Annotated in this window: 51 protein-coding genes and 1 riboswitch (2 of these 52 only partly in view); of the genes, 27 read left to right on the forward strand and 24 right to left on the reverse strand. The window is 54.1% G+C overall.

The window, feature by feature from the left end:
- Positions 1–718, forward strand: the 3' portion of a protein-coding gene (locus tag ABIB59_RS02940; protein ID WP_041851977.1) for a TerC family protein. Its footprint begins 866 nt before the window's first position; the window shows 718 of its 1,584 coding nt (coding positions 867–1,584); its start codon lies off the left edge, out of view; its stop codon occupies positions 716–718.
- A 21-nt stretch (positions 719–739) separates the two neighbouring features.
- Here ABIB59_RS02940 and asmA read toward each other — a convergent pair whose 3' ends face one another.
- The 3 genes from asmA to udk all read right to left on the reverse strand — a co-directional run bounded on the left by asmA (position 740) and on the right by udk (position 3,921).
- A complete protein-coding gene (asmA, locus tag ABIB59_RS02945) occupies positions 740–2,590 on the reverse strand; it encodes an outer membrane assembly protein AsmA (protein ID WP_165158291.1) in 1,851 nt (616 codons plus the stop codon).
- A 25-nt stretch (positions 2,591–2,615) separates the two neighbouring features.
- Complete coding sequence (gene dcd, locus ABIB59_RS02950) at positions 2,616–3,197, reverse strand: dCTP deaminase (RefSeq protein WP_041851979.1); 582 nt, start codon at positions 3,195–3,197, stop codon at positions 2,616–2,618.
- 82 nt (positions 3,198–3,279) lie between these two features.
- Entirely contained in the window at positions 3,280–3,921 is a 642-nt protein-coding gene (gene udk / locus ABIB59_RS02955) for a uridine kinase (RefSeq protein ID WP_041852052.1), read from the reverse strand.
- Positions 3,922–4,275: 354 nt separating this feature from the next.
- On the opposite strand from udk, the gene ABIB59_RS02960 reads away from it, so the two are divergent.
- Positions 4,276–7,608 (forward strand): diguanylate cyclase, encoded by a 3,333-nt coding sequence (locus tag ABIB59_RS02960; protein WP_041851980.1) that lies wholly within the window; start codon positions 4,276–4,278, stop codon positions 7,606–7,608.
- Here the strand turns inward: ABIB59_RS02960 and alkA are convergent.
- The gene (gene alkA / locus ABIB59_RS02965; protein ID WP_041851981.1) at positions 7,601–8,449 is read right to left on the reverse strand and encodes a DNA-3-methyladenine glycosylase 2; all 849 of its coding nucleotides are present in this window, start codon (positions 8,447–8,449) and stop codon (positions 7,601–7,603) included. The two genes, ABIB59_RS02960 and alkA, sit on opposite strands and share 8 nt — an antisense overlap.
- A 134-nt stretch (positions 8,450–8,583) precedes the next feature.
- Between alkA and yegD the strand changes: the two genes are divergently transcribed.
- The 11 genes from yegD (at position 8,584) to yegS (ending at position 27,033) form a co-directional block, all read left to right on the forward strand.
- A complete protein-coding gene (yegD, locus tag ABIB59_RS02970; protein WP_107223922.1) occupies positions 8,584–9,936 on the forward strand; it encodes a molecular chaperone in 1,353 nt (450 codons plus the stop codon).
- A 613-nt stretch (positions 9,937–10,549) separates the two neighbouring features.
- Complete coding sequence (locus ABIB59_RS02975; protein WP_354033963.1) at positions 10,550–11,638, forward strand: fimbrial protein; 1,089 nt, start codon at positions 10,550–10,552, stop codon at positions 11,636–11,638.
- A gap of 194 nt (positions 11,639–11,832) precedes the next feature.
- Positions 11,833–13,074 (forward strand): MdtA/MuxA family multidrug efflux RND transporter periplasmic adaptor subunit, encoded by a 1,242-nt coding sequence (locus ABIB59_RS02980; RefSeq protein ID WP_041851984.1) that lies wholly within the window; start codon positions 11,833–11,835, stop codon positions 13,072–13,074.
- Positions 13,074–16,196 (forward strand): MdtB/MuxB family multidrug efflux RND transporter permease subunit, encoded by a 3,123-nt coding sequence (locus tag ABIB59_RS02985; protein WP_041851985.1) that lies wholly within the window; start codon positions 13,074–13,076, stop codon positions 16,194–16,196. Before ABIB59_RS02980 ends, ABIB59_RS02985 begins: the two co-directional genes overlap by 1 nt.
- The gene (gene mdtC, locus ABIB59_RS02990) at positions 16,197–19,274 is read left to right on the forward strand and encodes a multidrug efflux RND transporter permease subunit MdtC (RefSeq protein WP_354033966.1); all 3,078 of its coding nucleotides are present in this window, start codon (positions 16,197–16,199) and stop codon (positions 19,272–19,274) included.
- The gene (locus ABIB59_RS02995) at positions 19,271–20,686 is read left to right on the forward strand and encodes an MFS transporter (protein ID WP_041851987.1); all 1,416 of its coding nucleotides are present in this window, start codon (positions 19,271–19,273) and stop codon (positions 20,684–20,686) included. Before mdtC ends, ABIB59_RS02995 begins: the two co-directional genes overlap by 4 nt.
- Positions 20,683–22,164 carry an envelope stress sensor histidine kinase BaeS gene (gene baeS / locus ABIB59_RS03000; protein ID WP_354033968.1) on the forward strand — a complete coding sequence of 494 codons (1,482 nt, stop codon included), beginning with the start codon at positions 20,683–20,685 and terminating at the stop codon, positions 22,162–22,164. Before ABIB59_RS02995 ends, baeS begins: the two co-directional genes overlap by 4 nt.
- Entirely contained in the window at positions 22,161–22,883 is a 723-nt protein-coding gene (baeR, locus tag ABIB59_RS03005) for an envelope stress response regulator BaeR (RefSeq protein ID WP_071195733.1), read from the forward strand. The genes baeS and baeR overlap by 4 nt, the downstream gene beginning before the upstream one ends.
- Entirely contained in the window at positions 22,880–24,385 is a 1,506-nt protein-coding gene (locus ABIB59_RS03010; protein WP_354033970.1) for a HEAT repeat domain-containing protein, read from the forward strand. The genes baeR and ABIB59_RS03010 overlap by 4 nt, the downstream gene beginning before the upstream one ends.
- 133 nt (positions 24,386–24,518) lie before the next feature.
- Positions 24,519–25,880, forward strand: a complete 1,362-nt coding sequence (trhP, locus tag ABIB59_RS03015; protein WP_354033972.1) for a prephenate-dependent tRNA uridine(34) hydroxylase TrhP — start codon at positions 24,519–24,521, stop codon at positions 25,878–25,880.
- A gap of 253 nt (positions 25,881–26,133) precedes the next feature.
- Positions 26,134–27,033: a lipid kinase YegS gene (gene yegS, locus ABIB59_RS03020; RefSeq protein ID WP_041851991.1), complete on the forward strand. Its 900-nt coding sequence runs from the start codon at positions 26,134–26,136 to the stop codon at positions 27,031–27,033.
- A 135-nt stretch (positions 27,034–27,168) separates the two neighbouring features.
- Here the strand turns inward: yegS and fbaB are convergent, their stop codons facing one another.
- The 3 genes from fbaB to thiM all read right to left on the reverse strand — a co-directional run bounded on the left by fbaB (position 27,169) and on the right by thiM (position 30,057).
- Positions 27,169–28,221, reverse strand: a complete 1,053-nt coding sequence (fbaB, locus tag ABIB59_RS03025; RefSeq protein WP_041851992.1) for a class I fructose-bisphosphate aldolase — start codon at positions 28,219–28,221, stop codon at positions 27,169–27,171.
- Between the two features lie 250 nt (positions 28,222–28,471).
- Positions 28,472–29,272: a bifunctional hydroxymethylpyrimidine kinase/phosphomethylpyrimidine kinase gene (thiD, locus tag ABIB59_RS03030; protein WP_132439117.1), complete on the reverse strand. Its 801-nt coding sequence runs from the start codon at positions 29,270–29,272 to the stop codon at positions 28,472–28,474.
- Positions 29,269–30,057, reverse strand: a complete 789-nt coding sequence (gene thiM / locus ABIB59_RS03035; RefSeq protein ID WP_317076980.1) for a hydroxyethylthiazole kinase — start codon at positions 30,055–30,057, stop codon at positions 29,269–29,271. Before thiM ends, thiD begins: the two co-directional genes overlap by 4 nt.
- Positions 30,058–30,091: 34 nt before the next feature.
- Positions 30,092–30,189, reverse strand: a riboswitch (TPP riboswitch).
- Positions 30,190–31,197: 1,008 nt separating this feature from the next.
- On the opposite strand from thiM, the gene ABIB59_RS03040 reads away from it, so the two are divergent.
- The 3 genes from ABIB59_RS03040 (at position 31,198) to ABIB59_RS03050 (ending at position 32,113) form a co-directional block, all read left to right on the forward strand.
- Entirely contained in the window at positions 31,198–31,530 is a 333-nt protein-coding gene (locus ABIB59_RS03040; RefSeq protein ID WP_041851995.1) for a hypothetical protein, read from the forward strand.
- 186 nt (positions 31,531–31,716) lie between these two features.
- Positions 31,717–31,950: a hypothetical protein gene (locus ABIB59_RS03045; protein ID WP_354033975.1), complete on the forward strand. Its 234-nt coding sequence runs from the start codon at positions 31,717–31,719 to the stop codon at positions 31,948–31,950.
- Positions 31,943–32,113 carry a hypothetical protein gene (locus ABIB59_RS03050; RefSeq protein WP_354033977.1) on the forward strand — a complete coding sequence of 57 codons (171 nt, stop codon included), beginning with the start codon at positions 31,943–31,945 and terminating at the stop codon, positions 32,111–32,113. Before ABIB59_RS03045 ends, ABIB59_RS03050 begins: the two co-directional genes overlap by 8 nt.
- Positions 32,114–32,296: 183 nt before the next feature.
- On the opposite strand, the gene ABIB59_RS03055 is transcribed toward ABIB59_RS03050, so the two are convergent.
- Positions 32,297–32,542: a hypothetical protein gene (locus tag ABIB59_RS03055; protein ID WP_041851996.1), complete on the reverse strand. Its 246-nt coding sequence runs from the start codon at positions 32,540–32,542 to the stop codon at positions 32,297–32,299.
- A 382-nt stretch (positions 32,543–32,924) separates the two neighbouring features.
- Here ABIB59_RS03055 and ABIB59_RS03060 point away from each other — a divergent pair, with 382 nt between their 5' ends.
- The 3 genes from ABIB59_RS03060 (at position 32,925) to ABIB59_RS03070 (ending at position 34,927) form a co-directional block, all read left to right on the forward strand.
- The gene (locus ABIB59_RS03060) at positions 32,925–33,941 is read left to right on the forward strand and encodes a zinc-binding alcohol dehydrogenase family protein (protein ID WP_071195712.1); all 1,017 of its coding nucleotides are present in this window, start codon (positions 32,925–32,927) and stop codon (positions 33,939–33,941) included.
- 212 nt (positions 33,942–34,153) lie between these two features.
- Positions 34,154–34,486 (forward strand): RcnB family protein, encoded by a 333-nt coding sequence (locus tag ABIB59_RS03065; protein ID WP_271850730.1) that lies wholly within the window; start codon positions 34,154–34,156, stop codon positions 34,484–34,486.
- 15 nt (positions 34,487–34,501) lie between these two features.
- Positions 34,502–34,927, forward strand: a complete 426-nt coding sequence (locus ABIB59_RS03070) for a GNAT family N-acetyltransferase (protein ID WP_041851999.1) — start codon at positions 34,502–34,504, stop codon at positions 34,925–34,927.
- Positions 34,928–34,944: 17 nt separating this feature from the next.
- On the opposite strand, the gene apbC is transcribed toward ABIB59_RS03070, so the two are convergent.
- Complete coding sequence (gene apbC, locus ABIB59_RS03075) at positions 34,945–36,054, reverse strand: iron-sulfur cluster carrier protein ApbC (RefSeq protein ID WP_071195710.1); 1,110 nt, start codon at positions 36,052–36,054, stop codon at positions 34,945–34,947.
- Between the two features lie 176 nt (positions 36,055–36,230).
- Between apbC and metG the strand changes: the two genes are divergently transcribed.
- Positions 36,231–38,261: a methionine--tRNA ligase gene (gene metG / locus ABIB59_RS03080; protein ID WP_071195709.1), complete on the forward strand. Its 2,031-nt coding sequence runs from the start codon at positions 36,231–36,233 to the stop codon at positions 38,259–38,261.
- 86 nt (positions 38,262–38,347) lie between these two features.
- Positions 38,348–38,806 (forward strand): YehR family lipoprotein, encoded by a 459-nt coding sequence (locus ABIB59_RS03085; protein WP_041852002.1) that lies wholly within the window; start codon positions 38,348–38,350, stop codon positions 38,804–38,806.
- A 39-nt stretch (positions 38,807–38,845) separates the two neighbouring features.
- Here ABIB59_RS03085 and ABIB59_RS03090 read toward each other — a convergent pair whose 3' ends face one another.
- The 5 genes from ABIB59_RS03090 to ABIB59_RS03110 form a co-directional block, all read right to left on the reverse strand.
- On the reverse strand, positions 38,846–39,322 hold the full coding sequence (locus ABIB59_RS03090) for a YehS family protein (RefSeq protein ID WP_071195708.1): 477 nt from the start codon (positions 39,320–39,322) through the stop codon (positions 38,846–38,848).
- Positions 39,323–39,404: 82 nt separating this feature from the next.
- A complete protein-coding gene (locus ABIB59_RS03095; protein ID WP_071195707.1) occupies positions 39,405–39,749 on the reverse strand; it encodes a helix-turn-helix domain-containing protein in 345 nt (114 codons plus the stop codon).
- On the reverse strand, positions 39,746–40,087 hold the full coding sequence (locus ABIB59_RS03100; protein ID WP_317076995.1) for a type II toxin-antitoxin system RelE/ParE family toxin: 342 nt from the start codon (positions 40,085–40,087) through the stop codon (positions 39,746–39,748). The genes ABIB59_RS03095 and ABIB59_RS03100 overlap by 4 nt, the downstream gene beginning before the upstream one ends.
- Before the next feature lie 105 nt (positions 40,088–40,192).
- Positions 40,193–40,912 carry a two-component system response regulator BtsR gene (gene btsR, locus ABIB59_RS03105; protein WP_041852006.1) on the reverse strand — a complete coding sequence of 240 codons (720 nt, stop codon included), beginning with the start codon at positions 40,910–40,912 and terminating at the stop codon, positions 40,193–40,195.
- Entirely contained in the window at positions 40,906–42,594 is a 1,689-nt protein-coding gene (locus ABIB59_RS03110) for a sensor histidine kinase (RefSeq protein WP_041852007.1), read from the reverse strand. The genes btsR and ABIB59_RS03110 overlap by 7 nt, the downstream gene beginning before the upstream one ends.
- Before the next feature lie 220 nt (positions 42,595–42,814).
- Between ABIB59_RS03110 and mlrA the strand changes: the two genes are divergently transcribed.
- Both mlrA and ABIB59_RS03120 read left to right on the forward strand, forming a co-directional pair.
- A complete protein-coding gene (mlrA, locus tag ABIB59_RS03115) occupies positions 42,815–43,546 on the forward strand; it encodes an HTH-type transcriptional regulator MlrA (protein WP_041852008.1) in 732 nt (243 codons plus the stop codon).
- Positions 43,547–43,604: 58 nt separating this feature from the next.
- On the forward strand, positions 43,605–43,718 hold the full coding sequence (locus ABIB59_RS03120; RefSeq protein WP_075203650.1) for a protein YohO: 114 nt from the start codon (positions 43,605–43,607) through the stop codon (positions 43,716–43,718).
- On the opposite strand, the gene ABIB59_RS03125 is transcribed toward ABIB59_RS03120, so the two are convergent.
- From ABIB59_RS03125 to bglX, 5 genes are all read right to left on the reverse strand, one after another.
- A complete protein-coding gene (locus ABIB59_RS03125) occupies positions 43,693–44,430 on the reverse strand; it encodes an ABC transporter permease (protein ID WP_041852009.1) in 738 nt (245 codons plus the stop codon). The genes ABIB59_RS03120 and ABIB59_RS03125 overlap by 26 nt on opposite strands.
- Positions 44,414–45,361 (reverse strand): ABC transporter ATP-binding protein, encoded by a 948-nt coding sequence (locus tag ABIB59_RS03130; RefSeq protein WP_108700960.1) that lies wholly within the window; start codon positions 45,359–45,361, stop codon positions 44,414–44,416. Before ABIB59_RS03130 ends, ABIB59_RS03125 begins: the two co-directional genes overlap by 17 nt.
- The gene (locus ABIB59_RS03135) at positions 45,358–46,512 is read right to left on the reverse strand and encodes an ABC transporter permease (protein WP_354033983.1); all 1,155 of its coding nucleotides are present in this window, start codon (positions 46,510–46,512) and stop codon (positions 45,358–45,360) included. The genes ABIB59_RS03130 and ABIB59_RS03135 overlap by 4 nt, the downstream gene beginning before the upstream one ends.
- Before the next feature lie 2 nt (positions 46,513–46,514).
- Positions 46,515–47,426, reverse strand: coding sequence for a glycine betaine ABC transporter substrate-binding protein OsmF (gene osmF / locus ABIB59_RS03140; RefSeq protein ID WP_041852012.1), 912 nt, complete (start codon positions 47,424–47,426; stop codon positions 46,515–46,517).
- 172 nt (positions 47,427–47,598) lie between these two features.
- Complete coding sequence (gene bglX, locus ABIB59_RS03145; protein ID WP_041852013.1) at positions 47,599–49,896, reverse strand: beta-glucosidase BglX; 2,298 nt, start codon at positions 49,894–49,896, stop codon at positions 47,599–47,601.
- A 174-nt stretch (positions 49,897–50,070) separates the two neighbouring features.
- On the opposite strand from bglX, the gene dld reads away from it, so the two are divergent.
- The gene (dld, locus tag ABIB59_RS03150) at positions 50,071–51,777 is read left to right on the forward strand and encodes a D-lactate dehydrogenase (RefSeq protein ID WP_354033986.1); all 1,707 of its coding nucleotides are present in this window, start codon (positions 50,071–50,073) and stop codon (positions 51,775–51,777) included.
- A gap of 137 nt (positions 51,778–51,914) precedes the next feature.
- On the forward strand, positions 51,915–52,469 hold the full coding sequence (locus tag ABIB59_RS03155) for a GNAT family N-acetyltransferase (RefSeq protein WP_041852015.1): 555 nt from the start codon (positions 51,915–51,917) through the stop codon (positions 52,467–52,469).
- Here the strand turns inward: ABIB59_RS03155 and pbpG are convergent, their stop codons facing one another.
- Positions 52,470–53,408: a D-alanyl-D-alanine endopeptidase gene (gene pbpG, locus ABIB59_RS03160; protein ID WP_071195698.1), complete on the reverse strand. Its 939-nt coding sequence runs from the start codon at positions 53,406–53,408 to the stop codon at positions 52,470–52,472.
- 171 nt (positions 53,409–53,579) lie between these two features.
- Positions 53,580–54,167, reverse strand: a complete 588-nt coding sequence (locus ABIB59_RS03165; protein ID WP_354033988.1) for a Yip1 family protein — start codon at positions 54,165–54,167, stop codon at positions 53,580–53,582.
- Between the two features lie 179 nt (positions 54,168–54,346).
- Here ABIB59_RS03165 and ABIB59_RS03170 point away from each other — a divergent pair, with 179 nt between their 5' ends.
- Positions 54,347–54,928 (forward strand): DedA family protein, encoded by a 582-nt coding sequence (locus tag ABIB59_RS03170; protein WP_041852018.1) that lies wholly within the window; start codon positions 54,347–54,349, stop codon positions 54,926–54,928.
- Here the strand turns inward: ABIB59_RS03170 and ABIB59_RS03175 are convergent, their stop codons facing one another.
- The gene (locus ABIB59_RS03175) at positions 54,929–55,696 is read right to left on the reverse strand and encodes an SDR family oxidoreductase (RefSeq protein ID WP_354034162.1); all 768 of its coding nucleotides are present in this window, start codon (positions 55,694–55,696) and stop codon (positions 54,929–54,931) included.
- 115 nt (positions 55,697–55,811) lie between these two features.
- Here ABIB59_RS03175 and ABIB59_RS26335 point away from each other — a divergent pair, with 115 nt between their 5' ends.
- Positions 55,812–55,895, forward strand: coding sequence for a small membrane protein YohP (locus ABIB59_RS26335; RefSeq protein ID WP_090085588.1), 84 nt, complete (start codon positions 55,812–55,814; stop codon positions 55,893–55,895).
- 56 nt (positions 55,896–55,951) lie between these two features.
- On the opposite strand, the gene ABIB59_RS03180 is transcribed toward ABIB59_RS26335, so the two are convergent.
- Together ABIB59_RS03180 and bglF are read right to left on the reverse strand one after the other, a co-directional pair.
- The gene (locus ABIB59_RS03180; protein ID WP_041852020.1) at positions 55,952–57,346 is read right to left on the reverse strand and encodes a glycoside hydrolase family 1 protein; all 1,395 of its coding nucleotides are present in this window, start codon (positions 57,344–57,346) and stop codon (positions 55,952–55,954) included.
- Positions 57,347–57,361: 15 nt separating this feature from the next.
- Positions 57,362–57,671, reverse strand: the final stretch of a protein-coding gene (gene bglF / locus ABIB59_RS03185; protein WP_354033991.1) for a PTS beta-glucoside transporter subunit IIABC. It continues 1,550 nt past the right edge of the window; 310 of the gene's 1,860 nt are visible here — the last part of the coding sequence; its start codon lies beyond the right edge, outside the window; it ends in the stop codon at positions 57,362–57,364.

Here is a 57,671-nt window from a genome sequence, read left to right on the forward strand (position 1 = left end):
GATGATTGGACGGGTGCTTAACCTCAATCAGCGTACCGTTAGCAGTATCATGACCTCCCGTCATGATATTGAACATATCGATTTGAACGCCCCGGAAGCGGAGATTCGCGATCTGCTGGAGAAAAACCAGCATACGCGCATAGTGGTGACCGGTGGCAATGAAGAGAGTGATTTGCTGGGCGTGGTACATATTATTGATTTACTGCAACAGTCCCTGCGCGGTGAGCCGCTGGATCTGCGCGTATTGATCCGCCAGCCGCTGGTATTCCCGGAAACCCTGCCACTGCTGCAGGCGCTGGAGCAGTTTCGTAGTGCCCGCACCCATTTTGCGTTTGTGGTCGATGAGTTCGGTTCGGTTGAAGGTGTGGTCACCCTGAGCGACGTGATGGAGACCATCGCCGGCAATCTGCCGAATGAAGTAGAGGAGATCGATGCCCGCCACGACATTCAGAAAAACAGTGACGGTAGCTGGACCGCGAATGGTCATATGCCGCTGGAAGATTTGGTGCAATATGTCCCGCTGCCGCTGGATGAAAAGCGCGAATATCACACGATCGCCGGGCTACTGATGGAGTATTTGCAGCGGATCCCGACGCCAGGGGAAGAAGTTCAGGTAGGCGACTATGTCGTAAAAACGCTGGAGGTGGAAAGCCACCGCGTGCAGAAGGTCCAGATCATCGCCCTGAATACGGGCGACGAACTGGATTATCAGGTCTGACTGACGCCGGGGCTCCCGGCGTTACAGTTTATTGAGCAGTTTTTTCAGGTCTTTACCGTTCTGGCTGTCTTTGTTGCGATCCGCCCACTCATTCAGTCGGCGTTTCGCTTCATCCTGCAAATGCTTACGTAAAATCTGATCGACCTGCAGGCTGTAATTCAGTGACTGCCATTTACCATACACGTTCAGCGGAATGTCAGTAGATTTCAGGTAATCAATCAGTGTACTGTCGCCTTTCCAGCCGTCGAGTACGCGAATGTTGAAGTGAGTATCACACTGCTCCTTCACCAGATCCATTTCACCCTGGCCGGACAGGCTCAGCAACGGTGAACGCCCCTGCATATCCGCCAGCGTCATGACCCCCGAGTCCAGCGACAAATCAGTGCTGAAGGTATCGAGACGCGTCACGTTATCGTAATTTTCCTGCGCCTGTACATCACTGCTACGGGCAACTGCCTGCTGGACCAGTTGTTGGAAGTTCAGCCCTTCCATCTGGCTGTCTTTTATCTCGACATGGGCATCGCCCTGCCAGTGACGGCGGAAATCATCGGCATCAATCCGGCTACCCGAAAAATCGCCCGCCAGAGAGAGTTTACCCGTGAGGGCTATCGGGTAATTGAACGCTTTAAGAATATTGCCAATCTCGACGTTATCCAGCCGCGGCTGGAAGACGGCACGTGACTTATCACGGCGTACATCCAGCATACCGGGCAGAGAGATATCCCCATCGCCCATTTTGCCCTGCAGCGTAGAGATGCTGAGCAAACCGGCATTATTAGAGAACTGACCGGTGACGTTATCAAAACGCATTCCGCGCCAGCGAATATTATTGGCGGTAAGCGATACCTGCGCGGTGAAATCACGCAGGCTGGTATATTCCTGCTGTACGCTATTGGCAATCACCGGCCGCGGCATACGCCCCTGCGCTTGCTGCCCCTGTTGTTCGGTCGAAGCATCCGTGGAAGCCGTCTCTTTCGGCGCAAGCAGGTTATCGAGATTCAGCGTGTCGAACTGTAAATCCAGCAGCCATTGCGGTTTTGCGGAAAGAATGACGCTGCCCTTGCCGCTAAATGCGCTGTCGTTGGCGCTAAGACGGAGATTGCTAATGGAAATTTGCTGACGATCGCCCTGCCACTGCGCGGAGAGGCTCCCCTCGCCCGCAATACCCTGTGCCGGGACATCGCCACCCTGCAATTGCCATTTCAGATCGCTAATCGCCGCCGTGAGGTGGGTCGGATAATCGCTGGCATCCACTTGCGCTTTCAGGGATAACGAGAGATCGCGCTGATCGCGATTCACGCGCCCTGAAAAGTCCAGCGTCGCCTGGTGCGTAGCATCCTGTTCCATCTGCAGATGAATATCGCGTACGGTAATCTGTTCGTCGTTTTCATGCTGGAAAACCAGCACGCTGTCGGCAACCTGTAGTCGGGCAATATCCCACGACCAGCCACGATCTTCGGCAGCCTGCGGCAGCGTGTTCTCTTTGGGGGCCACCGGTGCATCATGTTCTGGTGCCGCATAGGTCTGCGGCGTCAGTTGAATGACCGCCCCTTTGAGCATGACCTGCTTCACCTGAAGCTGATGAGAGAGCAGCGGCAGCAGCCCAACATCCAGGCGCATATTGTCTGCTTTCACCACCGGGGCTTCCGCTCCCGGGGCGGTCAGGGTAATGCGCCCGGAGAGAATGCTCAGTTGCGGCCAGACATGCCAGCGCAGCGGGCCGTCAAGTTGCAACTGATAGCCGCTACGGGCTTCAACCTGACGCACCATATAGTCACGAAAATCGTTTGGGTTTACCATGACGACCAACGCCGAAAGGCCGGCTACCAGCACGACCAGTAAAATCATTAGCGTGGTTAACACTCTTCTCATGGCAGCCTCAGCGGGTACAAATCACTCAGTCCTTATCAATGCGGCTGGCAACCGCGCCCTGCTGATCGCGATACTTCGCGTCCTGGCGGCGGTTATACGGACGGTCGGCCGGGCCGGAGAGCGGTTCAAAGCTCAGCGCACCAATCAGCATACCGGGGCGCAATGCCAGCGGCAGTTTGCCAGAATTATAGAACTCCAGCACGATACTGCCGGACCAGCCGGGATCGATGCGATGTGCGGTGACGTGGACCATCAGCCCCAGCCGCGCCAGTGAAGAACGGCCATCCAGCCAGCCCACCAGGTCAGCCGGCAATGTCACCGATTCAAAGGTCACCGCCAGCGCCAGTTCCCCAGGATGCAGGAAAAATGCTTCCCCGTCGGGGAGAACGATTTCATCGCTCATTACACGATCGAGCGCCGCGCTCACTTCGTCTTTCGGCCCGCTCAAATCGATGAACGCAGCAGTGTGCCCACGGAAGGTACGAAATTTGTTGCCCAGGCGGACATCGACAGTCGCGCCATTAATGCGCTCAACGGGGGGACGCGGGGTAATCGACAGACGCCCCTGATCCAGCCAGGCTTCAATATCTCGGTCGCAAAGACGCATGGCACTTTCTCCTTTCGTGCATGACGCCCCTGACAGTTCAGGGGCAAAGCAAAGTAAACTAAAGGGTACAGCCTATCATGTATTATTCAAAAAACTGGCTGATTTTGGCTTTCAGAATATCAATGGCGATACGGTTTTTACCCCCGCGCGGCACGATGATATCGGCATACTGCTTGGAAGGCTCAATAAACTGCAGGAACATCGGGCGAACCGTCTTCTGATATTGTGCCATCACCGAGTCCATTGACCGGCCACGCTCGTTCACGTCACGCTTGATACGGCGCATCAGGCAGATATCCAGCGGGGTATCAACGAAGATAGAAAAGTTCATCTCATCACGCAGGCGCGCGTCGGTCAGCAGCAGAATGCCTTCAAGAATGATGACTTTTTTCGGTTCGATGTGAATAGTTTCCGGTGTGCGGGTATGTTCTACATAACTATAGACCGGTAATTCAATGGCCTGGCCGCTTTTGAGCATCTGCAGATGCTGGAACAGCAGACTATGATCCATGGAGCTTGGATGGTCATAGTTGGTTTTGACACGCTCTTCCATCGACAGATGGCCTTGATCTTTATAGTAACTGTCTTCCGGAATAACGCCGATATGCTCATCACCCACCTGCTCACGCAGTTCACGATAAAGCGTGCTGGCAATAAGACTTTTACCTGAAGCCGATGCGCCGGCGATGCCGATAATGACGCACTGATGTGACTTATCAGTCATAAATTTAGCGACCTGATTAACCTGGATGTAAAGGAAGGACGACGCCTGAGCGTCAAACGCGGCAATTATAGGGATTTCGCGTCCATGATACCAGTCGAATACGTCCTGTACGCCGTTCGGGAAAAAAGCGCGGTGCTTATTTTGCAAAATGCGACTTTTCGCAAATCAGAACGTTCAAATTAACAGCGCTTGTCGGCTTTTTTCCCGAAACTAAGTAATTAATAACATTATGATGTCAAATTCTGAGCAGACGGCATAGGAATTGTAAATTGTTTGTACTAGCATAATCCGAACTCATATTTAACTCGTCCGGACGCCGTTCCTGACAACATAGGGTTTGCGGATTAAGCGGTAATGATGAAACAAAATCAGCGAGTCTTGATGGCCACCCCTAACCTTATACTGCGTCTGCTCAGTTTGGGGTTATTGTCGTTCATCTTTTCGTTATTCTCGCTGCAACTGACCCGCTTCGGAACGCACCTCTCACCGCTATGGTTTCCCTCTGCCCTGATGATGGTGGCGTTTTATCGCCACGCCGGAAAAATGTGGCCGGGCATCGCCGTCGTCTGTTCGTTGGGCAGTGTGGCGGCCACCATTCAGTTGTTTTCGGTCAGTTCAGTCAATATCTGGTATACGGTTATCAACGTTATCGAAGCGGTCACCGGGGCCATGCTACTACGCAAATTTTTGCCCTGGTATAACCCGCTACAGAATCTAAGCGACTGGATACGGCTGGCTATCAGTAGCGCGCTCATCCCTCCCCTGCTGGGCGGGATTTTAGTTTGCCTGTTGGTGCCCACAGACAACCTCGTGCGCACCTTCATGCTCTGGGTGCTCTCAGAGGCCATTGGCGCTCTGGCGCTGGTGCCGATTGGTGTTCTCTTTAAACCGCACTACCTGCTGCGCCACCGTAAACCGCAGTTGCTTCTTGAAACCCTGGCAACCCTGGCCGTGACGCTCTGCCTGAGCTGGCTGGCAATGACCTGGCTGCCCTGGCCGTTTACCGCCGTGATCGTGCTGCTGATGTGGAGCGCCATCCGCCTGCCGCGTATGGAAGCGTTCCTTATCTACCTGATTACTATCATGATGGTGTCGCTGATGATGGCGGCTCATCCACAGGTGGGCATTCTCACACCCAAAACTGGCGCGATGTTGAACGCACCCTGGCTGCCGTTTTTAATGATTCTTCTGCCCGCTAACGTCATGACAATGGTGATGTATGCCTTCCGGGCCGAACGCAAACATATTAGCGAAAGCGAAGAGCGCTTTCGTAATGCGATGGAATACTCCGCCATCGGCATGGCGCTGGTCGGCCTCCAGGGGCAGTGGCTACAGGCCAACAAAGCCCTGTGCAATTTTCTGGGCTACACCCAGGAAGAATTGCGGCTGATGACCTTCCAGCAACTTACCTGGCCGGAAGACCTGAATAAAGACCTGGAGCAGTTGGATCTGTTAGTTCGCGGCGAAATCAATACCTACTCGCTGGAAAAGCGCTACTACACCCGCAGCGGCGATTTGGTCTGGGCGCTACTGGCAGTGTCGGTGGTGCGTCACGCGGATGGCTCTCCGCGTTATTTCATCGCCCAAGTCGAAGACATAAACGATCTGAAACAGACTGAGTGGGTCAATAAACGGTTGATGGAACGTATCACCCTGGCGAACGAAGCCGGGGGGATAGGTATCTGGGAGTGGGAACTGGAGCCGGATATCATCAGTTGGGACAAGCGTATGTTCGAACTGTATGAAGTGCCGTCGCACATTAAACCGACCTGGCAGCTTTGGTATGAACGTATTTTGCCTGAGGACCGGGAAGAGACCGAACGCATTATCCGCGACTCTTTGATGTCGCGGATCGCCTTTAAACTGGAGTTTCGTATTGCCGTAAAAGACGGTATTCGCCATATCCGTACTCTCGCCAACCGGGTGCTTAACCGCAATGGCGAAGTGGAACGTCTGCTCGGCGTTAATATGGACATGACCGAGGTGAAGCAACTCAACGAAGCGCTGTTCCAGGAAAAAGAGCGTCTGCATATTACCCTGGACTCCATCGGCGAGGCCGTGCTCTGTACTGACGTCGATATGAACGTCACTTTTATGAACCCGGTCGCCGAAAAAATGAGCGGCTGGTCGCAGGAACAGGCGATGTCGCAGCCGCTGCTGAACGTGCTGCGTATTACCTTTGGTGAAACCGGCCCGTCGATGGAAAACATCCATAGCGGCGATATGTCGCGCTCTGCTATCGAACAGGATGTGGTGCTTCATTGCCGTACCGGCGGCACTTACGATATCCATTACAGCGTGACGCCGCTAAGCACCCTTGATGGGCAAAATATCGGCTTTGTGCTGGTTATTCAGGACGTCACCGAGTCGCGTAAGATGCTGCGCCAGCTCAGCTACAGCGCCTCTCACGACGCCCTGACCCATCTGGCGAACCGCGTTAATTTCGAAACGCACCTTAAGCGCCTGCTGAAAAGCGTGCAGGAGTTACATCAGCGTCATGCGCTGGTATTTATCGATCTCGATCGCTTTAAAGCAGTGAACGATACCGCCGGGCATGCCGCTGGCGACGCCCTGCTGCGTGAGCTCTCCTCTCTAATGCTGAGTATGCTGCGCTCCACCGATATTCTGGCCCGTCTGGGCGGCGATGAGTTTGGCCTGCTGTTGCCGGACTGCAACGTCGAAAGCGCGCGGTATATTTCCGGGCGCATTATTCAGTCGATTAACGACTACCACTTCATGTGGGAAGGCCGCATGCACCGTATCGGCGCCAGCGCGGGGATCACCATTATTGATGAAACCAACCATCAGGCCTCGGAAGTCATGTCGCAGGCCGACATTGCCTGCTATGCGTCGAAAAATAATGGCCGCGGACTGGTGACCGTCTATGAAGCGCTGCAAGGTCAGATGCTCCAAGAACGCAGCATGATGTCGCTGGAGGAGCAATGGCGGATGATCAAAGACAATCACCTGATGATGATTGCCCGCAGCGTCGCCTCACCGCGCGTACCGGAAACCTGCAACTTCTGGTTGCTCTCTCTGCGCCTGTGGACCAGCGAAGGCGAAGTCATGGAGGAGCGGGCTTTCCGCGCCGGGTTAAATGAGCCGGAGCTGATCCGCGCCCTTGACCGCCGCGTATTCCATGAGTTTTTCCGTAACCACGCCACCGCCGTTGCGGCGAAAGGGTTGGGTGTCGCATTACCACTTTCGGCTGCCGGGCTTTCCAACAGCAAACTGGTAGATGAAATACTGGACCTGCTCGAACATGGACCGATGCCGGGTCGCCTGCTGCATCTGATGATCAACGCCGACGCCCTTATGCGTCAGGGCAAAGAGATTATCGATAACCTGAAAAAGCTGCGCCATGCGGGCTGCCGTATCATCCTAAGCCACATTGGCCAGGACCTGGAAATTTTCAACCACCTTACGCCGCACACCGCCGATTACCTTTTGCTCGACCAGGAACTGGTGACAAATGTTCATGGCAATCTGATGGATGAAATGATGGTCACGATTGTTCAGGGCCATGCCCAGCGTCTGGGCCTTAAGAGCATTGCCGGGCCAACAAACCAGCCGCTGATGATGGATACGCTTTCCGGTATTGGCATTGATTTGATCTTCGGCGACACCATTTCGCAGCCTCAGCCGCTGGATATGATGCTCAACACCAGCTACTTCGCCATTAACTAACGGTAAGATGTGGCTGCCAGCCCTCGGTATACCAGATGTGCAGCAACGCGTAAGAACGCCACGGCTGCCAGCGCTCGGCATAGCGGCGAATCTGCGCGGGCGTCATTCCGGCAAAACGCTGCTTAATCAGATAATCATCCGCCAGGAAAACATCTTTTGCCTGCCAGCCGCGCAGAGCGAAATAGTTCGCCGTCCAGCGGCCAATTCCCGGAAAGGTTTGTAGCGTTTTCATCCCGCGTTCAACATCATCCGGCATCGTCAGGGGAAACGTCCCGTCCAGCACCGATTGCGCGAGAAAGATCAGCGATTCCGCGCGCTTTACCGGCATGCCTAATGCTTTGAGCGCCAGCGGATCCGCCTGCGCCAGTTGCGCGGGCTGCGGGAACAGAACGAACTGCTCATCCAGCCTGTCGCCGTACAGAGCCGCCACGCGGGAGGTCAGCTTTGCCGCCATCGCCACGCTCACCAGTTGGCCCAGAATTGCGCGGACGGCCTGTTCAAACGGGTCCACGCAGCCAGGAAGGCGCAGACCTGGTCGCGCGGCCCCCACATCCCCGAGCGCATCGGTAATGACCTGTGGCGTACAGTCGAGATCAAAAAGCTGGCTCAGCCGCTGCAAACAGACATCTGCCACCGGCAACAGGCCATCGCTCAGCGTAACTTTAAGGGTTGAAGTGGCCTCATCCGGCTCGGCGCTCATCACGCCGCGATGCTCGCCAAGAGCGAACGAGCGGGTGTACGTCGTCTGGGTAATCACTTCGACGCCAGAAACCGTACGCAAGCGTAAAAATTCCAGTATCCATGCCCAGTCATAGGGCGGCTGCCAGCGCAGTGTGTACATACCATCTCCTGTCATTAGTGGCTAAGAGCATATACGCATTCATGATTTTGCGCTTTGCTTTGATATTCCAGTTGTCCTGTCGCGCGCATTCGGCTAAAGTCGCCCCCCTTCTTCACTGGCATGGGGATAAACACGTGTTTGTAGGTTTTGATTACGGCACCGCCAACTGCTCGGTCGCCGTTATGCAGGAAGACACTCCACAACTCTTAAAAATGGAAAACGACAGCACCCTGCTGCCGTCGATGCTCTGCGCGCCCACGCGCGAAGCGGTGAGTGAGTGGCTCTATCGTCACCACAATGTCCCGGCAACGGGGAGCGAAACGCAGGCGCTGCTGCGCCGTGCCGTGAGCTATAACCGCGAAGAAGATATCGACGTCCAGGCGTCAAGCGTCCAGTTCGGCCTGAACTCGCTGCGTCACTATGTTGAAGATCCGCAAGAGGTTTACTTCGTTAAATCACCGAAATCGTTCCTCGGCGCAAGCGGGCTAAAACCGCAGCAAATCGCGCTGTTTGAAGATTTGGTCTGCGCCATGATGCTGCACATTCGCCAGCAGGCAGAATCACAGCTTCCGCAGACGATTGACCAGGCGGTGATTGGCCGGCCGATTAACTTCCAGGGGCTGGGGGGTGATGACGCCAACGCGCAGGCTCAGGGCATCCTTGAACGTGCGGCAAAACGCGCCGGTTTTCGCGATGTCGTGTTCCAGTACGAACCGGTGGCTGCCGGGCTGGATTTTGAAGCCACTTTGCGTGAAGAAAAGCGCGTGCTGGTGGTGGATATCGGCGGCGGGACAACCGACTGTTCGTTATTGCTGATGGGGCCACAGTGGCACAATCGTCAGGATCGTGAGACCAGCCTGCTGGGGCACAGTGGCTGCCGTGTCGGTGGTAACGACCTGGACATCGCGCTGGCGTTTAAAAACCTGATGCCGCTGCTTGGCATGGGCGGCCAGACAGAAAAAGGCATCGCGTTGCCGATCCTGCCCTGGTGGAACGCTGTCGCAATTAATGACGTTCCGGCGCAAACCGATTTCTACAGCGCGGCAAACGGACGCCTGCTCAACGATCTGGTACGCGACGCACGCGAGGCGGAGAAAGTCGCCCTGCTGCAAAAGGTATGGAAGCAGCGCTTAAGTTACCGCCTGGTGCGCAGTGCCGAAGAGAGCAAAATCGCCCTCTCCGGGCAGATGCAAACCCAGGCGCAGTTGCCGTTTATCAGCAACGAATTAGCGACCGCTATTGATCAGGCGGGACTGGAAGCCGCGCTGAATCAGCCATTGCAGCGTATCCTGGAGCAGGTGCAACTGGCACTGGACAACAGCGACACGACGCCGGAGGTGATTTATCTCACCGGGGGCAGCGCGCGTTCACCGATTATCAAACGCGCACTGTCACAGGCGCTGCCGGGGATCCCGATTGCCGGTGGCGATGATTTTGGCTCGGTAACTGCCGGCCTGGCCCGTTGGGCACAGGTGGTATTTCGTTAAGGGTTGTAGCACCGCTGCCAGCAGCATAACTTTTTGCGTAACGCAGATAAGTATTATGCTGGCGCGGTATCCCATATTTTCCCGCGCTGTGTCGGGATCTAAATAAGTTTTCGCATCGGTGATGTATTACGTTTTAATTCCCCAAAATTGTTTATTATTTCCATAAAAACCATTATTGCTTTCAACTTATTCCATCTTTTTTCATTCTCTTCTCACCCCTCGCCAATAATTATTTTCCAAAAAGGCTAATCTGCTTTTTTTCATAAAAACCGCACAGATGGGGGAATAATATACCCCAAAGAGGTGCATGAATCGCCACAGGCACTACAAATAAAATTGCAAAAAACGTCCCGCATTGTTTTTATTGCTCTTTTCACAGTGTATATCACATTGTCGCATTTTCCGGATTGCAACCTGCTCCTGAGATTGTTACAACCAAAGGCAGGTTTTTTGCCGATACAATATCTATCCGAGACCCCATAGTAGCGCATAATCCCATAAGCTTTTCATTCCAGTTCATATCACTACCGGTCATATATTCATATTAAAAATAATATCATACCTGTTACGGCTGAATTTAATTGCCATAAATATTATCGCTTAAGGAGAAGTAATGATAATACGAACGTGGTTTTTTATGATTGTAGTCAGCCTGTTTGTTTTTTGTTCCAATACGCTAGCGGCGTGTTATTTTTATGGCGTTGGCACAATGTCCGGAACACAGAAATTCACTGTCCCCGTCTCACTGACGTTATCGGTACCCCCCGGCATTCAAAATGGGCAAACTATTTATCAGCAAAATATTAACCTGCAAAACATCAGAGAATTAATGATTAAGTGTGATACCAGTGGGCAATTTTTGTTTGATTATGATTATCTGGCAACCCCGAAACCCGCCTCGACTTTGAACAGTAAAATTTACGAAACGGGTGTTCCAGGAATTGGGATAAAATTTTCGGCATCCGGCCAGGACTTTCCCTCAACGCAGAACAATACGGATTGTAGCAATACGAACTTATGCAAATACCGTTATGGCTGGAATGCCATATCCTCATTTTCTTTAGTTAAAATCGCCGACAATATCGCCGCGGGTGTCATCACCGGAAGCAATCTGCCGACCGTCAGCTATAACTTTGGGCAAGAAGGCAACCTGGTCAACATCTATCAATTCTCGATTACCGGGAATATCCATATTTCTGTTCCTACCTGCGATATTTCGCTTGCCAGTCAACATATGACGGTGCAAATGGGCAAACACTATAAAGGCAATTTTTCCGGGGTCGGCACGGGAACAGACTGGAAGGACGCCAGTATTATTCTGATTAACTGTACACAATTTTACGGTAATAGCAGTGCAGGCGACAGCGGCGCCACTTTTAATGGGACCAGCACCACCTACTCTATTGCGCCAAACAGAGCGGAATTGACACTTAAGGTTCTGAGCGGAATCGAAGACGCAGCAAATGGCATTATGAAAATTGACGAGCATCCACAAAAAGCGACAGGGGTTGGCATTCAGCTTTCCACCACACGTAGCACAAGCGGCAAGGTGGATCTCAATAATCCACTCATCTATCCGCTACCACAGGACGGCTCTTCCACGATCGCTATCCCGCTCTATGCTCGCTACGTTCAGACCCAAAATAAGGTACAAGGCGGTGTCGCCAACGGCAGACTCGAATACACCATCACTTATCAATAATCGGCGACCTGGCGAGAACGACGTCAGGTTTCGAATTTCCCCGTTTTTTTCATCGGAAAAACACCCTAACGCAAATTAAACTCTCAGAAAGACGTTTCCAGACAGTACTTCATATTATCTCCATTTTTCTGACGCCTGCCCTCACTAAACTAGTATTATTTCAGGCAATGTTTCTGGATGAGATACGAATAAAGATGAAAGGCAGAAAGTCTTCCCGCCTGGTGATAGCAGCAGTGGTGGTCATTGCGGGCATTGCCGCTATTTGGTACGGGTTCAGCCATAAGGAAACAACGCCTGCAGCCGGGGCAACAAACGGGCAAACGCAGCGTCCGGGAGCGGGCGGTGGTCGTCATGGTATGCGTGGTGGTGCGCTACCACCGGTACAGGCAGCAACGGCAACGCAGCAGGCAGTACCGCAATATCTTACGGGCCTTGGGACGGTAACGGCCGCCAACACGGTAACTGTGCGCAGCCGCGTGTCCGGGCAGTTACAGGCCATTCATTTCCAGGAAGGCCAGCAGGTGAAAGCTGGCGACCTCCTTGCGGAAATTGACCCGAGCGCTTTTAAAGTCGCACTGGCACAGGCCGAGGGGCAGTTAGCGAAAGACAAAGCCACCCTTGCCAATGCCCAACGCGATCTCGCCCGTTATCAGCAACTGGTTAAAACCAATCTGGTCTCTCGTCAGGATCTGGATACCCAGCAGGCGTTAGTCAGCGAAACCCAGGGCACCATCAAAGCCGATGAAGCATCTGTCGCCAGCGCCCAACTCCAGCTCGACTGGAGCCGCATTGTCGCCCCTATCGACGGACGCGTCGGCCTCAAACAGGTGGATATCGGCAACCAGATCTCCAGCAGCGATACCACCGGCATTGTGGTGCTGACCCAGACGCACCCCATTGATCTGGTGTTCACCCTGCCGGAAAACGACATCGCCACCGTTATCAAGGCGCAAAAAGCCGGGCAAACGTTAAGTGTCGAAGCCTGGGACCGTACGAACAAACAGAAACTGACCACCGGCACGCTATTAAGCCTCGATAACCAGATTGATGCCACCACTGGGACTATCAAGCTGAAAGCCCGCTTTGATAACCAGGATGACACCCTTTTCCCGAACCAATTTGTGAATGCGCGCATGCTCGTCTCCACCCAGGAGAACGCGGTTGTCATCCCGACGGCCGCCCTGCAGATGGGTAACGAAGGGAATTTCGTCTGGGTGCTCAACGATAAAAACCAGGTCAGCAAACACACGGTGACGCCGGGTATTCAGGACAGTCAAAAAGTGGTGATCGCCGCGGGGCTTTCCGCCGGTGACCGCGTGGTGACGGATGGGATCGATCGCCTGACCGAAGGGGCGACAGTGGAAGTGGTCGACGCAAAAAACGCTGACCAGATGCCCGCCAAACGCGAGCGTCCGTCGAAAGGAGCGCAGTCCTGATGCAACTGCTTCCGCCAGGCAGAACCGGCGGCCCGTCGCGCCTGTTCATTATGCGCCCTGTCGCCACCACCCTTTTAATGGTGGCGATTTTGCTCGCCGGGATCATCGGCTACCGCTTCCTGCCTGTCTCCGCGTTGCCGGAGGTGGACTACCCCACCATTCAGGTCGTGACGCTCTACCCCGGCGCGAGCCCGGATGTGGTGACGTCTGCGATTACCGCCCCGCTGGAACGTCAGTTTGGTCAGATGTCGGGGCTCAAGCAGATGTCATCGCAAAGCTCCGGCGGCGCATCGGTAATTACGCTCCAGTTCCAGTTAACGCTGCCGCTTGATGTCGCCGAGCAGGAAGTGCAGGCGGCAATGAACGCGGCTAACAGCCTGCTGCCCTCTGACCTGCCTAACCCACCGGTGTACAGCAAGGTAAACCCTGCGGACCCGCCGATCATGACCCTGGCCGTCACCTCCTCCGCCATGCCGATGACGCAGGTTGAAGATATGGTGGAAACCCGCGTGGCGCAGAAAATCTCGCAGGTCTCGGGCGTCGGCCTCGTCACGCTTGCCGGGGGGCAGCGCCCTGCCGTGCGTGTCAAACTCAATGCGCAGGCGGTGGCGGCCCTTGGGTTGACCAGCGAAACGGTCCGCACCGCGATCAGCAACGCGAACGTGAATTCCGCTAAAGGGAGCCTCGATGGCCCGGCCCGCGCCGTCACCCTGTCCGCGAATGACCAGATGCAATCCGCCGAAGAGTACCGGCGACTGATTGTGGCGTATCAGAATGGCGCCCCCATCCGCTTAGGCGATATCGCAACCGTTGAACAGGGGGCGGAAAATAGCTGGCTTGGGGCGTGGGCCAACAAACAGCAGGCGATTGTCATGAACGTTCAGCGCCAGCCGGGCGCAAACATCATCAACACCGCCGACAGTATCCGCGCCATGCTGCCGCAACTGACCAGCAGCCTGCCGAAATCGGTTGAGGTGAAAGTACTGTCAGACCGCACCACCAATATCCGCGCCTCGGTCTCCGATACCCAGTACGAGCTGATGCTGGCTATCGCACTGGTGGTCATGATCATCTATCTGTTTCTGCGTAATGTCCCGGCCACGATCATTCCGGGCGTCGCCGTGCCGCTCTCGCTGATAGGCACCTTCGCGGTCATGGTATTCCTGGATTTCTCCATCAATAACCTGACGCTGATGGCGCTCACCATCGCCACCGGTTTTGTGGTGGATGACGCCATCGTGGTCATTGAGAACATCTCGCGCTATATCGAAAAAGGCGAGAAGCCGCTGGCTGCCGCTCTTAAAGGGGCTGGCGAGATCGGCTTTACCATCATCTCGCTGACCTTCTCGCTGATTGCCGTACTGATCCCACTGCTGTTTATGGGCGATATCGTCGGGCGACTGTTCCGCGAATTTGCCGTTACCCTGGCGGTGGCGATTTTAATCTCGGCAATTGTCTCGCTAACTCTGACACCGATGATGTGCGCACGCATGTTGAGTGCGGAATCGTTGCGTAAACAGAACCGTTTTTCCCGCGCGTCGGAGCGTTTTTTCGAACGGGTGATTGCCGCTTACGGTCGGCTGCTCGCCAAAGTGCTCAACCATCCATGGCTGACGCTGAGTGTCGCTATAACAACCCTGCTACTGTCCGTTTTGCTGTGGATAGTGATCCCAAAAGGCTTCTTCCCGGTGCAGGATAACGGCATCATCCAGGGGACGTTACAGGCACCGCAGTCGGCGTCGTTTGCCAGCATGGCGGAGCGCCAGCGCCAGGTCTCAGATATCGTGCTCAAGGATCCGGCAGTGCAAAGCCTTACCACCTTTGTCGGTGTGGATGGCACCAATCCGGCGCTCAACAGCGCGCGTCTTCAGATCAACCTTAAACCGCTCAGCGAACGTGACGATCGCGTGCCGGTGGTGATTGAACGTTTACAGCAGTCGGTGGCGAAAATCCCCGGCGCAGCGCTCTATCTGCAGCCAACGCAGGATTTGACCATTGATACCACGGTCAGCCGCACGCAATATCAGTTTACCCTGCAGGCAAACTCACTGACGGCCCTGAGCGAATGGGTGCCACAGTTGATGGACAAATTGCAGGCATTGCCACAGCTCGCCGATGTCAGCAGTGACTGGCAGGATCAGGGGCTGGTGGCGTATGTCAATGTGGATCGCGACAGCGCCAGCCGCCTTGGTATCAGCATGTCCGATGTGGACAATGCCCTGTACAACGCCTTCGGTCAGCGTCTTATTTCCACGATCTATACCCAGGCGAATCAGTATCGCGTGGTGCTGGAACACAACACCGCGCAAACGCCGGGGCTGGCGGCGCTGGATAATATCCGCCTTGCCAGTAGCAGCGGCGGTACCGTGCCACTGAGCTCGATAGCCAAAATAGAGCAGCGTTTCGCACCACTGTCGATTAACCACCTGGATCAGTTCCCCTCCACCACCATCTCCTTTAACGTGGCGGAAGGTCACTCCCTGGGCGAAGCAGTGCAATCGATTATCGACAGCGAGAAGACGCTCAACCTGCCGACCGACATCACCACCCAGTTCCAGGGCAGTACCCTGGCATTTCAGGCCGCGCTCGGCAGCACCGTCTGGCTGGTGGTTGCCGCCGTGGTGGCGATGTATATCGTGCTGGGCGTGTTGTATGAGAGCTTTATTCACCCGGTCACCATTTTGTCTACCCTGCCAACCGCAGGGGTCGGCGCTCTGCTGGCGCTGATGATTGCCGGGAGCGAACTGGACGTTATCGCCATCATCGGTATCATTTTGCTGATTGGTATCGTCAAGAAAAACGCCATCATGATGATTGACTTCGCCCTCGCCGCCGAACGTGAAGAGGGGATGTCGCCACGCGATGCCATCTTCCAGGCCTGTCTGTTGCGTTTTCGTCCGATCCTGATGACCACGCTGGCAGCGTTGCTGGGCGCGCTGCCGCTGATGCTGAGTACCGGCGTTGGGGCGGAACTGCGCCGTCCGTTGGGGATTGGCATGGTGGGCGGTTTGATGGTGAGCCAGGTGCTGACGCTGTTCACCACCCCGGTTATCTATCTGCTTTTTGACCGACTCGCGCTCTCTCTGCGTCGCCGCTTCCCGCGCCGTGAAGAGGAGGCGTAAATGAAGTTTTTCGCCCTCTTCATTTACCGCCCGGTGGCAACGATACTGATCTCCGTTGCCATTACGCTCTGCGGCGTTCTGGGTTTCCGGCTGTTGCCAGTAGCCCCGCTGCCGCAGGTGGATTTCCCGGTCATCATGGTCAGCGCCTCCCTGCCGGGAGCCTCGCCGGAAACCATGGCCTCGTCGGTTGCGACCCCGCTGGAGCGTTCGCTTGGGCGTATCGCCGGGGTCAACGAAATGACGTCGTCCAGTTCGCTTGGCAGTACGCGTATCATTCTGGAGTTTAACTTTAACCGCGATATCAACGGCGCGGCGCGTGATGTCCAGGCGGCGCTGAACGCGGCGCAAAACCTGTTGCCGAGCGGCATGCCAAGCCGTCCGACCTATCGCAAAGCCAACCCGTCTGCCGCACCGATTATGATCCTAACGCTCACCTCCGATACCTATTCGCAGGGTGAGCTGTATGATTTCGCCTCTACGCAACTGGCGCAAACCATCTCGCAGATCGACGGCGTCGGCGATGTCGATATCGGTGGAAGTTCGCTGCCCGCCGTGCGCGTTGGCTTAAACCCGCAGGCGCTGTTTAACCAGGGGGTCTCGCTGGATGCGGTGCGCACCGCCATAACCCAGGCCAATGTTCGGCGCCCACAAGGGGCGATTGAAGACGCAACCCACCGCTGGCAGGTGCAGACCAATGACGCGCTGAAAACCGCTGCCGCTTACCAGCCGTTAATCATCCATTACAAAAATGGCGCAGCCGTCCGTCTGAGTGATGTCGCGTCAGTGACCGACTCCGTTCAGGATATTCGTAACGCCGGGATGACCAACGCTAAACCCGCCATTTTGCTGATGATCCGCAAACTGCCGGAAGCCAACATCATTCAGACGGTGGACAGCATCCGCGCTCGCCTGCCGGAATTGCAAAAGACCATTCCGGCGGCGATTGACCTGCAGATTGCCCAGGACCGCTCGCCGACTATCCGTGCCTCCCTCGCGGAAGTGGAGCAGTCGCTGGTGATCTCGGTCGCGCTGGTTATCCTGGTGGTCTTCCTGTTTCTGCGTTCCGGCCGGGCGACGCTGATCCCCGCAGTGGCAGTCCCGGTGTCGCTGATCGGTACTTTCGCCGCCATGTACCTGTGCGGTTTTAGCCTTAATAACCTCTCGCTGATGGCGCTGACCATCGCCACCGGTTTCGTGGTCGATGACGCCATCGTGGTTCTGGAGAATATTTCCCGTCACCTGGAAGCGGGCATGAAACCGCTGCAGGCGGCACTGCAGGGAACGCGGGAAGTCGGCTTTACGGTGCTCTCGATGAGTATCTCGCTGGTCGCGGTGTTCTTGCCGCTCTTGCTGATGGAAGGGCTGCCGGGGCGCCTGCTGCGGGAGTTTGCCGTCACCCTTTCGGTGGCCATCGGCATTTCACTGGCTATCTCGCTCACTCTGACGCCGATGATGTGCGGTTGGTTGCTGCGTAGCCGCAAAACCCCGACCGCCACGCGCAACAAGGGCATTGGTCGCCTGCTTCTCGGCCTACAGCGTGCCTATGCAAAATCACTGAAATGGGTGTTGAACCACGCGCGCCTGGTGGGGCTGGTACTGATTGGCACCATCGCGCTGAATATCTGGATGTATATCAGCATTCCGAAAACCTTCTTCCCGGAGCAGGACACCGGCATCCTGATGGGCGGTATTCAGGCGGATCAGAGTATTTCGTTCCAGGCGATGCGCATTAAGTTGCAGGACTTTATGAAAATCATCCGCGACGATCCCGCCGTCGATAACGTGACGGGCTTTACCGGCGGCTCGCGGGTCAACAGCGGCATGATGTTTATTACCCTTAAGGCACGCAGTGTACGCAATGAAACCGCCCAACAGGTTATCGACCGTCTGCGAGGAAAGCTCGCCAAAGAGCCGGGGGCCAGTCTGTTTTTGGTGGCGGTTCAGGATATCCGCGTGGGTGGACGGCAATCTAATGCCAGTTATCAGTACACGCTGCTCTCCGACGATCTTAGCGCCCTGCGTGAGTGGGAGCCGAAAATCCGCAAAGCGCTCGCCTCGCTGCCGGAGCTGGCGGACGTGAACTCCGACCAACAGGATAACGGCGCGGAGATGAACCTGACTTATGATCGCGAAAGCATGTCGCGCCTGGGGATCAACGTACAAGAGGCCAACAGCCTGCTGAACAACGCCTTCGGCCAGCGGCAAATTTCCACCATCTACCAGCCGCTTAACCAGTACAAAGTGGTGATGGAAGTCGATCGACGCTATACCCAGGACATTAGCGCGCTGGATAAGATGTTTGTCATTAATAGCGAGGGCAAACCTATTCCGCTGTCCTATTTTGCCCGCTGGCAACCGGCGAACGCCCCACTGGCGGTCAACCATCAGGGGCTATCGGCGGCGTCCACGATTTCGTTCAACCTGCCCACAGGGATGTCGCTATCCGAAGCGAGTGACGCAATTGACCGTGCCATGACCCAACTGGGGGTGCCTTCGACGGTGCGCGGCAGTTTCGCCGGAACTGCGCAAGTCTTTCAGCAAACTATGAATTCGCAGGTGATCTTGATTATCGCCGCCATCGCGACGGTCTATATCGTGCTGGGGATTCTCTATGAGAGTTACGTACATCCGTTGACGATCCTCTCGACCCTGCCCTCAGCGGGTGTCGGGGCGCTACTGGCGCTGGAGCTGTTTGGCGCGCCCTTCAGTCTGATTGCGTTGATAGGCATTATGCTATTGATTGGTATAGTGAAAAAGAATGCCATCATGATGGTGGATTTTGCGCTTGAAGCCCAACGGAAGGGAAATCTGAACGCGGAAGAGGCGATTTTCCAGGCCTGTCTGCTGCGTTTCAGACCCATAATGATGACCACACTGGCGGCGCTGTTTGGCGCGCTTCCGCTGGTGATTTCGCGTGGCGACGGTTCCGAACTGCGCCAGCCGCTGGGGATAACCATTGTTGGCGGTCTGGTAATGAGTCAATTGCTGACACTGTATACCACTCCGGTGGTGTACCTGTTCTTTGACCGCCTGCAACGCCGATTTGCCCGTAAACGCAGAGAGCCTGTAACAGAGTGACAGAACTACCCAAAAATGTGCGTTGGCAATTGTGGATTGTGGCGTTTGGCTTCTTTATGCAGTCGCTGGACACCACGATTGTCAACACCGCCCTGCCCTCCATGGCGCGAAGTCTGGGAGAAAGCCCGCTGCATATGCATATGGTGGTGGTCTCCTACGTGCTGACCGTTGCTATCATGCTGCCTGCCAGTGGCTGGCTGGCAGATCGCGTCGGGGTGCGTAATATCTTCTTTACCGCCATCGTTCTCTTTACCCTGGGTTCGCTGTTTTGCGCCCAGGCCAACACGCTCAATGAACTGGTGATGGCCCGTATATTACAAGGCGTTGGCGGCGCGATGATGGTGCCCGTCGGCAGGCTGACGGTGATGAAAATTGTCCCGCGCGATCAATACATGGCGGCAATGACCTTCGTCACCCTGCCCGGCCAGGTAGGGCCACTGCTCGGCCCGGCGTTAGGTGGCATTCTGGTGGAATATGCCTCCTGGCACTGGATCTTCCTGATTAACCTGCCCGTTGGCGTGGTGGGGGCGATAGCCACCCTGTGGTTAATGCCCAACTACACCTTACAAACCCGTCGTTTTGATCTCTTTGGCTTTTTGCTGCTGGCGTCGGGGATGGCAACGTTAACGCTGGCGCTCGACGGGCAAAAGGGGCTCGGAATTTCACCACTGCTGCTCGGCCTTCTGGTGGCGGGCGGCGTGCTGGCGATTGTTATCTATCTGCTGCATGCCAAAGGCAATGCGGGAGCGCTGTTTAATCTGCGCCTGTTTCGTACGCCGTCATTCTCCCTTGGTCTGTGCGGCAGTTTCGCCGGGCGCATAGGCAGCGGCATGCTGCCCTTTATGACGCCGGTCTTTTTGCAGATTGGTCTGGGTTTTTCGCCGTTTCATGCCGGGCTAATGATGATTCCGATGGTCATCGGCAGTATGGGAATGAAACGGATTGTCGTTCAGTTAGTCAACCGCTTTGGCTACCGTCGCGCGCTGGTGTGTTCAACGCTGGGTCTGGCCGCCGTCAGTCTGCTGTTTATGGGAACGGCGCTGATGGGCTGGTACGCTCTGCTGCCCTTTGTACTGTTCGCGCAGGGCATGATCAACTCCATGCGTTTTTCCTCCATGAACACCCTGACACTGAAAGACCTGCCCGATGAACTGGCAAGCGGCGGCAACAGCCTGTTATCAATGATCATGCAGCTTTCTATGAGTATCGGCGTCACCGTCGCCGGGCTGCTACTGGGGCTGTTCGGCCAGCACAATCTGTCCGCCGACAGCGGCGTTGCCCATCACGTCTTTCTTTATACCTACCTGTGCATGGCGTTCATTATCGCCCTGCCCGCTTTTATCTTTGCCCGAGTCCCGAATGATGTCAGTCAGAACGTGGTCATTTCCCGGCGCAACAGGAGTCAATCATGAAAATCTGGCGACCCGGTATTACCGCTAAGCTCTTTCTGGCTATTTTTGCCACCTGTATCGTGCTGCTTATCAGTATGCACTGGGCCGTGCGCATCAGCTTCGAACGGGGTTTTATCGACTACATTAAACGCGGCAACGAACAGCGTCTGCAGTTGCTCAGCGATGCCCTGAGTGAGCAATACGCCCAGCATGGAGACTGGGGCTTTTTACGCAATAACGACCGCTTTATCTTCCAGATCCTGCGTTCATTCGAGCGAGACAACGAGCGTGAGGGTGGGCCAGGTGGCCCTGGGCCAGGGCCGGAACATGGTGATAATCATGAGCATGAGCCGCCGCCAGGCCCTCCGCCAGAACCCGGTAATGGCATGCCGCCACACGGCTGGCGGACACAATTTTGGGTGACTGACGCATCGGCGGAAGTGCTTGTTGGGCCACGTAGCCCGGTACCGCCCGACGGGACACGGCGAGCCATTACGGTTAATGGTCAGCCTGTCGGCTGGGTCATCGCCTCGCCGGTGGAGCGCCTGACGCGCAATACCGATATTAACTTTGACCGTCAGCAGCGGCGCACAAGCTGGATGATTGTCGCGCTCTCGACCCTGCTGGCCGCGCTGGCCACCTTCCCACTGGCCCGCGGCCTGCTCGCGCCGGTCAAACGGCTGGTTGACGGTACGCATAAGCTGGCCGCCGGGGATTTCTCCACCCGCGTTAACCCAGGCAGCCAGGATGAGTTGGGCAAGCTGGCGCAGGACTTTAATCAGCTCGCCAGTACGCTGGAGAAAAATCAGCAGATGCGCCGTGATTTTATGGCGGATATCTCCCACGAGTTGCGTACACCACTGGCGGTACTGCGCGGCGAACTGGAGGCCATTCAGGATGGGGTACGGCAATTTACACCGGAGTCGGTGACGTCTTTACAGGCGGAAGTCGCCACCTTAACCAAGCTGGTGGACGATTTGCATCAGTTGTCCATGTCAGATGAAGGCGCGCTGGCTTACCAGAAAAAGCCGGTGGATGTCATTTCATTACTGGAGGTGGCAGCCGGAGCGTTTCGTGAACGTTACGCCAGCCGCAATCTGACTATCGACATGACGCTACCGGAGCACGCCGTGGTTTTTGGCGACCCGGATCGTCTGATGCAACTGTTCAATAATCTGCTGGAAAACAGTCTGCGCTACACCGATAGCGGCGGCGGTATGCACATCTCCGCAATGACAGAGGGCAATATGCTTACCCTCGATTTTGCCGATAGCGCGCCCGGAGTCAGCGATCTGCAGTTAGGCCGATTATTTGAACGCTTTTATCGCACCGAAGGTTCGCGCAACCGCGCCAGCGGCGGCTCCGGATTAGGTCTGGCAATCTGCCTGAATATTATCGAAGCCCACGGCGGCAAGGTCCGCGCCGCGCATTCGCCTTTTGGTGGGGTTAGCATTAAAGTTGAATTACCCCTGGAACGGGACATAGCGAGAAACGTATGACTGAGTTACCTATTGATGAAAACACCCCACGCATTTTGATCGTGGAAGACGAGCCAAAGCTGGGTCAGTTGCTGATTGATTATCTGCGTGCGGCCAGTTACGCGCCATCGCTGATTAACCATGGCGATCAGGTACTGTCGTATGTGCGCCAGACGCCGCCGGACCTGATCCTGCTTGATCTGATGCTCCCCGGCACCGACGGGCTGACACTGTGCCGTGAAATCCGTCGTTTCTCCAATATTCCCATCATTATGGTGACGGCAAAAATCGAAGAGATTGACCGTCTGCTGGGACTGGAGATCGGTGCTGATGACTATATCTGCAAACCCTACAGTCCGCGCGAAGTGGTGGCAAGGGTGAAAACGATCCTGCGCCGCTGTAAGCCGCAGCGTGAAATACAGGCGCTGGACGCAGAAAGCCCGCTTATCGTTGATGAAGGTCGCTTCCAGGCAAGCTGGCGCAGCAAGCTGCTGGATTTAACGCCAGCGGAATTTCGTCTGCTGAAAACCCTCTCCAGCGAACCGGGGAAGGTATTCTCGCGCGAACAGTTGCTCAATAACCTCTATGACGATTACCGCGTGGTGACTGACCGCACTATCGACAGCCATATCAAGAACTTGCGTCGTAAACTGGAGTCGCTGGATGAAGAACAGTCCTTCATCCGCGCCGTCTATGGCGTGGGTTATCGCTGGGAAGCTGATGCCTGCCGACTGGCATGATCTTCATCCGCTCCCTGATGGCATTTCATTCATCGACGCCGTGGATTGTGCATCACATCCCGGCAGCGGTGGCACATATCTGCAACCGACTCTTTCATGCAGGAAGCATGCTGACGATCATGAGCGATAAATCTTTTCTAAAGCGCTGGTTCTCCTCATTCACCGAGCCACCTCTTGATGAAGAAACAGAAATTTATCAAGAAATTAGAATGCTGCTCAACGAGCCGCGTAATGGCAACTATTTGCTAAAAAATAGCGATATCCGCAGTGTCGAGAGTCTTTGCCAGCTCACCCATCACCACAACGGTTTCTTGCGTGAAAAAGCCGTAATGGCGCTCTCTTTAAAAGGCGACATCGCCGCCCTGCGGGAACTCCTGATTTGCGCTAATGACTGGGTTAAGCCGATTCACCGCCTCGCCACCCAGGAAGTGATGGCGCTGATGACGGCGGAAAATGCGCCCGCCTTTATTGCCCATCTTGCGCAGGTCAGACAGTTGCTGACCTGCAGACGCTACAACCACGCGCCTTTAGTGGAGTTGATTAGCCACTTTTTGGCCTCGCAGGCCCATATAGCCGACTTAAGGCAGGCGCTCTATTCCCCTGATCGCGAACTGCGCCATGCCGTGTTGCATACGCTTATCGAGCAGGAGCAGTTGCACGATGAAGCCGCGCTGGCCTTTGTACTGGATACCGGTGATACCTATTTGCGGGGCATTGCGGTTACCTACTGGCTGGCACGCGCGGCGAAACTGTCTGAGTCACTGATGACACGCCTGCTACGCGATCCCTGGCCGCGTATCCGTCGCGATACCCTCTTTTATCTTGATGAGCATGGGCAAGCGCTGCCCGAAACATTACACAGGGAGTTACTGCTGGATAAGAACAGCCTGATCCGCCAGCGCGCCCGTCACATGCTATCTGAAACCGTTGATGCTACCGCGTTTTGGCGCGACGTTATCACTTCGCCGGCCAGTTCGATAACTCAGCGCCGTTCCGCGCTCTATGGTCTGAAAGAGGCACGCGATCCCGCATTGCATTCACTGGCGCTGTGGGGCTGTTCGCAGCCTGAAAACGGTATCCGCCAGGCGGCGCTGCATATCTTGTTGACGCTTGAAGGTGAAGAGGCGAAACCCCGCATTCTGGCCGCCTTAGCCGACCCGAGCCTGTCTTTCGCTATGGCGGCAATGAAATCACTGGCACACCACCCGCTTTCTTTTTCACGAAGCGAGCTTGAGGCACTGCTGACGCATACGCCCTCGGAGAAGCACACCCTGTTGTACTGGCGGTTGGTACACCAGATAAACAAATGGGACTGGCTCATCGTGCTGCTACGCCATTTCCCTTTCCTGTCGCCGTCACAGCAGGCAGAAGAACTGGCGAGCTGGAAAGGGAAATACAATCAGGCGGGGATTAACCCCACGTCTGGTCAGCAGGAGATCCTGACCTGTTTGCTGGCGCAGGCGCCCGAAATACGCCGGTCGCTACAACACTACCTGGTATAATGCCCCGCTTACATACTGTGTGGGTTTACTCCCTTTCCCGCCAGCGCTACAATTCCCGCCCTAAATTTATGGGATCTCCCCAGCCGCCTCACCTGGTGAGGCGAATCTGACCTGTCATCAGAACGAGAACATCATGTTTAAACCGGAACTCCTTTCCCCGGCGGGAACGCTGAAAAATATGCGTTACGCTTTCGCTTATGGCGCGGACGCCGTTTATGCGGGCCAGCCACGTTATTCACTGCGCGTGCGCAATAACGAATTCAACCACGAGAATTTGCAAAAAGGCATTAACGAGGCCCATAACCTCGGCAAAAAATTCTACGTCGTGGTGAATATCGCGCCGCACAACGCCAAGCTGAAAACGTTTATTCGCGATTTAAAACCCGTGGTGGATATGGGGCCGGATGCGCTGATTATGTCCGATCCGGGTTTGATTATGCTGGTGCGCGAAAACTTCCCGGAGATGGATATTCACCTGTCCGTACAGGCTAACGCCGTAAACTGGGCGACGGTGAAGTTCTGGAAACAGATGGGGCTGACCCGCGTGATCCTCTCTCGCGAACTGTCGCTTGATGAAATCGCCGAAATCCGCGCCCAGGTGCCGGACATGGAAATTGAAATTTTCGTCCACGGCGCGCTGTGTATGGCCTATTCCGGCCGCTGCCTGCTCTCTGGCTATATCAACAAGCGCGACCCGAATCAGGGAACCTGCACCAACGCCTGTCGCTGGGAATATAACGTCCAGGAAGGTAAAGAAGATGACGTCGGCAATATCGTGCACAAATACGAGCCGATTGCCGTGCAAAACGTTGAGCCAACGCTGGGTATCGGCGCGCCAACGGATAAGGTCTTTATGATTGAAGAGGCCCAGCGTCCGGGCGAGTACATGACCGCGTTCGAAGATGAGCACGGCACCTACATCATGAACTCCAAAGACTTGCGCGCGATCGCCCACGTTGAGCGTCTGACACAAATGGGCGTGCACTCGCTGAAAATTGAAGGCCGCACCAAATCCTTCTACTACTGTGCCCGCACCGCGCAGGTCTACCGTAAGGCCATTGACGATGCCGCCGCAGGCAAACCGTTTGACACCAGTCTGTTAGAGACCCTTGAAGGGCTGGCACACCGCGGCTATACCGAAGGCTTCCTGCGTCGCCACACTCATGACGATTATCAGAACTACGAGTATGGTTACTCCGTCTCTGAGCGTCAGCAGTTTGTCGGCGAGTTTACCGGTGAGCGTAAAGGCGAGCTGGCGGCCGTGGCGGTAAAAAACAAATTTATCGTCGGCGACAGCCTTGAGCTAATGACGCCGCAGGGCAACGTTAACTTCACGCTGGAACATATGGAAAACGCCAAAGGCGAGGCAATGGAGGTTGCACCGGGAGACGGTTATACCGTCTGGATGCCGGTTCCCCAGGATGTGATGCTGGAGTATGCCCTGTTGATGCGTAATTTTACTGGACAGACCACGCGTAATCCGCACGCTAAGTAATTAACCGGGGTTATTTTTTCACTCGACAAGAATCTTAGAATCGGATCACATACCGTTGCGGTCATTATGGTTATTATCCTCATCGCTGAAAAACATAACCCATAAATGCTAGCTGTACCAGGAACCACCTCCTTAGCCTGCGTAATCTCCCTTACGCAGGCTGATTTTTTATCTCCCCTTTTACCTTCCTTCCAGGCGCGCTTTCCGGTCGTGAGATACACTTTGCTCATGGTATTTTCGAAGAGCGAAAAGGATGAGCAATTTTCCAGGCAGTTTATTGATCCTCAACGGTAAAAGTGCAGGCGACGACATGTTGCGCGAGGCCATTACCCTCCTGCGCAACGAAGGGATGGACATTCAGGTGCGCGTCACCTGGGAAAAAGGCGATGCAGAGCGCTATGTGGCAGAAGCCATCAAACTCGGCGTCGAAACCGTGATTGCAGGCGGTGGCGATGGCACCATTAATGAAGTCGCCAGCGCGCTGGTGCACAGTGATAGCGACAACCCACCTGTATTGGGGATTTTGCCTTTAGGCACCGCGAATGATTTTGCCACCAGTGCCGATATCCCGGAGCCACTGGATAAAGCGCTACAGCTCGCTATCGTGGGTAAAGCGGTGCCTATCGACATTGCCGAAGTGAACGGCAAAACCTGCTTTATCAATATGGCCACCGGCGGGTTTGGTACCCGTATTACCACCGAAACGCCAGAGAAACTGAAAGCCGCGTTGGGCGGTGTCTCTTACATCATTCATGGCCTGATGCGCATGGATACGCTTAAGCCGGACCGCTGCGAAATCAAGGGTGAAGATTTCCACTGGCAGGGCGACGCGCTGGTCATCGGCATCGGTAACGGACGCCAGGCAGGCGGCGGGCAACAGCTATGCCCTGGTGCGCTCATTAACGACGGCCTGTTGCAACTGCGTATTTTTACCGGCGATGAGATCCTGCCCGCCCTGTTCACCACCCTGACCCAGCCGGAAGATAATCCGCATATTATTGACGGTAAATCCGCCTGGTTTGAGGTGAGCGCGCCGCACGATATCACCTTTAACCTGGACGGCGAGCCACTAACCGGGCAGCATTTCAGTATTAACATTCTGCCCGGCGCGCTGAAATGCCGCCTGCCGCCTGACTGCCCGCTACTGCGTTAAGCCTTACAGTAGATTGACGGCGGTCGACGGGTGAAAAAGAGCCGTGATTGCCGTAAGAGAATATCTGCAAGAAGAGAATTGAAAAGCGCATCTCTCCCCGTCTGACGAAGAGAGATGCGTTATTTACGCGGGTATTTAAGCGATAGTCACTTTCTTATCGAGATAAACATCCTGAACGGCATTAATTAATTTCACACCGTCGGCCATCGATTTTTTAAACGCCTTACGGCCAAGAATCAGGCCCATGCCGCCCGCACGCTTATTAATAACCGCCGTGCGCACTGCATCGCTTAAATCGGTTTCACCACCGGCCGCGCCGCCAGAGTTAATTAAGCCGGCGCGCCCCATGTAGCAGTTTGCCAGTTGGTAGCGCACCAGATCGATAGGGTTGTCACTGGTCAACTTGCTGTAGACGCGTTCATCGGTATAGCCAAAGTTTACCGCTTTATAACCGCCATTGTTTTCCGCCATTTTCTGTTTGACGATGTCCGCACCGATGGTTGCCGCAATATGGTTAGCCTGGCCGGTCAGGTCGGCGGAAACATGGTAATCCACGCCATCTTTTTTGAATGCCGGATTACGCAGGTACGCCCACAGCACCGTGACCATCCCTAACTCATGAGCTCGTTCAAATGCGGCAGAAATTTCTTCAATCTGCCGACGTGACTCCTCAGAGCCAAAATAGATGGTCGCGCCAACGGCGACGGCCCCCATGTTGAACGCCTGCTCTACGCTTGCATAGAGCGTCTGGTCATATTCTGTGGGATAGCTGAGGGTTTCGTTGTGGTTAAGCTTGACCAGGAATGGAATACGGTGCGCGTAGCGGCGCGCCACAGAAGCCAGCACCCCATAGGTGGACGCCACACAGTTACACCCGGCTTCAATTGCCAGCTCAACGATGTTTTTGGGATCGAAATAGAGCGGGTTAGCAGCAAACGAGGCCCCGGCGGAATGTTCGATACCCTGATCAACCGGCAAAATCGACAGATAACCCGTTTTAGCAAGTCGGCCCGTGTTATACAACGTCTGCATGTTACGCAGTACCGCTGGCGGACGGTTGTTATCCATCATCACACGGGTGACGTAATCCTCTCCCGGCAGGTAGAGTTGGTCGGCCGCAATGGTCGTGCAACGGTGTTGTAAAAGGGTGTCGGCATCGTTGCCTAGTAACTGCACAATATCAGTCATCGCTATACTCCCGTAAGCTCCGCACAAAGGCGGATGTGGTTTGTCCTGACCCGATGAATGGGCAGAATAAGCCTGGTACCGTTTGTCGAGGCTTGCCACCATATCGCCGTTTTTCAGCATTTTCTGGTGGCACGTTTCGGCTAGTGGTTTACCGCTGTGCGAAGCTTACTATTTTGCCCCCGATTCCCCACCCGGCTGGCGCTACGCTAAGCCGGGCTACGTATTACGTGTAGCGCCATTCGGGGCCCCCTCACCACCATGCATGAAAATGGTGTACCGGGCCGATGCCATGTCCCACCTCCAGCGTGTCTGCCTGGGCCAGTGCCGCTGATAGCCAGCGCTTGGCCTCATTGACCGTTGAAGCCCAGTCCGCGTGACGTGGACGCAGTGCCGCCAGGGCGGCCGACAGCGTACAGCCCGTGCCGTGGGTATTTTTGGTTTTTATTCGGGGGGCGGTAAAACGTTCAGTGCCATTACGGGTAAACAGCCAGTCCGGGCTTTCATCGTTATCCAGATGCCCGCCTTTGATTAATACCGCTTCGCATCCCAGCGCCAGCAACGCCTGTCCCTGCTCATGCATCTCACGTTCGTTGCGGGCGTGAGGGGCATCCAGCAGCGCGGCGGCCTCGGGCAGATTGGGAGTAATCAGTGATACCTGTGGCAATAGATGTTGTCGCAGCGCCGTTACCGCCGAGGAGGAAAGCAGCGGGTCACCGCTTTTTGCCAGCATGACGGTATCGAGCACCACATTTTGCACCTGATAGCGGCGCAAGCGCTCCGCAACCGCTTCAACAATATCGGTTTCCGCCAGCATGCCGATTTTGGTCGTATCAATGCGCACATCGCTGAACACCGAATCCAGTTGCGCGGCAACAAAATCAGGTTCAATGCGATAAACCGACTGTACGCCGCGGGTATTTTGCGCCACCAGCGCGGTAATGACCGAACAGCCGTAGGCGCCCAGCGCCGAAAAAGTTTTCAAATCGGCCTGAATACCCGCCCCGCCGCTGGGATCCGTTCCGGCAATGGTCAGTGCGTTGATCCGTTTCATACCAGCACCTCCCCGTGAAGCGCATAGAGGGCATCGAGAAACGCCGGGATAAAGCTGCCAGGCCCGCGCGTGGTCGCCACGGCCAGACTGCCTGCCTGTGCCATAAAGGCGCAGGCCGCCGCCACGTTATACAGGCGATCGCCGGGTAATGCGCAGCAGGCGGCTATCACCGCAGACAGTGCGCAGCCTGTTCCCACCACTCGGGTCATCAGCGGGTCGCCCCCCGTAACGCGCAGGGTGCGAAGACCATCGGTGATGTAATCCACCTCACCGGTCACCGCAACAATGGCCCCCGTCTGGCGGGCCAGCGCCTGTGCCGCAGGCAGCGCGGCAATGGCGGTATCGGTAGTGTCGACACCGCGCCCTCCGGCACTCATCCCGGCAAGCGCCATAATTTCCGAAGCGTTACCGCGTATGGCGGCAGGCTGCAAAGACAAAAGCTCGCGACAAAAATCGCTGCGGAAGGTTAATGCCCCGACGGCAACCGGATCCAGCGTCCAGGGTTTACGGGCGGCATTAGCGCTCAAGATGGCCGCGTGCATCGCATCGGCGCGTTCCCGGGTCAGTGTGCCGACATTAATCAGCAGCACGTCAGCAATGGCAGCAAATTGCTGCGCTTCGTCGCGGTCAATCACCATCGCCGGGGACGCCCCCAACGCCAGCAGAACATTGGCCGTAAAGGTCTGCACCACATCGTTGGTCATGCAGTGGACAAGCGGCTTACATTGACGGAATTGCTGAAGAATTTGCGCGATTTGCGCACGGTGAAGCAGGTCAGGTTGCATCGATTCGCTCCTGCCCGGCGTGAAGAAGGGATGCCGGGCAGGCATCTGACTTCCCTACGCTGGCATTATCCAGATCAGGTGGTACGGGTATTTCTCAGCCCTTTGTGAAAAGGGGCACCCCGAGTCATTCAATTAGGTCTCTTTTAAGAGGAAGCCAGCGTAAAGGAAGTGGCTTGTCGTTGCAAGCTTGCCTGTCAGACCATTACTTTGGCATCTGGAGGAACGAGAGCGCTATGTTATTTTTATACCAATTTTATCGCAGTCAATACCACACCGGATGGTCAAGCCCATGGTGATAAAAAACGAGATGTTTTTACGATTTTGTCTCTAAATATATCCTTACTACTTTACTGGCTCTAACCAGACGGTTTTCACAGCAATAAGCGTTATCTACTTCCACTTTCCGGTGCCGATTTAGCCTCCCTGCTACGTAATATTCATTTTATCGCAATAATTGAAAAGGCACTTACAAAAATCCCTCGCGTTGGTATCTGGTAAAAGTTAAATATTTTACTTATTAAATATAATGTACGAATGTGTTTTTGAGTTTCGTGTGAGTAATTTAATTTAACATATAAATTACTTTTTTATATCACACACTGCGAATGCTAAGAGTTACTAATGTCAGGAAAGAGAATATAGCGCTGCTGGCTGCTGCATCACTACAGGTTCGGCGGAAGAGAAGAAGAAAGAAATTTTATTGTGCACAGACAATATGGAGAACACATCCCTCCTTCTTAAGGCACGGAAATAAAGAACACTATGACAAGTTACAACCTGACGGTAAAGGCTAAAAATTTTTGAAAAGCACCAGTACCCAAGGGTAAATATGTAAAATTAAAACGCAGCATTAGTCTTAATCATCGATATTTTTTATTCAATATTTATTAATTAGCCAGCTATTAGTTCCACCACAAAACATCAAGTTTAATTCACCCTTCCTGTATTGACGCACTTTTTTTCGCTACGTAAGATAAATTTACTTTTTTCACCTTTCAAAATAACAAGAATATTCTTAATACTTTTTTATGTTTTACATTTTCCTACAAACAGCATTTTGTATGTTTATCGTTTACATCAGCTACCGGTAAACAGGCTCGGAAAAGTTTTATCAGGAGCATTAGTTTAGAAAGTATTACTTTGGAAAATAACTTATTAGGGTTAATGATGAAGGCTAATGTCTGTATTTTTATTCTCTCTCTTGTGCTTACCGGTTGCATTGCTGATCACTCACAAAGCTCCGTTGATTACAGCTCTGCATCACCTGCTGCATTATGTGCTGCTTTAGGTAGTGTTAAGGCTAAGCATGACGAATATCAGTTTAAGCGTCTGCAAGATTTAGTAAGCGCGCGTATAGAAGCTAACACCTTCTCAATTAGCGCTGAGCAATGCCAGGATTTAGCGATAAAAGGGATGATTGCTACAAGCTTAAATGAGGAGCTAAGCAAAGCGAATTGCGCTGATGTCGCATAATGCAAGAAGCAATAAGTATTTTTATTTACCTTTCTGAAATATTCATTGTTTTTATTCTACTCGAGTTAATGAAGGGGATAAACAGGAAGTGAAGAAATTCCTTCTCTATGTTGCTGGTTTTATAGTTTTCATCGTCTTAGCGATATGTACTGCGGGTTATATTAAATTTAATGTATTTGGGGATCTATGAAAAAGAGTGTTTTAGCAGGCGTAGTGGTTTGTTTACTTTCCGGTTGTGTTATGGCTAATCCTGCTCATGAAGTTAGCGCCAGAGAAGTACATGCTAAAGAGCGTAGTCATAAAAGCAACGTTGAAAAAGTGGAACAAGTAGCCGCCTCAGGTGTACCTGACAGGCTCCATGCCATTAAATTACGCGGTAATGATAGTGGTTATTTCACGGTTGTGATCGGCAATGGTTAAAGATGAACCAGCAAAGATCACACGTAAAAATGAAAATTATTACGAAGTAACAAACAAAGCTTATGTGATTGGTGTTTATCTGGATGAGAACGGCTTTAGCTCCGCCAGTTGGAATCGTCATAAAGGCAGAGATCACGGCGATTTTGTATTAATCACTGACTAACAGGAACAAAAAGAATGCAGCACAACACACCATCAACACGCGATTTTGTTTGTCCTGCCTTTGGTACAGTTCGTTAATCTGCAATAACCCCTTTCATCAGGGGTTATACAGAAAAGCAGGCAAATTGTGACGAGTGGCCTGCTTTTCTATGCCCGTTTTGCATCATTGCCATGCCTGGATGCCTTACTCAGCCACACCAACGACATAGCGGCCATCTTTATTCTTGATCGTGTACCTGTGCGAATCATCACAAATCACAATCAGAGAACCGCCGAACGCGGAAGGATAAACGCCTTCCACCTTGTTGCATTCATGTCCAGCCTCGCGAATCAGCCTCTGGCTTTCCAGTTTCAGTTGCGGGGATCCCGAATCAGCAAGAGCGCCAGCGCATATGCCAACGCCCAACATCACAATAAGAATCCGTTTCAAAGCAACCTCCTTCGCCGGGTAATTAACAGTACCATCGGCATAAAGTTAAAAGAAATTAATCAATTCAGTCGATAGAAAAGGCAATATTGAGTTTAAAAATAAATAGTAACAGCACCACTGGCTGCAATATCAGGAGGTCGCAACTGAAATCATTGAACCCGTTGCGCTCTGCTGCTCAGCCCAAAATACCGTGTACAGCACTCTGCCATACTGAGTTGCGCTCTGTCACTGCTCACCGCAAGGAACTTTCAGCGTTGAGGCATCGCACGCTATTTTCACTTCTGGAGGATAAGTGCTCCCCTCCCGCGCGGGTTTTTCACCTGCCCCCAGGCGAACTAGCATTAACACATCCCCTGACGAATACTGAAATCACGGAGTGTTTATGAAAGCTATTGCTATTACTCAGGCCGCACAGAACGGCAGCAACATTGACTTTTTAACCGACATTGAATTACCGACACCGAAAGCCGAAGGTCATGATGTGCTGGTCGAAGTGAAAGCCATCTCTGTTAACCCGGTGGATACCAAAGTCCGCGCCGGGTTTAACGCCGATAAACCCCGCGTACTGGGCTGGGACGCGACCGGTGTGGTTACCGCCGTTGGCGACAAGGTCACGTTATTTAAGCCCGGCGACGAAGTCTGGTATGCCGGGGCATTGACCCGTCCTGGCAGTAACAGCGAATTTCAACTGGTGGATGAGCGCATTGCCGCCCACAAACCTGCCTCGCTGGATTTCGCCTCTGCCGCGGCCCTCCCGCTGACCGCCATTACCGCCTGGGAAATGTTATTTGACCGTTTAGGCGTACGTGAAGAGGGCAACGAAGGCGACGTACTGCTGATTGTCGGTGCCGCAGGCGGCGTAGGCTCTATTCTGACGCAACTGGCGCGTAAATTGACCCGTCTGACGGTGATTGGCACGGCATCCCGCCCGCAAAGCCAGCAGTGGGTTAGCGAGTTGGGCGCGCACCATGTTATCGATCACAGCAAACCGTTAACCGAGGAGCTGGCGCGCATTGGCATTAAGCAGGTCAGCCACGTTGCCAGCCTCAACAACACGGAGCAGCACTATCAGCAGTTGATCAATGCCCTGCAACCACAAGGCAAACTGGCCCTGATTGACGATCCGCAATCACTTGACGCTGTGCCCTTAAAAGTGAAAAGCATTTCTTTGCACTGGGAATTTATGTTTACCCGCTCCATGTTCGGGACCGCCGATATCGCGGAGCAACACCGTTTACTGGCGCGTGTCGCCGCACTTATTGATGATGGGGTTATCAAAACCACGCTGGGAGAACACTTCGGCGCCATCAACGCACAAAATCTGCGTAAAGCGCACCAGTTGCTTGAAACGCACCGTGCGGTAGGCAAAATCGTGCTGGAAGGATTTTCTGCGCACTAACGCATTGAAATATAGCCAGGATTTCTCTTAAAAACACTTTTATACTCAGGCGGATAGCGAAAAAAGCGTTCCGCCTCTCCTGCTGTTCTCTTCTTTTGCTTACACTTTTTACCAAAGCATTATTTTCATAACATTTTCGCGGTTGCGACGTCGCCAGACGGTAGTCGATGATAAGCCCCGCGAAATGAAAACCCACGACACCTGGAGAGATTATGGGTAAAACAAAAATGTTGCTTCTGGGAACATTATTGGCAACGGCCAGTGCGACTTTTGCTGCACCGCAACCCCCTGCCGCGACAGGCGGAACCCAGTCTTATGAAGTGAAGGATTTTGTTGCCGATTTTACTAAATTCACCATCGGCGATACGGTGCCCGAAATGTACCGTAGCGAAGAGTACAACATTAAGCAGTGGAATCTGCGCAATTTGCCTGCGCCTGATCCGGGTAGCCACTGGACCTATATGGGTGGAAATTACGTGCTTATCACGGACGCCGACGGTAAAATTTTGAAAGCCTACAATGGCGACATCTTTTACCACCGTTAATTTCAGGAAATCCTATTGATTATTCGCCCCTGGCAAGAGAACGACCGCCCTTTTCTGCGTACATTGTTCCTGCATTCCCGCAGGGCAAACTGGACATGGCTGGACGGTAGCGACTGGCAACTGGAAGATTTTGACGCCGTTACCCGTGATGAAACCATCTGGGTGGCGGAAGAAGACGGGCACCGGCTTGGTTTTGCCGCCGTGTATGTGAACGACAATTTTCTGCATAGCCTGTTTGTTGACCCGAATGCACAAGGCAAAGGGGTCGGCAGCGCGCTGCTGAAAAAAGTGCAGTCTGAATTTACCAGTACAGGTTCACTGAAATGTCTGGTGCAAAACCACCACGCGCTGGCGTTTTATCAGCACCATGGCTGGCACGTTGAAGCGGAAGGCACATCGCCGGACGGGAACTATCTGCTCATGCATTATCGGCTGCCCTGACGGGCAGCCTTATCCATTTATACCGCGCGAAACGCGATATCACCGGGAATCACTTCACCCTGCCAGTAGAGTTGCGCCGCAACGCGCCCCGCCAGCTTGCGATACAAACCGGTGAACTCGCTGTCCGGACGGCTGACAACTGTTGGCTGCCCCCGGTCGAGATCTTCACGCAGGCTAATGTGCAGTGGCAGTTGCCCCAGCAGTTGCGTGTGGTACTGCCCGGCCAGTTTCTCTGCCCCGCCGGTACCGAAAATCGGCTCGTGATGACCACAGTTGCTGCAAATGTGCATGCTCATGTTTTCCACGATACCCAGCACCGGTACTTCCACTTTCTCGAACATCACAATGCCTTTTTTGGCATCAATCAGCGCGATATCCTGCGGCGTGGTCACCACCACCGCGCCGGTAACCGGAATATTCTGCGCCAGCGTAAGCTGGATGTCGCCAGTGCCCGGCGGCATGTCGAGTACCAGATAGTCAAGATCGGGCCACATAGATTCTTGCAGCAGTTGCAGGAGCGCCTTGCTGGCCATTGGGCCGCGCCACACCATGGCATTATCGTCAGTCACCAGATAGCCAATGGAGTTGGTCGCCAGTCCGTGCGCCATAATCGGCGCCATATGAGTGCCATCCGGCGAGGTCGGGCGTTCACCTTCCGCCCCCAGCATCATCGGGATTGACGGGCCGTAGATATCCGCATCCAGAATACCGACTTTTGCCCCTTCCGCCGCCAGCGCCAACGCCAGATTGACGGCGGTAGAGGATTTTCCTACCCCGCCTTTACCGGAGCTGACGGCAATGATGTTCTTTACACCGTTCACGCCAGGCTGATTTTTCACCCGCTTTAAGGTGGCTACATTGTGGGAGAGCTTCCAGTCAATCGCTCGCGCGCCCGTAAGTCGCAGTAGTTCGGCACTGCATTGCTCTTTCAACTCTTCAAACGCACTGCGCCAGACAAAGGGCATCAGCAGCTCAATATGGACGGTGTCATCCAGCCAGGCAACATGATGAACCGCCTTAAGCGCGGTAAGATTATGCTTGAGGGTTGGGTGCTGAAAATTGGCCAGCGTTCCGGCGACGAGCGCACGCAAGGCTTCAGGGGATTTGGCCTGGGATTGAGAGTTCATCCCGACTCCTTGTTATGTTGTTCTAAAAAGACATTGTTAAGGTTCAAGTTTACTCCACTGTCACCCATTTTTCATTTCTCAATAGTGCCCAATCCAGGGCGGGCTTTTATGGCACAACTTTTCCCTTTCAGGTAACATCAAAACCCCTTTTTACTAAAGAAGAAGTAATACCCACTATGACTCAAGTCGCGAAGAAAATTCTGGTAACGTGCGCATTGCCGTACGCCAACGGCTCAATCCACCTCGGCCATATGCTGGAGCACATCCAGGCTGATGTCTGGGTCCGTTACCAGCGAATGCGCGGCCACAATGTCAACTTCATCTGCGCGGACGATGCTCACGGCACGCCGATTATGCTCAAAGCGCAACAAATGGGCATCACCCCGGAGCAGATGATTGGTGACATGAGTCAGGAACACCAGACGGATTTCGCTGGCTTTAATATCAGCTATGACAACTACCACTCTACGCACAGCGAAGAGAACCGCGAGCTGTCGGAGCTGATCTACACTCGCCTGAAAGAGAACGGTTTTATTAAAAACCGCACTATCTCTCAGCTTTACGACCCGGAAAAAGGGATGTTCCTGCCGGACCGTTTTGTGAAAGGCACCTGCCCGAAATGTAAGTCTCCGGATCAGTACGGCGATAACTGTGAAGTGTGCGGCGCGACCTACAGCCCGACCGAACTTATCGACCCGAAATCCGTGGTGTCCGGCGCAACGCCTGAAATGCGTGATTCCGAACACTTCTTCTTCGACCTGCCTTCGTTCAGTGAAATGCTGCAGGCGTGGACCCGTAGCGGTGCGCTGCAGGAGCAGGTGGCCAACAAAATGCAGGAGTGGTTCGACGCCGGCCTGCAGCAGTGGGATATCTCCCGTGACGCACCCTATTTCGGTTTCGAAATCCCCAACGCGCCGGGCAAATATTTCTACGTCTGGCTGGATGCGCCTATCGGCTACATGGGCTCCTTCAAGAACCTGTGCGATAAACGCAGCGACCTGAACTTTGACGACTGGTGGAAAAAAGAGTCTGATGCCGAGCTGTATCACTTTATCGGTAAAGACATCGTCTATTTCCACAGCCTGTTCTGGCCAGCGATGCTGGAAGGCAGCAATTTCCGCAAGCCGACCAATCTGTTCGTGCACGGCTACGTGACCGTGAATGGTGCGAAGATGTCCAAATCTCGCGGCACCTTTATTAAGGCCAGCACCTGGCTGAACCACTTTGATGCGGACAGCCTGCGTTACTACTACGCGGCGAAGCTCTCTTCCCGTATCGATGACATAGATCTGAATCTGGAAGATTTCGTTCAGCGCGTTAACGCTGATATCGTCAACAAAGTGGTGAATCTGGCGTCCCGTTGTGCAGGCTTTATCGCCAAACGTTTCGATGGCGTACTGGCGGCTGAGCTGGCGGATCCGGCACTGTATAAAACCTTTACCGATGCGTCAGCCACCATTGCTGATGCGTGGGAGAGCCGTGAATTCGGCAAAGCGATTCGTGAAATCATGGCGCTGGCTGACGTGGCTAACCGTTATGTTGACGAGCAGGCACCGTGGGTTGTCGCAAAACAGGAAGGTCGCGATGCTGATCTGCAGGCGATTTGCTCCATGGGCATCAACCTGTTCCGCGTGCTGATGACCTGGCTGAAACCGGTTCTGCCGACCCTGAGCGAACGTGTCGAGGCGTTCCTGAACACCACACTGGTTTGGGATGCTATCGAACAGCCGCTGCTTGGTCACAAAGTGAATACCTTTAAGGCATTGTATAACCGCATTGAGATGAAACAGGTCGAAGCGCTGGTTGAGGCGTCAAAAGAGGAAGTGAAAGCCGCTGCCGCACCGGTCACCGGTCCGCTGGCAGATGACCCGATTGCCGAAACCATCAGTTTTGACGATTTCGCTAAAGTCGACCTGCGCGTGGCGCTGATTGAAAACGCGGAGTTTGTCGAAGGTTCTGACAAGCTGCTGCGCCTGACGCTGGATCTGGGCGGTCAGAAACGCAATGTCTTCTCCGGCATTCGTTCCGCCTACCCGGACCCGCAGGTGCTGATCGGTCGCCTGACGGTGATGGTCGCTAACCTGGCGCCGCGCAAAATGCGCTTCGGTATTTCAGAAGGTATGGTAATGGCCGCAGGCCCTGGCGGGAAAGATATCTTCCTGTTAAGCCCTGATGAGGGTGCAAAACCTGGCCAACAGGTAAAATAAATCGCTGAAAGGCGCTGTGAAAACAGCGCCTTTTTTTTATTGCACTATTCTTCAATGGACAGGATTTTTCTAACAAAAGGGGCTTTATGAATATGTTTAAAAAAATGATCGCCATCGCACTGACTACTCTGGTCTTATTTGCCGTCAGCGGCTGTGGTGACAAAGAACAGAGTAAGACATTTAACTGGACGGATGGCAAAACAGAGATTTCTCTGACCTATTACTATAAAGACGATGTGGTATTACGTCAGACGGCAAAGAATAAGATTCAGTACGCAAGCGTTGGGGCCGCAAATAAAGAGGCAGCTATGCAACGCCTGGGGCCGATCAGTGAGAAATACAAATCGATTCAGGGCGTAACGGAAAGTATCGATTATCAGGACACTTACGCGACAGAAACATTGACTGTCGACTATACCAAAGCCGATCGTAACGCATTGCAGCAGATACAGGGCGCGGCGTTCACCGGTGATGTGAAAGATGGCGTCAGCATGACGAAATCACAGCAGCTTCTGGAATCACATGGTTTTAAAGAAGTGAAATAATCAACGTGCCAGCGCGCTTGTCACGCGCTGGCATTGCCTTTACTGAGCAGCAGGCTTCGCATGCTCACGCACCGCCAGTCCACGCAGGAAATAACGCAAGAACTGATCGCCGCATTCACGGAAATTTTTATGCTCGGTCGCCCGCATCATGGCGGTAATCTCCGGCATGGAGACGCGGAATTTCTGCTCGGTGAGGATCGCCAGAATATCGTCCGTTTTCAGCGAAAAGGCGATGCGTAATTTTTTAAGGATGATGTTGTTTGTCATCTTACGCTCGGTCACCAGCGCAGGCTGAGATTCATCTTTACCACGGCGTTCATAAATCAGGCCGTTGAGGAAGACAGACATCATAATGTCCGGACAGCGCTGAAAGCCCTCTTCATCTTCTTTGTGCAACCAGCCGACAAGCTGCTCGTCGCTCACCGGGGCGTCTGCCAGCGCAAACACACGCTTGAGGTCGCCATTATTCATTTTCAGTGCGTAGCGTAAGCTACGTAAGATATCGTTATTGAGCATAAAGCCTTCGAAAAAATCATCGTAAGCGCGCAGTCTACCATCAAAAGCTACAACCCCAGCGCTTCTTTTAGATTGCAGCCGGTTAAACCTTATCAATAACCAGTTGCACACGTTTTCCAATCAGTGTTGCCATACCGACCAATGTATCAATGGTGAATTTTTCTGTTTTCTGGTTAACGACATCGGACACGCGGGGGCGAGAGACATGGAGAACTTTGGCGGCATCGACCTGTTTAAGACCGTTGTGTTTCATCCAGTCGGTGATTTCCATCATCAATTGCTTCTTTAATTCATCGGCTCTTGCCATCTCTTCTCTGGACGCAGCCAGCAGTTGCGATGCCTCCTGCGGGGCAAACCCAAGGTCAGAAAAAATGTTGCCACTGGCTTTTGTGATGTGACGAACCTTTGTATCCACTTTATGCGTCATTTTTTCTGTCTCCATTCGTCTCGTGTTGCTTTATATCGTGCTTTGATGATGGCGATATCCCGCTGGCTCGTTTTTTGTGTTTTCTTTTGAAAACAATGCAGGACACAAACGACATCGGAAAACCTGGCGACATACACCACACGATATTCACCGTCTTCACCATGCAGGCGAATCTCAATGACGCCCATCCCCCACTCATTAATCGGCTTCCAGTCCGTCGGTTCCCTGCCATGCTGAACTTTGTGGAGTTCGAAACCTGCGATACGCCTTATCGCCTGCGGGAAAGTGATGAGATCGTCGAGTGTAGAGCCTCGCCAGTTGATATCCTTTGCATACATTACTGCGCATCCTTACTGTGTGTGGATGCGTATAAAATTATATACCAGGCTTGTTCACAATAGCAGCGATGCTTTCTTGCGAAAAAGTTCGCGTTTTATTAGCGGCTACAACCCCAGCGCTTCTTTTAAGTTCTTAAGATAGCGACGGCTAACCGGCACAGTCTGTCCGTCGCGCAGCAGCAACTCCGCCTGGCCGTTATCTTCCAGACGGATCTCTTTCAGATGTGCCATATTCACCAGATACTGCCGATGGCAGCGCAGCAGCGGCGTACGGCTCTCCAGCGTGCGCAGGGTCAGTTCGGTGAAGCCCTCTTTGCCGTCGTGGCTGGTGACATAGACCCCGCTCATGCGGCTACTCACAAACGCAACCTCATCCATCTGCAACAGATAAATGCGGCTATGCCCGGTACAGGGAATAAATTTCAGCGAGGCCTGATTTTCCGGCAGCACCGATACGTCCTGGACATTGCGCTCCTGACGCAGCCGGGTGAGGGTCTTCTCCAGGCGGCGCGCCTCTATCGGTTTTAGCAGATAGTCAAAGGCATGTTCCTCAAACGCCTTCACCGCGTATTCATCAAAAGCGGTGAGAAAAACCACATAGGGTCGGTGTTCCGGGTCGAGCATCCCCACCATTTCCAGCCCGCTAATGCGCGGCATCTGGATATCAAGAAACAGCACGTCCGGGCGCAATTTATGCACCGCACCGATGCCCTCAACCGCGTTGGCGCATTCGCCCACAATCTCAATGTCGTTCTCTTCCTGCAATAAAATACGCAGATTTTCACGCGCCAACGGTTCATCATCAACAATCAGCACTTTTAACATGCGCTTTCCTCCAGCGGGAGTCGTAGGGTAATTCGGGTAAAGATATCAGGCTCGCAGGCAACCGAAATGCCGCATCCATCACCAAAGCGCGCCCGCAGGCGCTTATCCACCAGACTCATCCCTAAACCACTGGCATCCGTTTTGGGCTGATACAGCCCGGCATTATCTTCAATATCCAACACCAGATGGTCACCGTCCTGGCTGGCATTAATGGTGATTTCCCCTACGCCAAGCAGTTGTGAGGTGCCATGTTTAATGGCATTTTCCACAATCGGTTGCAGGGTAAAAGCGGGCAGATGGAGATGCGAAAGCGCATCCGGTACGTGCAGTTGTACCTGTAGGCGGGACTGAAAGCGCGCCTTTTCAATTTGCAGATACGCATTAACGTGTTCAAGCTCATCGGCCAGGGTGACGATTTCCGACGGTCGCTTAAGGTTTTTGCGAAAGAATGTCGACAGATATTGCACCAGCAGACCGGCCTGATCGCTGTCGCGGCGGATCACCGCCATCAGCGTATTCAGGGCATTGAACAGAAAATGGGGATTGACCTGCGCATGCAGTAATTTGATTTCCGACTGGGTCAGCAACGCTTTTTGCCGCTCATACTGTCCGGCAAGGATTTGCGCCGACAGCAACTGCGCAATACCCTCTCCCAGGGTGCGGTTGATGGAGCTAAAGAGCCGGTTTTTTGCTTCATACAGTTTGATGGTGCCCACAACGCGCTGGTTTTCACCGCGTAATGGAATGACCAGCGTTGAACCCAGTTTGCACTGTGGATGCAGCGAGCAGCGGTACGGCACCTCATTCCCATCGGCATACACCACTTCGCCACTTTCGATGGCTTTTTGCGTCCAGACAGACGAGATAGGCCTGCCGGGAAGATGATGATCGTCCCCCGTGCCGGTAAACGCCAGCAGCTTCTCGCGATCGGTAATCGCCACCGCGCCGATATCCAGCTCTTTATAGAGAACCTGGGCAACTTTCATGCTGTTTTCTTCGTTGAAGCCCTGACGCAAGATCCCTTCGGTCGATGCGGCGACTTTGAGGGCCGTGGCAGAAAACGCCGAGGTGTATTTTTCAAACATGGCGCGCTTGTCGAGCAGGATACGCATAAACAGCGCCGCGCCCACGGTATTGGTCACCATCATTGGGGCAGCAATACTTTGCACCAGATGCAGCGCGCTCTCATACGGTCGGGCGATAAGCAGGATGATCAGCATCTGTGTCAGCTCCGCTACACAGGTAATGGCCCCGGCGGTAAGCGGATTAAAGACCCTGTCGGTGCGGCCACGCTTGATTAAAATACTGTGTACCAGCCCACCGAGCAGCCCTTCCACGATGGTGGAAATCATACAGCTCAGCGCGGTCATGCCGCCCATTGAGTAACGGTGTAACCCCCCCGTTAACCCCACCAGCCCGCCCACCAGCGGGCCGCCGAGCAACCCGCCCATCACCGCACCAATAGCGCGGGTATTGGCAATAGAATCTTCAATATGCAAACCGAAATAGGTACCAAGAATGCAGAATATCGAAAAGGTGACATAACAGAGCAATTTATGCGGCAGACGTACCGTGACTTGCATCAGCGGAATAAAAAGACGTGTTTTGCTCATCAGCCAGGCGATAACCAAAAACACACACATTTGCTGGAGCAGCAGCAACACCAGATTAAATTCGTACATACCCGCAGCACCGCGTTGACTGAAAGCGCGTACCTTACATGGAGTCGTGCAGAGATTCTTTGAGGGTTTCCAAAAAAATGTTAATTCGTGCTCGTTATCACAATCCTGAAAGCATAATGATACGAAATGGATACATATCGAACATTAAACAAACAATTCAACCTGGTTTAAGTAAGAACGGCTAAAGTTAAAGTGGGGGATTTCTTGCAAAGGTGAAACCATGGCGCTTTACACGATTGGTGAAGTGGCGATGTTATGCGATATCAATCCCGTGACTTTGCGGGCATGGCAGCGACGCTACGGATTGTTCAAACCACAGCGCACGGAAGGCGGTCATCGGTTGTTTACCGATGCCGACATCGACCGAATTCGTGAAATAAAACGCTGGATCGATACCGGGGTCCAGGTCAGTAAAGTACAGACCCTGCTCAATAATGAACCCGAACATGAACGCAATGGCTGGCGCGCGCAACAGGAAGCAGTATTGCAGATTCTGCAAAGCGGCAACCTGCAGCGGCTGCGTCTGTGGATCAAAGAGCGCAGCCACGACTACCCGGCAGAGACCCTGATAACCCACCTGTTTATCCCTCTTCGTCGCCGTCTGCAATCCCAGCAGCCTGCCCTCACGGTGATGCTCAGTCTGCTTGATGGGGTGTTGATTAACTATATTTGCGGTTGCCTGAATACCGCGCGCAAGAAAAACGGGCGTGACGCGCTGGTTGTCGGCTGGAATGTGCAGGATACTACCCGAATCTGGCTGGAGGGCTGGATGGCAAGCCAGCAAGGCTGGCGGGTGGACGTGCTGGCGCACTCGTTGAGTTATCTGCGCCCGGAGATGTTTGAAGGCCAGACATTACTGGTGTGGTGTGGCGAGGCCCCCTCCTCGTCACAGCAAAAACAGATGCATGACTGGCAGCAAAACGGACATGCCATTTTTCCCCTGGGCATTTAATGGTTCATTAACAGCCCCGCTTCCTCGTATAATACTTTTCTTAACAAAGGAGCGAAAAATGAACCTGTCCAAACTTACCGTCATTGCGATTTTTCTGCTGATGGCGATCGGCGGCATCGGTGGCGTGATGCTCGCTGGCTACTCTTTTATTGTTCGCGGCGGTGCAGGCTGAATAAGCGGGCAAGACGCTCAAATCCTCTATCAACAATGATAGCGGCCAGCGCAACCAGAACGGCCCCTTGCACGACGTAAGCCGTATTAAACCCGCTCAGACCGATAATGATCGGCGTTCCCAGCGTGCTGGCGCCGACCGTAGACGCAATGGTCGCCGTACCGATGTTAATAATCACGGACGTGCGGATCCCGGCGATAATGACCGGCGCCGCCAGCGGCAGTTCAACCCTGAAAAGTTGCTGCATACTGCTCATCCCCATCCCTTTTGCCACGCTGTGTACGCTCTCCGGCACGGCGGCAATGCCCGCCAGCGTTCCCTGTAATATCGGCAAGACCCCATAGAGGATCAGCGCGATAATGGCAGGCTCGCGGCCAAATCCCATAACCGGTACCGCAATGGCCAGTACCGCCACCGGTGGAAAGGTCTGTCCTACTGCGGCAATGGTCTCCACCAGCGGGCGAAATTCGCGGCCCCACGGGCGCGTCACTGCAATTCCCGCCCCCAGCCCAATGACAATCGCCAGCAGACTCGACACCCCCACCAGCCAGAAATGGGCAAGCGTCAGGGAGACAAAACTTTCCTGCTGATAAACCGGTCGCGGCAACTGGGGAAATAGCGTGCCAAAGAGTGCGCCGCTGTAGGGCATCGCCACCAGCAGTGCGACAAACACGGCGATAAGCCAGAGTAACGGGTCACGCAGAAGTCTCATTGAGCGCCTCCGTTCTGAGCAGGTCGCGAAAATGCAGCGTACCGCAGGGCACGCCTTGCGCATCAGCGACGGGGAGCACATCACACTGGCGGGCGACAAACAGCGATAAGGCTTCGCGCAAGGTCATATCCTCTCGCAGTGGTTCCCCGGCCACCGTTTCGCCCGGCCGCATCCAGGCGCTGACATGGCGCAATGAAAGCAGACGAACCCCCAACTCGCTGCGACCAAAAAAGTCGCGGACAAACGGGGTTGCCGGGCGGGTTAACATCTCCAGCGGTGTCCCCTGCTGCACAATCGCCCCACTGTCCATTAAGACCAGGTGATCCGCCAACTGTAGCGCCTCATCAATATCATGGGTGACCAGCACAATGGTGCGGCCCAGCAGACGGTGGATACGAATCATCTCCTGCTGGAGCGCACCGCGCGTGACTGGATCCAGCGCACCGAAGGGTTCATCCATCAGCAACACCTCCGGGTCTGCCGCCAGCGCGCGGGCTACACCAACACGCTGCTGCTGACCGCCGGAAAGTTGATGGGGAAAACGGTCGCGCAGGCTCTCATCCAGCCCCAGTAAAGCCATCAGTTCATCTACTCGCGCGGCGATTTTCCCTCGCGACCATTTTTGCAGTTGCAACACGGTGGCGATGTTGTGGGCCACCGTCCAGTGCGGAAACAGGCCTATCGACTGAATGGCGTAACCCATCCGCCGACGCAGTTCCAGTACCGGCAGGCTGCGAATCTCTTCACCGGCAAACAAAATGGTGCCTTCATCATGTTCTACCAGGCGGTTGATCATTTTCAGGGTGGTGGACTTCCCGGATCCTGATGTACCAATCAACACGGAAAACGCGCCGGTTTTACATTCAAGATTCAGATCGCTCACCGCCTGTTGCCCGGCGAAGGATTTGCTGACATGCCTGAATTCAATCATGGCTGTTTTACCTCCAACAGCGCAATACCCAGCGCAAACAGTGCGTCCACGACCACTGCCAGAGCAATAACCGGGATCACACCCAATAACACAAGATCCAGTGCGCTACTTAAAAGCCCCTGAAACACCAGTGCGCCAAAGCCGCCTGCGCCAATCAGCGCCGCAATCACCGCCATACCCACCGTCTGTACCGTGACCACCCGCAGGCTACGCAGCAAAATGGGTAACGCCAGCGGCAGACGTATATGCAAAAACCGCTGACGGGCGCTCATGCCCATCCCTTTGGCGCTTTCCAGTACATCTACCGGCACCTGGTTTAAGCCCGCCACCACACCGCGAACCAGCGGTAACAACGCGTAGAGAACCAGCGCAATCAGCGCAGGTGTGATACCGGTCCCCGCCACGCCGATCGAACCCAGCCAGGGGAACTGCGCCACCAGCCCTGCCAGTGGTGCGATCAGCAGACCAAATAGCGCAACGGACGGCACGGTCTGAATCACATTCAGTACGGCAAACACCGGTTGTTGACGCGACGGATGGCGATAACACCACAGGCCGATACCCACCCCCAGCGCCAGCGCCGGTAGCAACGTACCAAACAGCAGTTTGAGATGTTGCGCCAGCGCATCGTTAAAGACGTCCTGCCGATTCGCGTACTCCTTAAGCAAAGAGAGCGAATCCAGTTGCCCACTGAGCAGCAGCCACAGGGGCAGGATCCAGATTTGCGCATGCAGCAGCCAGCGCCAGACCGGATTGACCGTTAGCCGTCGGATTGCATCACTACTGGCCAGTAACGACAGCGCCAGCCACAGCCATAAGCCGCTGCCGGGGGAGGTGCGGGCAAGTGCGCTGCCAGACTGCGCCAGATCGGTGGCCGCCCTGCCCGCGCACCAGACTAAGGCGCAAAATGACGCTTCGGTAAGCAGTAACGTTGCCAGACTGGCAATGCGATGCGGGAGAAAGCTCAAAAGCAGTAGCCCTGCCGGTACAAGCAGTCCCCAGGCGGCATATGCGGGCCAGACCTGCCAGATTGCACGACTTTCCCCGGAGACCAGGCGGTTAGGGGCGTAACTCACGAAGGGCAGTGTTATTGCCGCCAGTGCCAGTAACACCAGCAGCAACAACACGCGGTTATGACAACGTCGCTCCACGTTTATTTAATCAGTCCCTTTCCTTTCAGGTAATCGGCGGCCACTTTTTTGGCGTCGAGACCTTCCACTGCAATGCTGGCATTCAGTTTCTGCAGCGTTTTTTCATCCAGGCTGGCAAATACCGGTTTCAGCCACTCATCCAGTTGCGGGTAAGCTTTCAGCACCGCTTCGCGCACAACCGGGGCAGGCGCATAAATGGGCTGAACGCCTTTCGGGTCGGTCAGGGTTTGCAGCCCCAGCGCCGCAACCGGCCCATCTGTGCCGTAGGCCATCGCCGCGTTCACGCCTGATGTTTGCTGTGCAGCGGCTTTGATGGTCACTGCCGTATCGCCCCCCGCCAGCGACAGCAACTGCTGCTGGTTGAGCTTGAAGTTATAGGCTTTTTCGAAGGCCGGTAAGGCATCGGTACGCTCGATAAACTCGGCGGAAGCGGCAAGTTTAAAGGTACCGCCCTCTTTCAGATAGCGACTGAGATCGTCAAGGGAGACCAGCTTGTTTTTCTGCGCAACATCCTGGCGTACCGCGATAGTCCAGGTATTATTGGCAGGCGCTGGCGTCAGCCAGACCAGTTTGTTTTTCTCCGCATCCAGCTTTTTGACTTTGTCATAGCCTTGCTGCGCATTTTTCCACGCCGGATCGTTCTCCTCCTTAAAGAAAAACGCGCCATTGCCGGTATATTCCGGGTAGATATCCAGTTCACCCGAGGTGATCGCCCCGCGCACCACCGGGGTGGTACCCAACTGGACTTTATTGACGGTTTTCACGCCATGGCTTTCCAGAACCTGCAAAATGATATTGCCCAGCAGCGCGCCTTCGGTATCAATCTTGGAACCCACTTTAACCGGCTCAGCCGCCTGTGCGCCTGCGGCCAGCATCAATAACCCTGCAGCGCTCCATTGCGAAAATGATTTCATGCTCTTACCTCTTTTTTTGTGGTGCCTGGATTTCCGGCTGTGCAAAAAGCGTAGTAGAGAATCGACCTGGAATAAATCAGTCGTTCAGATTTTGATGTTTCTGATTAGACGAAGCGGTTATAACGCAAGGGGTTTAAAGATGAAAGGCCGCTAAAAAGCGGCCTTTGCGGGGTTACTGGAGGGTAAATTCACCCTGTTTAACACGGGCTGAATCCAGGCCGATAAAGACATTGAATTTGCCGGGTTCTGCATCGTATTTCATGCGTTGATTCCAGAACTTAAGCGCCTCGATATCAATCGGGAAGCTGACGGTTTTGGTTTCCCCGGCTTTGAGATCCACTTTTTCGAAACCACGCAGTTGTTCTACCGGACGACTCATGGACGCCGTCACATCCTGCAGGTACATCTGGACAACCGTCGCACCGTCGCGTTTGCCGGTATTGGTAACATCGACGCTGGCCGTCACTTTGCCGTCACGGGTCATGGTCGGCGCCGACATTTTCACATCGGAGACGTTAAACGTGGTGTAACTCAGGCCGTAACCGAACGGATAAAGCGGACCATTGGCCTCGTCGAAGTAGCGTGACGTGTACTTGTTCGGTTTATCGGCATTATACGGACGCCCGGTGTTCAGGTGACTGTAATAGACCGGGATCTGCCCGACGGAGCGCGGGAAAGACATCGGCAGCTTGCCGGACGGGTTGTAATCACCAAACAGCACATCAGCGATGGCATTACCGCCTTCGGTACCGGCAAACCAGGTTTCCAGGATCGCATCGGCCTGCTGATCTTCTTTCACCAGCGCCAGCGGACGACCGTTCATCAGCACCAGCACCAGCGGTTTACCGGTTGCTTTTAGCGCGGCAATCAAATCACGCTGGCTTTGTGGGATGGTCAGATCCGTACGGCTTGACGCTTCGTGTGCCATCCCCTGGGCCTCACCGACGACCGCTACGACGACATCCGATTTCTTCGCCACGGTCACGGCTTCATCAATCATCTCCTGCGGGCTGCGTTTGTCCTGCACTACGGCTGGCTCATACAGATTAAGGAAATCGACAATGCCTTTATCGTCAGTGATATTCGAACCGCGAGCGTAGAGGATAGTGCCTTTAGGCCCCACTGCGTTGCGGATACCTGTCAGCACGGTTACGGATTGCCCCGCCACACCGGCTGCCGACCAGCTTCCCATCATGTCACGCTTGCTGTCCGCCAACGCACCGACCACCGCGATGGTCGCGTCTTTTTTCAGCGGCAGTGTGTCGAGACGGTTTTTCAACAGGACCAGACTTTCGCGCGCCACTTCTCGTGCTTCTTTACGATGCAGACGACTTTCCGCATTGGTGTCTTTCGGGTCTGAATCTTTCGGCCCCAGGTGACTGTACGGGTCGTTGAACAGACCCATGTCATATTTCACGTTCAGCACGTGGCGGGTCGCATCGTCGAGTTCCGCCATGGTGACCTTACCGGATTTGATAAGCCCCGGCAGGTACTTGCTGTAGTACTCGTCGCTCATGCTCATGTTAATACCGGCTTTGAGCGCCACGCGTACCGCATCTTCCGGGTCGGCGGCCACGCCGTGTTTGATCAATTCTTTGATTGCGCCATGGTCCGAAACGGTGATGCCTTTAAAGCCCCACTCATCGCGCAGGACATCTTTAAGCAGCCAGGAATCGGAAGTTGCCGGCGTGCCGTTGAGAGAGTTCAGCGCCACCATGACCGCACCACTGCCTGCCTCCAGCCCGGCTTTGTACGGCGGCAAATAGTCGTTGAACAGACGCTGTGGGCTCATATCAACGGTATTGTATTCCTTGCCCCCTTCAACCGCGCCATAGGCGGCGAAGTGCTTGACGCTGGTCATAACTGAATAGCGATCCGCCGGGCTTTTGCCCTGCATGGATTTCACCATCGCGCGGCCCATTTCCGTGGTCAGGTAGGTATCTTCACCAAAGCCTTCAGAGCCACGGCCCCAGCGCGGATCGCGGGATACATCCACCATTGGCGCCCAGGTCATGTTCAGGCCGTCATCCGCCGCTTCATAAGCGGAAACGCGCCCGACGGTTTTCACCGCATCAAGATTGAAGCTGGAGGCCAGACCCAGGCTAATCGGGAAGACGGTCCGTTGACCGTGGACCACATCGTAGGCAAAAAACAGAGGAATTTTCAGGCGGCTAAGCTGCATGACCTGATCCTGCATCGCGCGGATATCCGGGCGGGTCACGGTATTAAAGATGGCGCCGACCTGGTTTTTGGCAATCATGTCACGGATGGCTTCTTTCGGATTGTCCGGCCCGACGCTAATCAGTCGCAGTTGCCCAATTTTTTCATCCACCGTCATTTTTTTTAGTAATTCAGTGACAAACGCATCCCTTGCTTGCGGCGTCAGAGGATGGTTACCAAACATCTCTTCTGCCATCACCGGTTGCAGCGCAAGGCTTACGGCGACACCTACCGAACATAGCCATTTCATGTCGTTCACTCTCTCGTTTATACAGCCACTCGCGGGCCTGACCATGAAAAAAACGCAGTGTGCCATAATCGTAGTCCGGCTTGCAGAGTTATTCTCTGATTTTTCTGAGAATTCCTCACTTTCAGACACTATGCTTTAAAGCGAGAACGCTGTTCCACCACCAGGGAGAGGAAAATGTCTTCTACAACTTCCCAACACCATATCGCTTTTATCCGTGAACTCGAACGCCTCACTGGAGCTTCACATGTCCTGACCGACCCGGCCAAAACGGCACGCTACCGTAAGGGGTTTCGTTCCGGGCAGGGTGATGCGCTCGCCGTCGTCTTTCCCGGCACACTGCTTGAATTATGGCGTGTACTCAGCGCCTGTGTGAACGCCGATAAGATCATCCTGATGCAGGCGGCAAATACCGGCCTGACCGAAGGCTCAACGCCAAACGGTAATGACTACGACCGCGACATTATTATCATCAGCACCTTGCGGCTCGATAAACTGCATCTTATCGATAACGGTGAGCAGGTACTGGCTTATCCGGGCACAACCCTTTATTCGCTGGAAAAAGCGCTAAAACCGCTTGGCCGCGAGCCGCATTCCGTCATCGGTTCATCCTGTATCGGGGCATCGGTCATCGGCGGGATTTGTAATAACTCCGGCGGCGCGCTGGTGCAGCGCGGCCCGGCATACACCGAAATGTCGCTGTATGCGCGAATTGACGAAACCGGCAGACTCCAGTTGGTTAACCACTTAGGCATTGAGCTTGGCAGTACGCCGGAGCAAATCTTAAGTAAACTTGATGACGAACGGGTGACCGACGCCGATGTGCGCCACGATGGGCGTCACGGGCACGATCAGGATTATGTCACCCGCGTGCGCGATGTGGATGCGGATACACCGGCACGCTACAATGCCGACCCGGATCGTCTGTTTGAATCCTCCGGCTGTGCCGGGAAACTGGCCGTCTTCGCCGTACGACTGGACACCTTTGTCGCCCCCACCCATCAGCAGGTGTTTTATATCGGCACCAACCAGCCGCAGGTGCTGAGCGCGCTTCGCCGCCATATTCTTAGCGAGTTCACCCATTTGCCGGTGGCGGGGGAGTATATGCATCGCGATATTTACGATATCGCCGAGCGCTACGGGAAAGACACCTTCCTGATGATCGACAAGCTCGGCACCGACAAAATGCCTTTCTTTTTTACCCTGAAAGGCCGCACCGATGCCCTGCTGGCAAAAGCCTCCCTATTTAAGCCGCACTTTACCGACCGGGCAATGCAAAAGCTGGGGCACCTGTTCCCCTCTCACCTGCCACCGCGAATGAAAAGCTGGCGGGACAAGTATGAACACCATCTGCTACTGAAAATGTCGGGTGACGGTATCGCTGAGGCGCAACGCTGGCTGACCGAGTACTTTAAGACGGCAGAGGGCGGGTTCTTCGCCTGTACAACTGAAGAAGGGAACAAAGCCTTTCTTCACCGCTTCGCCGCAGCGGGGGCGGCAATTCGTTATCAGGCGGTACATGCCGATGAAGTAGAAGACATTCTGGCGCTGGATATTGCCCTGCGCCGCAATGACGATGACTGGTTCGAACACCTGCCGCCGGAGATTGACAGCCAGTTAACCTGGAAGCTCTATTACGGCCATTTCTTCTGCCATGTTTTCCATCAGGATTATATTGTGAAGAAAGGCGTTGATACGCACGCGCTCAAAGAACAGATGCTGAAATTATTGCGCCAGCGCGGCGCGCAATACCCGGCTGAACACAACGTGGGGCATTTATATGAAGCGCCCGATGATTTAAAACGTTTTTACCTGGAAAATGACCCAACAAACAGCATGAACCCTGGGATCGGTAAAACAAGCAAGAGAAAAAACTGGCAATAGACTATTACGTTAGTGGTTCGTCGCAGTCTAACTGCGATATATGTTTAAGCCAGGCTGTATTGTACTCTTCATTCGTACTAAAGTAGCAGGCCAGAGAAACGTTTCTCTGGCCTGCTACATTGAGGAGTTACTCCATCATGTCTGCCGTTGATGTCCTGTCCGAAAACGCACTCGTGGTGCGTGATGCCACGCTTGATGATGTTCATGCAATTTCATCTCTCTATGCCTGGCACGTGCTGCATGGCCGCGCCTCCTTCGAAGAAGTGCCGCCCACTATCGACGAAATGCGCCAACGCATGCACAAAATCGCCAATGACGGGCTTCCCTGGATGGTCGCGCTCTACCACGGCATCGTGGTGGGGTATTGCTATGCAAGCCCTTACCGTCCGCGCCAGGCCTACCGCTATACTCTGGAAGAGTCTATCTATGTTGACGCCAGTATGACCGGACGAGGTATTGGCAGTATGCTGATGGATGCGCTGATCGCAAGGTGTGAAGAAGGTCCGTGGCGGCAGATGATCGCGGTGATCGGCGATGGGCAAAATAATGCCGGATCGCTGCGCCTGCACAAAAAACACGGCTTCGAAATTGTCGGGCAGTTACGCAGCGTGGGCTACAAGAAGGGTGACTGGCGGGATACGGTTATCATGCAGCGCCCACTCAACGATGGTGACTGGACGCTGCCGGAATAATTAGTCGTTTTGCGCGGTTTGTGCGCCGTGGTTTTCCACCATCTGCGCCGCTTTCTGACGTTTGTAGCTTAATGCGGAAGCGGGTACAGGCTGTGCTTTCCCGGTTTCAATCCAGGTCCGTAAACGGCTGGCATCCGCAAAGTGGGTATATTTCCCGAAAGCATCCATCACCACCAGTGCCACCGGCTTATTATTAATAACGGTACGCATCACCAGACAGTGACCCGCCGCATTGGTAAACCCGGTTTTGGTCAACTGAATATTCCAGTTATCGCGATACACCAGATGGTTGGTATTACGGAACGGCAGCGTATACCCCGGATTACTGAACGTCGCCATGTCTTCCCGCGTGGTGCTCAACTGGCCCAGCAGCGGATACTGTTTGGTGGCCACCAGCAGTTTAATCAAGTCGCTCGCCGTGGACACATTGCTGATAGATAAGCCTGTCGGCTCGACATAACGGGTATGCGTCATGCCCAACGCCTTCGCTTTCGCATTCATCGCACGAATAAACGCGTCATATCCACCAGGATAATGGTGAGCAAGGCTCGCCGCCGCACGGTTTTCTGAGGACATCAGCGCCAGCAGCAGCATATCTTTGCGGCTGATTTCACTGTTCAGGCGTACGCGAGAGTAGATCCCTTTCATTTCCGGCGTATGGCTGATATCCACTTTTATTTTTTCATCCAGCGGCAGATGCGCATCCAGCACTACCATTGCCGTCATCAACTTAGTGATAGACGCGATGGGACGTACCAGATCCGGGTGGCTGGAATAGATAACCTGGTTGGTTTGTAAATCGACAATCATCGCGCTACCGGAGGCAATTTCAGGTTGCGCGGACGCCGTTGCCGCAGCAGTTTTTGCCAGCGCCTGCGGTGCGACGGGCACGGCAAACATAAGCGCGAGGCTTAATAAAGAAACTCGGATTTTCAGCATGGTGTGACTTCTGATGATTATTCATGCACGTGATTACGCACACCGCATCTGTTCAGGAAGTAAATAACAGAAGCTGGCCCTGGCATAATAGCCGCCACGCCCGCATGTCGCCACACAAGATTCATTGCAGAAGATTGCGTTGCTGGTACTTCAACCAGCAACGCAATGTGATTAGAACAGACGGTAGCCGTAACCCCAAAGAATGACCGTGAGCGCCAGTAGTACTTCAAGTACCAGCACCCCAATTGCCAGCGTCGAGCTGGAGAAACTCAGCCCTTCCTCTCGGTTGATATTGAGGAAGGTGGGTATCCCTACATAGAGCAGATAACCGGTATAGAAGAGTGCTACTGTCCCCACCAGCGCGCACAGCCAGACCAGCGGGAAGAGCGCCACAATACCGCTCAAAAAGAGTGGCGTTGCGACATACCCGGCAAACACCATACAGCGCGCCAGAGAGGGACGCTGCGGGTAGCTCCTTGCCATCCACCAAATCACACGGCCCATCACCGCCACACCGGCCAGCATCAGCGCATAGAAAATGACGGCCAGATAAAACGCGGTAAACCAGTTCAACTGAACCACGCTTTCTTCGCCAAAATTCCAGCCTATTTGCGTCGTGCCAATAAAAGCACAGATAACGGGAATCGCCGCCATGAACAGTACATGGTGGGTGTAGTGATGCGAAACGGTTTCGTTTTCGCCCTTTATGACCTGCATTTCACGATCGGGATGGGAAAAAAGTCCCCAGACATGGTTCATAACGCCCCCTTGCTGAATGCCCGAATACAGACACCTTAAGTATAAGTCACTCTACTGGTTATTTTGTGTTCAGATCAAAAAATACGTAGCGATAATCCGCGCAACGAAACCGTGGTTGTCGGCGCATTCAATTCATAGGGTGTATGCTTAAGGGGTTTAACGGGAGAATTGTTGGACCTATGGATATGAATCATCTTATCAGCCAGTACGGCTATGCCGCGCTGGTTGTTGGTAGTATTGCTGAGGGGGAAACCATCACCCTGCTGGGTGGCGTTGCCGCGCATCAGGGGTTGCTTAAGTTTCCGCTGGTGGTCATGGCCGTTGCGCTCGGTGGGATGATTGGAGACCAGTTGCTCTATTTACTGGGGCGCCGATATGGCATGAAGATCCTGCAACGCTTTTCCCGCCATCAGGACAAAATTAACCAGGCGCAACGCATGATTAACCGCCGTCCCTGGCTGTTTGTCATCGGTACGCGTTTTATGTACGGCTTTCGCATCATCGGGCCGCTACTGATCGGCGCCAGCCATCTGCCCCCAAAAATCTTCCTGCCACTGAATATTTTCGGTGCCATCGTCTGGGCATTGATTTTCACGACGTTAGGCTACCTGGGTGGGGAAGTTATCGGACCGTGGTTACATCAGTTTGATCACCATCTTAAGAAGCTGATTTGGCTGGTACTGGCCGTGGTGGTAGTCTTTTCCGTGCGCTGGTGGCTGCGGCATCGGCAAAAGAAACGCCGCAATCCACCGTCAGAGTAGTTAATGGCGGCTGGCGTTAAACTGCGGATTCGCCAGCATAAAGCCGCCGTCGACAATGAACGACTGCCCGGTGGTATAACTGGCGTCATCAGAACAGAGCCAGGCCACCAGGCTCGCAATCTCCTGGGTTTTACCGGGCCTTGCCAGCGGGATGTTCGGCATAGAGCCCGGTTTGGCGTCAGCATCGCTCATGTTATTCATCGGCGTGGCTATCGCACCAGGCGCCACCGCATTCACCAGTATGTTGTAACTAACAAGCTCCAGTGCCATGGATTTGGTTAATCCGCCCAACGCGTGTTTCGCCGCCGTATAGGCGCTGGCTTCGGGCAATGGGGTATGTTCATGCACAGAGGTGATATTCACAATGCGTCCCCCCTGCCCCTGCTTAACCATATGACGCGCGGCAATTTGTGAACACAACATCGCCCCTTCAACATCCACGGTAAAAATCTTCCGCCACGCTTCCAGACTGACATCCAAAAACGGTGCTTTGGTCATTGCGCCGGCATTATTGACCAGCGCATCGACACGGCCGAACGCATTAATCAGCGTCTCGATAGCCTGAGCGCCGTCCGGCAGATGGCTTAAGTCGAGCTGGATGGTACGGGCCTGTCTGCCGCGCGCTTCTACCTGTTGAACAGTATCGTGCGCACCGCTGTCATCCGAGTGCCAGGTGATACCAATATCAAACCCTTTTTCCGCCAGCATTAGCGCGCAGGCTTTACCAATACCTGAATCCGCTGCGGTCACAATAGCGACTTTCTGCATGGTCATTTTCCCCTCCGGTCGTGAGGCCAAACCTTCAGTATAGAGAAAAGGCATATTTCTGAACGGTTGCTACACTTTGCGGTGAGTAAAACGCATCAAGGGAGAGAAACGCATGTTGAAAGTATTGCTGTGGGTTATTTTGATTATCTTTTTGATTGGGCTGTTGGTGGTCACCGGCGTATTTAAGATGATTTTCTAAAAACTCCCCCTCACCTCCGTGGAAGTGAGGGGGTATTGCGAATGACAGCCGTTAGCTTATCGCTTAAGCGATGCTCCTTTGCTGGCGATGACTTCCTGATACCACCAGAAACTTTTCTTACGGCTGCGCGCCAGCGTACCGTTACCGGCATCATCACGATCAACGTAGATAAAGCCATAGCGTTTGGAAATCTCCGCTTTTGACGCGCTCACCAGATCGATTGGCCCCCAACTGGTATACCCCATCACCTCCACCCCGTCTTCAATGGCTTCGCGTACCTGCACAAGGTGATCGTTAAGATAGCTGATGCGGTAATCGTCATTGATGCTGCCATCCGCTTCCGGTTTGTCTTTCGCACCCAGACCGTTTTCCACGATAAATAACGGTTTCTGCCAGCGATCCCACATGACGTTCAGCAGCGTGCGCAGGCCAACCGGGTCAATCTGCCAGCCCCATTCTGAGCTTGCAAGGTGCGGGTTCGGTACCATGCTGAGTATGTTGCCGCGCGCTTTCTGGTTCAGCTCTTCATCGGTCGTCACACAGCCGGTCATATAGTAGCTAAACGAGATAAAATCGATGGTGGTGCGCAGCGCGTCACGATCCGCATCGCTAATGTTGAGATTAATGCCGTTTTCACGGAAGAAACGCAGCATATAACCCGGATATTCGCCACGGCACTGCACGTCGCCAAAGAACTGCCAGGTACGGTTTTGCTGCAGCGTTTCCAGCACGTCTTCCGGTTTGCAGCTCAGCGGATACATCAGGCCACCGAGGATCATGTTGCCGATTTTGGCATCCGGGATAATCTCGTGGCAGGCTTTTACCGCCAGCGCGCTCGCCACAAGCTGATGGTGGATAGCCTGGAAGATCTCCGCTTTGCTGCTACCTTCCGGCAGACCGACACCCGTCATCGGGGCATGCAGCGACATGTTGATCTCGTTAAAAGTCAGCCACAGCTTCACTTTGTTCTTATAACGTTCAAATACCGTGCGGGCATAACGCTCAAAGAAGGTAATGGTCTGACGGCTGCCCCAGCCACCGTAACCTTTCACCAGCCCCCATGGCATTTCGTAATGCGATAACGTCACCAGCGGCGTCATCCCTTTGCTGATCATCTCATCAAACAGTTTGTCGTAGAACGCCAGCCCCGCTTCGTTGGGCGTGGTTTCATCCCCGTTGGGGAAAATACGCGTCCAGGCAATGGACACCCGCAGGCAGCTAAAACCCATTTCCGCAAACAGGGCGATATCTTCCGGGTAGCGGTGATAGAAATCGATAGCGACATCTTTCAGGCCGCTGTCACCTGCCACGCGCTCGACCACGTCACCGAATACGCCTTTTGGTTGCACATCCGAGGTGGAAAGGCCTTTGCCGTCTTCCAGATAAGCGCCTTCCACCTGGTTTGCAGCGATAGCGCCGCCCCATAAGAAGTCATTCGGGAATGTATTCATTGATATCTCCTTTGATTAACGATTGACGGCCAGTAGCGGCATTCCGGATTCCACCGATGTCGATGCCACGGTCGTCACAGCGCGATAGTCGTCACTGTTGCTGATGATGATGGGCGTTGCCAGATCGTATCCGGCTGAGAGGATCGCATCGCGATCGAACTCCAGCAGTAAATCGCCAGGCTGAACTTTGTCGCCAACGCTGACATGTGCGGTAAAGGGCTTGCCCTCCAGCTTGACGGTATCAATGCCCACGTGAATCAGCACCTCAATGCCGCTGTCGCTTAATAAGCCGATGGCATGTTTTGTCTGAAAGAGTGAGGCCACT

The sequence above is a fragment of the Citrobacter sp. UYEF32 genome, from assembly GCF_040546205.1.
Classification (GTDB): Bacteria; Pseudomonadota; Gammaproteobacteria; order Enterobacterales; family Enterobacteriaceae; genus Phytobacter; species Phytobacter diazotrophicus.

Bases quoted from the DNA above. Each gene is read 5' to 3' on its own strand.
- asmA (WP_165158291.1), bottom strand. From the start codon at position 2,590: ATGAGAAGAGTGTTAACCACGCTAATGATTTTACTGGTCGTGCTGGTA.
- dcd (WP_041851979.1), bottom strand. From the start codon at position 3,197: ATGCGTCTTTGCGACCGAGATATTGAAGCCTGGCTGGATCAGGGGCGT.
- udk (WP_041852052.1), bottom strand. From the start codon at position 3,921: ATGACTGATAAGTCACATCAGTGCGTCATTATCGGCATCGCCGGCGCA.
- ABIB59_RS02960 (WP_041851980.1), top strand. From the start codon at position 4,276: ATGATGAAACAAAATCAGCGAGTCTTGATGGCCACCCCTAACCTTATA.
- alkA (WP_041851981.1), bottom strand. From the start codon at position 8,449: ATGTACACACTGCGCTGGCAGCCGCCCTATGACTGGGCATGGATACTG.
- ABIB59_RS02975 (WP_354033963.1), top strand. From the start codon at position 10,550: ATGATAATACGAACGTGGTTTTTTATGATTGTAGTCAGCCTGTTTGTT.
- ABIB59_RS02980 (WP_041851984.1), top strand. From the start codon at position 11,833: ATGAAAGGCAGAAAGTCTTCCCGCCTGGTGATAGCAGCAGTGGTGGTC.
- ABIB59_RS02985 (WP_041851985.1), top strand. From the start codon at position 13,074: ATGCAACTGCTTCCGCCAGGCAGAACCGGCGGCCCGTCGCGCCTGTTC.
- mdtC (WP_354033966.1), top strand. From the start codon at position 16,197: ATGAAGTTTTTCGCCCTCTTCATTTACCGCCCGGTGGCAACGATACTG.
- baeS (WP_354033968.1), top strand. From the start codon at position 20,683: ATGAAAATCTGGCGACCCGGTATTACCGCTAAGCTCTTTCTGGCTATT.
- baeR (WP_071195733.1), top strand. From the start codon at position 22,161: ATGACTGAGTTACCTATTGATGAAAACACCCCACGCATTTTGATCGTG.
- ABIB59_RS03010 (WP_354033970.1), top strand. From the start codon at position 22,880: ATGATCTTCATCCGCTCCCTGATGGCATTTCATTCATCGACGCCGTGG.
- trhP (WP_354033972.1), top strand. From the start codon at position 24,519: ATGTTTAAACCGGAACTCCTTTCCCCGGCGGGAACGCTGAAAAATATG.
- yegS (WP_041851991.1), top strand. From the start codon at position 26,134: ATGAGCAATTTTCCAGGCAGTTTATTGATCCTCAACGGTAAAAGTGCA.
- fbaB (WP_041851992.1), bottom strand. From the start codon at position 28,221: ATGACTGATATTGTGCAGTTACTAGGCAACGATGCCGACACCCTTTTA.
- thiD (WP_132439117.1), bottom strand. From the start codon at position 29,272: ATGAAACGGATCAACGCACTGACCATTGCCGGAACGGATCCCAGCGGC.
- thiM (WP_317076980.1), bottom strand. From the start codon at position 30,057: ATGCAACCTGACCTGCTTCACCGTGCGCAAATCGCGCAAATTCTTCAG.
- ABIB59_RS03045 (WP_354033975.1), top strand. From the start codon at position 31,717: ATGAAAAAGAGTGTTTTAGCAGGCGTAGTGGTTTGTTTACTTTCCGGT.
- ABIB59_RS03050 (WP_354033977.1), top strand. From the start codon at position 31,943: ATGGTTAAAGATGAACCAGCAAAGATCACACGTAAAAATGAAAATTAT.
- ABIB59_RS03060 (WP_071195712.1), top strand. From the start codon at position 32,925: ATGAAAGCTATTGCTATTACTCAGGCCGCACAGAACGGCAGCAACATT.
- ABIB59_RS03065 (WP_271850730.1), top strand. From the start codon at position 34,154: ATGGGTAAAACAAAAATGTTGCTTCTGGGAACATTATTGGCAACGGCC.
- apbC (WP_071195710.1), bottom strand. From the start codon at position 36,054: ATGAACTCTCAATCCCAGGCCAAATCCCCTGAAGCCTTGCGTGCGCTC.
- metG (WP_071195709.1), top strand. From the start codon at position 36,231: ATGACTCAAGTCGCGAAGAAAATTCTGGTAACGTGCGCATTGCCGTAC.
- ABIB59_RS03085 (WP_041852002.1), top strand. From the start codon at position 38,348: ATGAATATGTTTAAAAAAATGATCGCCATCGCACTGACTACTCTGGTC.
- ABIB59_RS03090 (WP_071195708.1), bottom strand. From the start codon at position 39,322: ATGCTCAATAACGATATCTTACGTAGCTTACGCTACGCACTGAAAATG.
- ABIB59_RS03095 (WP_071195707.1), bottom strand. From the start codon at position 39,749: ATGACGCATAAAGTGGATACAAAGGTTCGTCACATCACAAAAGCCAGT.
- ABIB59_RS03100 (WP_317076995.1), bottom strand. From the start codon at position 40,087: ATGTATGCAAAGGATATCAACTGGCGAGGCTCTACACTCGACGATCTC.
- btsR (WP_041852006.1), bottom strand. From the start codon at position 40,912: ATGTTAAAAGTGCTGATTGTTGATGATGAACCGTTGGCGCGTGAAAAT.
- ABIB59_RS03110 (WP_041852007.1), bottom strand. From the start codon at position 42,594: ATGTACGAATTTAATCTGGTGTTGCTGCTGCTCCAGCAAATGTGTGTG.
- mlrA (WP_041852008.1), top strand. From the start codon at position 42,815: ATGGCGCTTTACACGATTGGTGAAGTGGCGATGTTATGCGATATCAAT.
- ABIB59_RS03120 (WP_075203650.1), top strand. From the start codon at position 43,605: ATGAACCTGTCCAAACTTACCGTCATTGCGATTTTTCTGCTGATGGCG.
- ABIB59_RS03125 (WP_041852009.1), bottom strand. From the start codon at position 44,430: ATGAGACTTCTGCGTGACCCGTTACTCTGGCTTATCGCCGTGTTTGTC.
- ABIB59_RS03130 (WP_108700960.1), bottom strand. From the start codon at position 45,361: ATGATTGAATTCAGGCATGTCAGCAAATCCTTCGCCGGGCAACAGGCG.
- osmF (WP_041852012.1), bottom strand. From the start codon at position 47,426: ATGAAATCATTTTCGCAATGGAGCGCTGCAGGGTTATTGATGCTGGCC.
- bglX (WP_041852013.1), bottom strand. From the start codon at position 49,896: ATGAAATGGCTATGTTCGGTAGGTGTCGCCGTAAGCCTTGCGCTGCAA.
- dld (WP_354033986.1), top strand. From the start codon at position 50,071: ATGTCTTCTACAACTTCCCAACACCATATCGCTTTTATCCGTGAACTC.
- ABIB59_RS03155 (WP_041852015.1), top strand. From the start codon at position 51,915: ATGTCTGCCGTTGATGTCCTGTCCGAAAACGCACTCGTGGTGCGTGAT.
- pbpG (WP_071195698.1), bottom strand. From the start codon at position 53,408: ATGCTGAAAATCCGAGTTTCTTTATTAAGCCTCGCGCTTATGTTTGCC.
- ABIB59_RS03165 (WP_354033988.1), bottom strand. From the start codon at position 54,167: ATGAACCATGTCTGGGGACTTTTTTCCCATCCCGATCGTGAAATGCAG.
- ABIB59_RS03170 (WP_041852018.1), top strand. From the start codon at position 54,347: ATGGATATGAATCATCTTATCAGCCAGTACGGCTATGCCGCGCTGGTT.
- ABIB59_RS03175 (WP_354034162.1), bottom strand. From the start codon at position 55,696: ATGCAGAAAGTCGCTATTGTGACCGCAGCGGATTCAGGTATTGGTAAA.
- ABIB59_RS03180 (WP_041852020.1), bottom strand. From the start codon at position 57,346: ATGAATACATTCCCGAATGACTTCTTATGGGGCGGCGCTATCGCTGCA.